General features: G+C 67.2%; 59 protein-coding genes (1 of these 59 cut by a window edge). 34 read left to right on the top strand and 25 right to left on the bottom strand.

All coding sequences use genetic code 11. The annotated features are described in order from the left end of the window. The 5 genes from clpB to ACCD11_RS19385 all read left to right on the top strand — a co-directional run. Nucleotides 1–653 carry the 3' end of an ATP-dependent chaperone ClpB gene (clpB, locus tag ACCD11_RS19405; protein ID WP_413315097.1) on the top strand. It extends 1,969 nt beyond the left edge of the window, so only the last 653 of its 2,622 coding nucleotides appear in the window; the start codon falls outside the window, past its left edge; its stop codon occupies nucleotides 651–653. Nucleotides 654–662: 9 nt separating this feature from the next. After that, nucleotides 663–992 carry a hypothetical protein gene (locus tag ACCD11_RS19400; RefSeq protein WP_413315096.1) on the top strand — a complete coding sequence of 110 codons (330 nt, stop codon included), beginning with the start codon at nucleotides 663–665 and terminating at the stop codon, nucleotides 990–992. A gap of 109 nt (nucleotides 993–1,101) precedes the next feature. Further along, the gene (locus ACCD11_RS19395; protein ID WP_413315095.1) at nucleotides 1,102–2,286 is read left to right on the top strand and encodes an acetyl-CoA C-acyltransferase family protein; all 1,185 of its coding nucleotides are present in this window, start codon (nucleotides 1,102–1,104) and stop codon (nucleotides 2,284–2,286) included. 16 nt (nucleotides 2,287–2,302) lie between these two features. Then, a complete protein-coding gene (gene arfB / locus ACCD11_RS19390; RefSeq protein ID WP_007830835.1) occupies nucleotides 2,303–2,710 on the top strand; it encodes an alternative ribosome rescue aminoacyl-tRNA hydrolase ArfB in 408 nt (135 codons plus the stop codon). A 96-nt stretch (nucleotides 2,711–2,806) separates the two neighbouring features. Beyond that, nucleotides 2,807–3,388: a DUF3299 domain-containing protein gene (locus tag ACCD11_RS19385; RefSeq protein WP_413315094.1), complete on the top strand. Its 582-nt coding sequence runs from the start codon at nucleotides 2,807–2,809 to the stop codon at nucleotides 3,386–3,388. A 21-nt stretch (nucleotides 3,389–3,409) separates the two neighbouring features. Here ACCD11_RS19385 and ACCD11_RS19380 read toward each other — a convergent pair whose 3' ends face one another. The 4 genes from ACCD11_RS19380 to ACCD11_RS19365 form a co-directional block, all read right to left on the bottom strand. Then, nucleotides 3,410–4,294, bottom strand: a complete 885-nt coding sequence (locus ACCD11_RS19380) for a LysR substrate-binding domain-containing protein (protein WP_007830839.1) — start codon at nucleotides 4,292–4,294, stop codon at nucleotides 3,410–3,412. A gap of 13 nt (nucleotides 4,295–4,307) precedes the next feature. Next, nucleotides 4,308–6,026, bottom strand: coding sequence for a SulP family inorganic anion transporter (locus tag ACCD11_RS19375; protein ID WP_007830840.1), 1,719 nt, complete (start codon nucleotides 6,024–6,026; stop codon nucleotides 4,308–4,310). A 164-nt stretch (nucleotides 6,027–6,190) separates the two neighbouring features. After that, a complete protein-coding gene (locus tag ACCD11_RS19370; RefSeq protein ID WP_413315093.1) occupies nucleotides 6,191–6,634 on the bottom strand; it encodes a DUF2501 domain-containing protein in 444 nt (147 codons plus the stop codon). A gap of 191 nt (nucleotides 6,635–6,825) precedes the next feature. After that, complete coding sequence (locus ACCD11_RS19365) at nucleotides 6,826–8,181, bottom strand: M20/M25/M40 family metallo-hydrolase (protein ID WP_413315092.1); 1,356 nt, start codon at nucleotides 8,179–8,181, stop codon at nucleotides 6,826–6,828. 132 nt (nucleotides 8,182–8,313) lie between these two features. Here ACCD11_RS19365 and ACCD11_RS19360 point away from each other — a divergent pair, with 132 nt between their 5' ends. Then, nucleotides 8,314–9,201, top strand: a complete 888-nt coding sequence (locus ACCD11_RS19360) for a LysR substrate-binding domain-containing protein (protein ID WP_007830845.1) — start codon at nucleotides 8,314–8,316, stop codon at nucleotides 9,199–9,201. On the opposite strand, the gene ACCD11_RS19355 is transcribed toward ACCD11_RS19360, so the two are convergent. The 4 genes from ACCD11_RS19355 to ACCD11_RS19340 all read right to left on the bottom strand — a co-directional run bounded on the left by ACCD11_RS19355 (nucleotide 9,198) and on the right by ACCD11_RS19340 (nucleotide 12,421). After that, nucleotides 9,198–10,406 carry a beta-ketoacyl-[acyl-carrier-protein] synthase family protein gene (locus ACCD11_RS19355; protein ID WP_413315091.1) on the bottom strand — a complete coding sequence of 403 codons (1,209 nt, stop codon included), beginning with the start codon at nucleotides 10,404–10,406 and terminating at the stop codon, nucleotides 9,198–9,200. The two genes, ACCD11_RS19360 and ACCD11_RS19355, sit on opposite strands and share 4 nt — an antisense overlap. Beyond that, entirely contained in the window at nucleotides 10,403–10,645 is a 243-nt protein-coding gene (locus ACCD11_RS19350) for an acyl carrier protein (RefSeq protein ID WP_007830850.1), read from the bottom strand. Before ACCD11_RS19350 ends, ACCD11_RS19355 begins: the two co-directional genes overlap by 4 nt. Nucleotides 10,646–10,741: 96 nt before the next feature. After that, nucleotides 10,742–11,476 (bottom strand): phosphatase PAP2 family protein, encoded by a 735-nt coding sequence (locus ACCD11_RS19345; protein WP_413315090.1) that lies wholly within the window; start codon nucleotides 11,474–11,476, stop codon nucleotides 10,742–10,744. A gap of 63 nt (nucleotides 11,477–11,539) precedes the next feature. After that, on the bottom strand, nucleotides 11,540–12,421 hold the full coding sequence (locus tag ACCD11_RS19340) for an AraC family transcriptional regulator (protein ID WP_413315089.1): 882 nt from the start codon (nucleotides 12,419–12,421) through the stop codon (nucleotides 11,540–11,542). 89 nt (nucleotides 12,422–12,510) lie between these two features. On the opposite strand from ACCD11_RS19340, the gene ACCD11_RS19335 reads away from it, so the two are divergent. Next, a complete protein-coding gene (locus tag ACCD11_RS19335; protein ID WP_007830857.1) occupies nucleotides 12,511–13,770 on the top strand; it encodes an MFS transporter in 1,260 nt (419 codons plus the stop codon). 43 nt (nucleotides 13,771–13,813) lie between these two features. Then, the gene (locus ACCD11_RS19330) at nucleotides 13,814–14,566 is read left to right on the top strand and encodes a sulfite exporter TauE/SafE family protein (RefSeq protein WP_007830858.1); all 753 of its coding nucleotides are present in this window, start codon (nucleotides 13,814–13,816) and stop codon (nucleotides 14,564–14,566) included. A 21-nt stretch (nucleotides 14,567–14,587) separates the two neighbouring features. On the opposite strand, the gene ACCD11_RS19325 is transcribed toward ACCD11_RS19330, so the two are convergent. Further along, nucleotides 14,588–15,505 carry an AEC family transporter gene (locus tag ACCD11_RS19325; RefSeq protein WP_193386539.1) on the bottom strand — a complete coding sequence of 306 codons (918 nt, stop codon included), beginning with the start codon at nucleotides 15,503–15,505 and terminating at the stop codon, nucleotides 14,588–14,590. Nucleotides 15,506–15,606: 101 nt separating this feature from the next. On the opposite strand from ACCD11_RS19325, the gene ACCD11_RS19320 reads away from it, so the two are divergent. The 6 genes from ACCD11_RS19320 to ACCD11_RS19295 all read left to right on the top strand — a co-directional run bounded on the left by ACCD11_RS19320 (nucleotide 15,607) and on the right by ACCD11_RS19295 (nucleotide 21,069). After that, nucleotides 15,607–16,581: a tripartite tricarboxylate transporter substrate binding protein BugE gene (locus ACCD11_RS19320; protein ID WP_413315088.1), complete on the top strand. Its 975-nt coding sequence runs from the start codon at nucleotides 15,607–15,609 to the stop codon at nucleotides 16,579–16,581. Between the two features lie 69 nt (nucleotides 16,582–16,650). Further along, nucleotides 16,651–17,571, top strand: a complete 921-nt coding sequence (gene xerD / locus ACCD11_RS19315; RefSeq protein ID WP_413315087.1) for a site-specific tyrosine recombinase XerD — start codon at nucleotides 16,651–16,653, stop codon at nucleotides 17,569–17,571. Nucleotides 17,572–17,739: 168 nt separating this feature from the next. Continuing rightward, nucleotides 17,740–18,732, top strand: coding sequence for a Bug family tripartite tricarboxylate transporter substrate binding protein (locus ACCD11_RS19310; protein ID WP_413315086.1), 993 nt, complete (start codon nucleotides 17,740–17,742; stop codon nucleotides 18,730–18,732). A 44-nt stretch (nucleotides 18,733–18,776) separates the two neighbouring features. Next, nucleotides 18,777–19,352 carry a TetR/AcrR family transcriptional regulator gene (locus ACCD11_RS19305; protein ID WP_413315085.1) on the top strand — a complete coding sequence of 192 codons (576 nt, stop codon included), beginning with the start codon at nucleotides 18,777–18,779 and terminating at the stop codon, nucleotides 19,350–19,352. A gap of 95 nt (nucleotides 19,353–19,447) precedes the next feature. After that, entirely contained in the window at nucleotides 19,448–20,581 is a 1,134-nt protein-coding gene (locus tag ACCD11_RS19300; RefSeq protein ID WP_413315084.1) for a thiolase family protein, read from the top strand. Nucleotides 20,582–20,622: 41 nt separating this feature from the next. Then, complete coding sequence (locus ACCD11_RS19295; protein WP_007830874.1) at nucleotides 20,623–21,069, top strand: MaoC family dehydratase; 447 nt, start codon at nucleotides 20,623–20,625, stop codon at nucleotides 21,067–21,069. An 11-nt stretch (nucleotides 21,070–21,080) separates the two neighbouring features. On the opposite strand, the gene ACCD11_RS19290 is transcribed toward ACCD11_RS19295, so the two are convergent. Then, on the bottom strand, nucleotides 21,081–21,902 hold the full coding sequence (locus ACCD11_RS19290; protein WP_413315083.1) for a ferritin-like domain-containing protein: 822 nt from the start codon (nucleotides 21,900–21,902) through the stop codon (nucleotides 21,081–21,083). Between the two features lie 36 nt (nucleotides 21,903–21,938). Between ACCD11_RS19290 and ACCD11_RS19285 the strand changes: the two genes are divergently transcribed. The 7 genes from ACCD11_RS19285 (at nucleotide 21,939) to ACCD11_RS19255 (ending at nucleotide 27,936) form a co-directional block, all read left to right on the top strand. Continuing rightward, nucleotides 21,939–22,463 (top strand): gamma carbonic anhydrase family protein, encoded by a 525-nt coding sequence (locus tag ACCD11_RS19285; RefSeq protein ID WP_413315082.1) that lies wholly within the window; start codon nucleotides 21,939–21,941, stop codon nucleotides 22,461–22,463. A gap of 30 nt (nucleotides 22,464–22,493) precedes the next feature. Continuing rightward, nucleotides 22,494–23,501, top strand: a complete 1,008-nt coding sequence (locus ACCD11_RS19280; RefSeq protein ID WP_413315081.1) for an Hsp33 family molecular chaperone HslO — start codon at nucleotides 22,494–22,496, stop codon at nucleotides 23,499–23,501. A 322-nt stretch (nucleotides 23,502–23,823) separates the two neighbouring features. Next, the gene (glnH, locus tag ACCD11_RS19275; protein ID WP_413315080.1) at nucleotides 23,824–24,573 is read left to right on the top strand and encodes a glutamine ABC transporter substrate-binding protein GlnH; all 750 of its coding nucleotides are present in this window, start codon (nucleotides 23,824–23,826) and stop codon (nucleotides 24,571–24,573) included. Between the two features lie 2 nt (nucleotides 24,574–24,575). After that, a complete protein-coding gene (gene glnP / locus ACCD11_RS19270; protein ID WP_413315079.1) occupies nucleotides 24,576–25,232 on the top strand; it encodes a glutamine ABC transporter permease GlnP in 657 nt (218 codons plus the stop codon). Continuing rightward, the gene (glnQ, locus tag ACCD11_RS19265) at nucleotides 25,229–25,957 is read left to right on the top strand and encodes a glutamine ABC transporter ATP-binding protein GlnQ (protein WP_413315078.1); all 729 of its coding nucleotides are present in this window, start codon (nucleotides 25,229–25,231) and stop codon (nucleotides 25,955–25,957) included. The genes glnP and glnQ overlap by 4 nt, the downstream gene beginning before the upstream one ends. 1 nt (nucleotide 25,958) lies before the next feature. Beyond that, a complete protein-coding gene (locus ACCD11_RS19260; protein WP_413315077.1) occupies nucleotides 25,959–27,002 on the top strand; it encodes a C45 family autoproteolytic acyltransferase/hydolase in 1,044 nt (347 codons plus the stop codon). Then, a complete protein-coding gene (locus ACCD11_RS19255; RefSeq protein WP_413315076.1) occupies nucleotides 26,962–27,936 on the top strand; it encodes a MurR/RpiR family transcriptional regulator in 975 nt (324 codons plus the stop codon). The genes ACCD11_RS19260 and ACCD11_RS19255 overlap by 41 nt, the downstream gene beginning before the upstream one ends. Nucleotides 27,937–27,967: 31 nt before the next feature. Here the strand turns inward: ACCD11_RS19255 and ACCD11_RS19250 are convergent, their stop codons facing one another. The 7 genes from ACCD11_RS19250 to ACCD11_RS19220 form a co-directional block, all read right to left on the bottom strand. Further along, the gene (locus ACCD11_RS19250; RefSeq protein WP_413315075.1) at nucleotides 27,968–28,921 is read right to left on the bottom strand and encodes a hypothetical protein; all 954 of its coding nucleotides are present in this window, start codon (nucleotides 28,919–28,921) and stop codon (nucleotides 27,968–27,970) included. Between the two features lie 28 nt (nucleotides 28,922–28,949). Further along, nucleotides 28,950–29,621: an AAA family ATPase gene (locus tag ACCD11_RS19245; protein WP_413315074.1), complete on the bottom strand. Its 672-nt coding sequence runs from the start codon at nucleotides 29,619–29,621 to the stop codon at nucleotides 28,950–28,952. Beyond that, on the bottom strand, nucleotides 29,618–30,241 hold the full coding sequence (pnuC, locus tag ACCD11_RS19240; protein ID WP_413315106.1) for a nicotinamide riboside transporter PnuC: 624 nt from the start codon (nucleotides 30,239–30,241) through the stop codon (nucleotides 29,618–29,620). The genes ACCD11_RS19245 and pnuC overlap by 4 nt, the downstream gene beginning before the upstream one ends. Before the next feature lie 135 nt (nucleotides 30,242–30,376). Then, complete coding sequence (ftsB, locus tag ACCD11_RS19235) at nucleotides 30,377–30,655, bottom strand: cell division protein FtsB (RefSeq protein ID WP_007835683.1); 279 nt, start codon at nucleotides 30,653–30,655, stop codon at nucleotides 30,377–30,379. A 19-nt stretch (nucleotides 30,656–30,674) separates the two neighbouring features. After that, nucleotides 30,675–31,958 (bottom strand): phosphopyruvate hydratase, encoded by a 1,284-nt coding sequence (eno, locus tag ACCD11_RS19230; protein WP_413315073.1) that lies wholly within the window; start codon nucleotides 31,956–31,958, stop codon nucleotides 30,675–30,677. 48 nt (nucleotides 31,959–32,006) lie between these two features. Further along, a complete protein-coding gene (locus tag ACCD11_RS19225) occupies nucleotides 32,007–32,297 on the bottom strand; it encodes a DUF1330 domain-containing protein (RefSeq protein WP_413315072.1) in 291 nt (96 codons plus the stop codon). Continuing rightward, entirely contained in the window at nucleotides 32,294–33,976 is a 1,683-nt protein-coding gene (locus ACCD11_RS19220; RefSeq protein ID WP_007835677.1) for a CTP synthase, read from the bottom strand. The genes ACCD11_RS19225 and ACCD11_RS19220 overlap by 4 nt, the downstream gene beginning before the upstream one ends. Before the next feature lie 123 nt (nucleotides 33,977–34,099). Here ACCD11_RS19220 and coaBC point away from each other — a divergent pair, with 123 nt between their 5' ends. From coaBC to ACCD11_RS19200, 4 genes are all read left to right on the top strand, one after another. Further along, on the top strand, nucleotides 34,100–35,323 hold the full coding sequence (gene coaBC / locus ACCD11_RS19215) for a bifunctional phosphopantothenoylcysteine decarboxylase/phosphopantothenate--cysteine ligase CoaBC (RefSeq protein ID WP_413315071.1): 1,224 nt from the start codon (nucleotides 34,100–34,102) through the stop codon (nucleotides 35,321–35,323). Then, nucleotides 35,323–35,790 carry a hypothetical protein gene (locus ACCD11_RS19210; protein ID WP_007835674.1) on the top strand — a complete coding sequence of 156 codons (468 nt, stop codon included), beginning with the start codon at nucleotides 35,323–35,325 and terminating at the stop codon, nucleotides 35,788–35,790. Before coaBC ends, ACCD11_RS19210 begins: the two co-directional genes overlap by 1 nt. Then, nucleotides 35,787–36,233, top strand: coding sequence for a dUTP diphosphatase (gene dut / locus ACCD11_RS19205; protein WP_007835673.1), 447 nt, complete (start codon nucleotides 35,787–35,789; stop codon nucleotides 36,231–36,233). Before ACCD11_RS19210 ends, dut begins: the two co-directional genes overlap by 4 nt. 184 nt (nucleotides 36,234–36,417) lie before the next feature. Then, nucleotides 36,418–36,918 (top strand): glycine zipper 2TM domain-containing protein, encoded by a 501-nt coding sequence (locus ACCD11_RS19200; RefSeq protein ID WP_007835672.1) that lies wholly within the window; start codon nucleotides 36,418–36,420, stop codon nucleotides 36,916–36,918. A gap of 66 nt (nucleotides 36,919–36,984) precedes the next feature. Here the strand turns inward: ACCD11_RS19200 and ACCD11_RS19195 are convergent, their stop codons facing one another. Then, nucleotides 36,985–37,509, bottom strand: a complete 525-nt coding sequence (locus ACCD11_RS19195; RefSeq protein ID WP_413315070.1) for an FKBP-type peptidyl-prolyl cis-trans isomerase — start codon at nucleotides 37,507–37,509, stop codon at nucleotides 36,985–36,987. 14 nt (nucleotides 37,510–37,523) lie between these two features. Here ACCD11_RS19195 and ACCD11_RS19190 point away from each other — a divergent pair, with 14 nt between their 5' ends. The 3 genes from ACCD11_RS19190 (at nucleotide 37,524) to ACCD11_RS19180 (ending at nucleotide 39,502) form a co-directional block, all read left to right on the top strand. Further along, entirely contained in the window at nucleotides 37,524–38,666 is a 1,143-nt protein-coding gene (locus ACCD11_RS19190; RefSeq protein WP_413315069.1) for a JmjC domain-containing protein, read from the top strand. Beyond that, entirely contained in the window at nucleotides 38,656–39,159 is a 504-nt protein-coding gene (locus ACCD11_RS19185; protein ID WP_413315068.1) for a hypothetical protein, read from the top strand. Before ACCD11_RS19190 ends, ACCD11_RS19185 begins: the two co-directional genes overlap by 11 nt. Nucleotides 39,160–39,253: 94 nt before the next feature. Next, entirely contained in the window at nucleotides 39,254–39,502 is a 249-nt protein-coding gene (locus tag ACCD11_RS19180) for a hypothetical protein (protein ID WP_413315067.1), read from the top strand. 79 nt (nucleotides 39,503–39,581) lie between these two features. On the opposite strand, the gene ACCD11_RS19175 is transcribed toward ACCD11_RS19180, so the two are convergent. From ACCD11_RS19175 to ACCD11_RS19150, 6 genes are all read right to left on the bottom strand, one after another. Then, nucleotides 39,582–40,358: an MBL fold metallo-hydrolase gene (locus ACCD11_RS19175; protein WP_413315066.1), complete on the bottom strand. Its 777-nt coding sequence runs from the start codon at nucleotides 40,356–40,358 to the stop codon at nucleotides 39,582–39,584. A gap of 5 nt (nucleotides 40,359–40,363) precedes the next feature. Continuing rightward, nucleotides 40,364–41,443, bottom strand: a complete 1,080-nt coding sequence (gene bamC, locus ACCD11_RS19170; RefSeq protein WP_007835664.1) for an outer membrane protein assembly factor BamC — start codon at nucleotides 41,441–41,443, stop codon at nucleotides 40,364–40,366. A 116-nt stretch (nucleotides 41,444–41,559) separates the two neighbouring features. Beyond that, nucleotides 41,560–42,450: a 4-hydroxy-tetrahydrodipicolinate synthase gene (dapA, locus tag ACCD11_RS19165; RefSeq protein WP_007835662.1), complete on the bottom strand. Its 891-nt coding sequence runs from the start codon at nucleotides 42,448–42,450 to the stop codon at nucleotides 41,560–41,562. A gap of 78 nt (nucleotides 42,451–42,528) precedes the next feature. Then, a complete protein-coding gene (locus tag ACCD11_RS19160; protein ID WP_413315065.1) occupies nucleotides 42,529–43,098 on the bottom strand; it encodes a class I SAM-dependent methyltransferase in 570 nt (189 codons plus the stop codon). 13 nt (nucleotides 43,099–43,111) lie between these two features. Further along, nucleotides 43,112–43,252 carry a hypothetical protein gene (locus tag ACCD11_RS19155; protein ID WP_200936025.1) on the bottom strand — a complete coding sequence of 47 codons (141 nt, stop codon included), beginning with the start codon at nucleotides 43,250–43,252 and terminating at the stop codon, nucleotides 43,112–43,114. 18 nt (nucleotides 43,253–43,270) lie between these two features. Then, nucleotides 43,271–44,497: an MFS transporter gene (locus ACCD11_RS19150; RefSeq protein WP_007835659.1), complete on the bottom strand. Its 1,227-nt coding sequence runs from the start codon at nucleotides 44,495–44,497 to the stop codon at nucleotides 43,271–43,273. A gap of 181 nt (nucleotides 44,498–44,678) precedes the next feature. Here ACCD11_RS19150 and ACCD11_RS19145 point away from each other — a divergent pair, with 181 nt between their 5' ends. From ACCD11_RS19145 to ACCD11_RS19125, 5 genes are all read left to right on the top strand, one after another. Then, on the top strand, nucleotides 44,679–45,134 hold the full coding sequence (locus tag ACCD11_RS19145; RefSeq protein ID WP_007835658.1) for a DUF2846 domain-containing protein: 456 nt from the start codon (nucleotides 44,679–44,681) through the stop codon (nucleotides 45,132–45,134). Between the two features lie 91 nt (nucleotides 45,135–45,225). Next, nucleotides 45,226–47,223 (top strand): DNA topoisomerase IV subunit B, encoded by a 1,998-nt coding sequence (locus ACCD11_RS19140; RefSeq protein ID WP_007835656.1) that lies wholly within the window; start codon nucleotides 45,226–45,228, stop codon nucleotides 47,221–47,223. Nucleotides 47,224–47,237: 14 nt separating this feature from the next. Beyond that, a complete protein-coding gene (locus ACCD11_RS19135; RefSeq protein ID WP_413315064.1) occupies nucleotides 47,238–48,155 on the top strand; it encodes a lytic transglycosylase domain-containing protein in 918 nt (305 codons plus the stop codon). 84 nt (nucleotides 48,156–48,239) lie between these two features. After that, nucleotides 48,240–50,651, top strand: a complete 2,412-nt coding sequence (parC, locus tag ACCD11_RS19130) for a DNA topoisomerase IV subunit A (RefSeq protein ID WP_413315063.1) — start codon at nucleotides 48,240–48,242, stop codon at nucleotides 50,649–50,651. Further along, a complete protein-coding gene (locus ACCD11_RS19125; protein WP_413315062.1) occupies nucleotides 50,651–50,842 on the top strand; it encodes a hypothetical protein in 192 nt (63 codons plus the stop codon). The genes parC and ACCD11_RS19125 overlap by 1 nt, the downstream gene beginning before the upstream one ends. A 24-nt stretch (nucleotides 50,843–50,866) precedes the next feature. Here the strand turns inward: ACCD11_RS19125 and ACCD11_RS19120 are convergent, their stop codons facing one another. After that, on the bottom strand, nucleotides 50,867–51,988 hold the full coding sequence (locus ACCD11_RS19120; RefSeq protein ID WP_413315061.1) for an MBL fold metallo-hydrolase: 1,122 nt from the start codon (nucleotides 51,986–51,988) through the stop codon (nucleotides 50,867–50,869). A 222-nt stretch (nucleotides 51,989–52,210) separates the two neighbouring features. Between ACCD11_RS19120 and ACCD11_RS19115 the strand changes: the two genes are divergently transcribed. Beyond that, entirely contained in the window at nucleotides 52,211–53,788 is a 1,578-nt protein-coding gene (locus ACCD11_RS19115; RefSeq protein WP_413315060.1) for an esterase/lipase family protein, read from the top strand. The last annotated feature ends 60 nt before the right edge of the window (nucleotides 53,789–53,848 follow it).

Here is a 53,848-nt window from a genome sequence, read left to right as displayed (position 1 = left end):
TGGGCTACGAGGAGGGCGGCTACCTCACGGAAGCCGTGCGCCGCAAGCCCTACAGCGTGGTGCTGCTCGACGAGGTCGAGAAGGCCCACCCCGACGTGTTCAACGTGCTGCTGCAGGTGCTCGACGATGGGCGCCTGACCGACGGCCAGGGCCGCACGGTGGACTTCAAGAACACCGTGATCGTGATGACGAGCAACATCGGCTCGCCCATCATCCAGGCCATGGTGGGCAAGCCCTCGGAAGAGATCAAGGAAGCGGTGTGGGACGAGCTGAAGAACTACTTCCGCCCCGAGTTCCTGAACCGCATCGACGAGACCGTGGTGTTCCATGCGCTCGACGCGAAGAACATTGAATCGATCGCAGCGATCCAGCTCAAGGTGCTGCAGGCGCGGCTCGCGAAGATGGACCTGGGGCTGGAAGTGTCGCCAGCGGCGCTGGCGGAGATCGCCAAGGTCGGCTTCGACCCGGTGTTCGGTGCGCGGCCCCTGAAGCGCGCGATCCAGCAGCGCATCGAGAACCCGCTGTCGAAGCTGCTGCTGGACGGCAGCTTCGGGCCGAAGGACACGATCGAGGTCACGACCGATCCGATCCGGTCGCCCGGACAGTTCTCCTTCGGCAAGGCGGGGGAACCAACGGCGGCCGCTTCGGCCTAAAGTCGGATGATGAATTTCATTTTTCGCGTCATTCTTCTGCTTCTGGGACTGGTCTTCGCGGCCAGCCTGGCCGTGGCGGTCATGCTGCTGGCGGCCGTGTGGGGTGTGCGCTACGCCTGGGGGCGTCTCACGGGCAAGCCCGTGACGCCCTGGGTCATGCGTTTCAACCCGCGCTCGGGCTTCGATAAATTTCGCCATGCGGCACCGCCGGCCGAGCCGACGGCCGCCGACGTGGCCAATGCGCGGGCGCGTGGCGAGTCGGTGGAACGCCCGGTGCGCATCCGCGGCAGCGCCGGCGATGTGACCGACGTGGCGCCGAAGCCGGTTTCGCGCGGCTGAGGCCCCGGTGTTCCCGGCGTGACCACCCGTCGCGCCGTTCGCCGTCAGAATCGTCCTCCTGCAGCCGCCGCTGACCGCGGCTTTCGCTTTCATCCAGGAGAGACATTCCATGACCCAACGCGACATCTTCGTGGTCGGCACCGCCCGCACCGCCATCGGCACCTTCGGCGGCTCGTTGAAGGACGTGCCCAACACCCAGCTGGCCACCACCGCCGTCAAGGCCGCCATCGAGCGCAGCGGTGTCGCGGCTGACGCCATCGGCCACGTGGTCATGGGCAACGTGATTCCCACCGACGTGAAGGACGCGTACCTGAGCCGCGTGGCCGCCATCGACGCGGGCTGCCCCATCGAGACGCCGGCCTTCAACGTGAATCGCCTCTGCGGCTCGGGCCTGCAGGCCATCGTGTCGGCGGCCCAGGCCATCGCGCTGGGCGACTGCGACATCGCCATCGGCGGCGGCTCGGAATCGATGAGCCGCGGCCCGTACTTCGACACCTCGGCCCGCTATGGCGCCCGCATGGGCGACGCGGTGCTGGTCGACTACATGCTGGGCATCCTGCACGACCCGTGGGAGAAGATCCACATGGGCATCACCGCCGAGAACGTGGCCGCGCGCTACGGCATCACGCGCGAGCAGATGGACGAACTGGCCGTGACCAGCCAGCAGCGTGCGGCAGCCGCCATCGCGGCGGGCCGCTTCAAGGAGCAGATCGTTCCGGTCGAGGTGAAGACGCGCAAGGGCGTCGTGCTGTTCGACACCGACGAGCACGTGCGCGCCGACACCACCGTCGAGGCGCTGTCGAAGATGAAGCCCGCGTTCAAGAAGGACGGCCTCGTGACCGCCGGCAATGCCTCGGGCATCAACGACGGCGCCGCTGCCGTGGTGCTGGCCGAAGGCGGTCGCGTGAAGGCGCTGGGCCTCAAGCCGCTGGCGCGGCTGGTGGGCTATGCGCATGCGGGCGTCGAGCCCGCGTACATGGGCATCGGCCCCGTGCCGGCCACGCGCAAGGTGCTGGAGCGCACGGGCCTGAAGGTGGGCGACTTCGACGTGATCGAGTCGAACGAAGCCTTCGCGGCGCAGGCCTGCGCCGTCATCAAGGAGCTGGGCTTCGACGCGGCCAAGGTGAACCCGAACGGCTCGGGCATTTCGCTGGGCCACCCGGTGGGCGCGACCGGTGCGATCATCACGACGAAGGCGATTGCCGAGCTGCAACGCACCGGCGGCCGCTATGCACTGGTCACGATGTGCATCGGCGGCGGCCAGGGCATCGCGGCCGTGTTCGAACGCGTTTGAAGGCACACTCGCGCGCATGTTCCACCCACCCCTCCTGATCGACCCCGACGAAGTCGAGATCAGCGCCATCCGGGCGCAGGGCGCGGGCGGGCAGAACGTCAACAAGGTGTCGAGCGCGGTGCACCTGCGCTACGACATCCATGCGAGCTCGCTGCCGGCCGACGTGAAGGAGCGTCTGCTCGCGCTGCGCGACAGCCGCATCACGCAGGAAGGCGTGTTCGTGCTCAAGGCGCAGCAGCACCGCACGCGGGAGATGAACCGCGCCGATGCGCTCACGCGCCTGCAGGCGGTGGTCGACAGCGTGGCCATGCCGCCGCGCGTGCGGCGCGCCACCAAGCCGACCTATGGTTCGAAGCAGCGCCGCCTCGAGGGCAAGAGCCAGCGTTCGCAGATCAAGAGCCTGCGCGGGCCGGTACGCGACTGAGCGCGCATTCGGCCGAATTCGTCTGATCTGAGGCGAATTGAGCGCAAAAGGCCCCGCTTTACGGGGCTGAAACATCTCCCAAGCAGAATCGCGGTCATGAGAAGGTTCTTTTCGCGCGCCGTGTTGGCTGTGCTCCTGCTGGCGCCGGCCGCGGCACTCCTGACCGGCTGCGGTCCGGGGACAGCGGCGATGCAGGGCACGAGCACGGCCGCGGCCCCTGAACTCAAGTGGGAAGAGTTGATTCCCAAGAGCTGGGACCCGACCAGGCGCTACCGCAACATCAGCCTCGAAGCGCTGCGCGACAACGATCCGCGCGCGATCCAGATGCTCGACGAGATGCGTGCAGTCTGGGACAACGCCCCGGTCAACGTGGCGCTCGACGGCAAGGCGGCCAAGCTCGCGGGCTTCGTCGTGCCGCTCGACGCCGCGCAGGACGGCATTCGCGAATTCCTGCTGGTGCCGTATTTCGGCGCCTGCATCCACACCCCGCCGCCGCCCGCCAACCAGATCGTGCACGTGATCGCGCCTGCCGCCGTGAAGGGCCTGCATGCGATGGACACGGTGTACGTCAGCGGCACGCTGAAGGCGGCGCGCTATGCGTCGGCGGACATGGGCGTGAGCGGCTACGAGATCAAGTCGGCGTCCGTGGAGCGCTTCGTCGCGAAGCAGGCGCAGTAAGCAGCGCCGCGGCCCGCGCACTCAGGCCATGCGCTGCGACAGGAAATCCAGGAACGACGTGATGCGTGCCGACAGCTGCGTGTTGCGGTAGTACACCGCGTTGACCGGCTGGCGCACGTCCGCCGTGTCCTTTGCCAGCACCTGCACCAGCGCGCCGCTTGTGCGGTCGGCACCGGTCATGAAGTCCGACAGGCAGACGACGCCCACGCCGGCCAGCGCCAGCTGGCGTAGCGTTTCGCCGCTCGATGCCATCAGCGTCGGCGCGATGTTCCATTCGTCGCCATGCACGCCGCGCAGGGGCCAGCGGTTCAGCGACTCGGGTTGGGTGAAGCCCAGCAGCACGTGTTCGGCGAGGTCGCTTACCTTGCGCGGCTTGCCGTGTGCCTCGAGGTACGCAGGGCTCGCGAGCACGCGCAGGCGGTGCGTGCCGAGCGGGCGCGCATGCAGCGTGGAGTCGCGCAGCGGGCCGATCCGGATCGCGATGTCGGTGCGGCGCTCCAGCAGGTCGATGGGCAGGTCGTCTGTGTCGAGCTCGAGGCTGATCTGCGGGTAGAGCTTTCGAAACTCCGGCACCAGCGGCACGATGGCGTGCAGCATGAAGGGCGAGGCCGCGTTCACGCGCAGGCGCCCGGCCGGCTGCTGGCGGCGCGCGGCCATCTGCTCTTCGGCGTCGTCGATCGCGTCGAGGATGGCGCGCGTGCGCTGCAGGAAGGCCGCGCCTTCCTCCGTGAGTTCGAGCCGCCGCGTCGTGCGGCGCAGCAGCGTGGTGTCGAGCTTCTGTTCGAGCCGGCTCAAGGCGCGGCTGATGCCCGAGACCGTTTGCGCCAACTGTTCGGACGCGGCCGTGATCGAGCCAGTGTCCACCACCGTGCGGAACGCGACCAGTTCTTCGATGGTGGACTTCATGGGCGCTGGCGGGTCAGGCGGCGGCTTCCTGTTCCTCGGACTCGTCGATGCGCGGCATCAGCGCCGCGAGCGCCTCGCCGTCGGTGCGGTAGCTGAACAGCATCGGCCCCGGCGCCAGCAGGCCGGCGCGCTCCAGCACCTGCATCGCGGGCAGCTTGAGGCCGCTCAGGTGCAGGCGGATGCCCTTGGCTTCCATCATCCGGCGGATCGAGCCGAACACTTCGGCGCCGGTGATGTCGATGCGATTGATGGGCTGCGCGAACAGGCACACGTCGGTGAGATCGGGCCGCTCGGCCAGCGCCACCGTGAGCGCGCGTTCGAGCGTGGAGGCCGAGGCGAAGTCGAGTTCGGCGTCCATGCGCAGTGCATAGAGCTGCGGCGCCAGCGGCGGCAGCTTCCAGAGGTTGCGGTCGCGCAGGCTGCCGTCGGGGTGCAGGCCCACCTCGATGATGCGCGGATGCAGGTGGCGGTACATGTAGTGCGCCATGCTCGCGAGCAGGCCACCGAGCACGCCCCAGTAGATGCTCGGTGCGGTCGCGATGGTCAGCACGAAAGTGCCGAAGGCAATGCCGGCCTCGATGCGCGAGATGCGCCACAGCGCCGTGAAACTCGCGGGCTTCACCAGCCCCAGGATGGCCGTGACCACCACCGCCGCCAGCACTGCCTGCGGCACGTGGTACAGCAGCGGCATCAGCCACAGCAGCGCACCGGCTACCACTGCCACGCTGAACAGCGTGGCCCAGCCGGTCTGCGCGCCCGCATAGAGCGTGATGGCCGAGCGCGAGAACGACGAACTGGTGGGAAACCCGCCGGTGAAGCCCGAGGCCAGCTTGGCGAGGCCCTGGCCGATCAGATCCTGGTTTTCGTTCCACAGCGTGCCGGCGCGCGCGTTGTCGACCTTGGCGCTCGACGCGGTTTCGAGGAAGCTCACGAGCGTGATCATCAACGCCGGCAGCACCAGCGCGCTGAAGGTACTCATGGGTAGCAGGCCGGGCCAGTAAAGCGAGGGCAGGCCCGAAGGCAGGCTGCCCACCACCGCACCGCCGCGCAGCGCGTAGTCGACGAGCCAGCTGATGGCGGCCGCGCCGGCCACCAGCGCCATGGTGGTGGGAAAGCGCGGCAGCAGGCGCTTGCCCAGCCACAGCACCGCGATGCTGCCGAGCCCGAAGGCAATGGCCACGAGGTCGGGCAGCGGGCCGCCGCGCAGCACCTGCGCAATGGTCCGCCCCGTGAAGCCCAGCAGCGCCGGCAGCTGCGAGATGGCGATCAGCACCGCCGCGCCTTGCGTGAAGCCGATGAGCACTGGCGAATTGACCAGCCGCAGCAGCCAGCCGAAGCGCCCCGCGCCCAGCACGATCTGGATGGCGCCCGACATCAGCGTGAGCCACACCGCCATCGCCACCCATTCGGCGCTGCCTGCCACCGCCAGCGGCGCGAGCGAGGCTCCGACCAGCAGGCTGGTGAGCGCCGTGGGCCCGACCGACAGCCGCTGCGACGAACTGAACATCACCGCGATCAGCGCGGGGAACAAGGCCGCGTACACCCCCGTCACCAGGGGCATGCCCGCCAGCGCCGCATACGCCACGCCTTGCGGGATCACCATCAGCGCCACAGTGATGCCGGCCATCGCCTCGTTGCGCAGCAGCGCGGCGGAAGGGCGCGGCCAGGCGAAGCAGGGAACCCAGCGAGAGAGGCGCTGGCGCAGGGAAGGAGAGGTTGTAGCCGGATTCATGAATGACGGATGGCACGCGCAACGGCGCTGGAATGCTGCGCTGGCACAGGGAGCTTACGCGGCCAGTCGGGGAATGCCGCGGAACCGGCTTTGCCGGGCCGCTGGCATTGCCCCCGGGGAGGGGGTGTGCGAAGCGACACGCAGTGCGCGAAGCATGGGGGTGTCTAGATGAGCGAGGTCGCGTTCTTGAGCACGTAGTCGCAGGCCTTGGTCTTGACCTTTGACGACAGGAGCTTGAAGTTCAGCGACTTGCCGTCGCCACCTTTCAGCAGGCCCTTGGCGCCGCTCGCGAAGCCGGTCTCCTGCTGCTTCTGACCGGTGATCTTGGCGAGCAGCTTGTCTTTCACCGAGGCCGCGTCGCCGCCCAGGTAGTTGTTCTTGACGCAGTACTGCAGCACACCGGCCGCGTTGCCCACGGTGCTGGAGCCGATGGCGGGCATCTTGAGGCCGAGGTTGCCGAGCGAGGAAGCGCCGCTGCTACCGCCTTGTGGATTGGCACTGACGGCCTCGCCGGCTTTTTCCTTCAACTGGTCGAACAGGTCGTTGGCCTGGGCCGAGGCGCCTGCGGCAAGCAGGGCCAGCGCGATGAGGGTGAAGCGGGCGTGCATGAGGTCCTCCTGTCGGTAAGCATGATGGAAAGCGGCCATCAGCATACCGGAGAGTCCCGGGGGGCGAGGCCCTCGAGGTTCGTGCATCCTTTCGTGAAGCACCGCGGAACCGGCTTCGCCGGGCCGCAGGTGTTGCCCCCGGTAGGGGGTGGTGAAGCGACACGAAGTGCGCGCGAAGCCTGGGAGCGAGCCTAGTTCTTTCGCGGCGGGCGCTTTTCGAGCAAGGGAGCGCTCGTGCCCTGCACGCCGACAAGGCCCAGCACGGTCACCAGCGAGTTCTGTGCACCCTTCCAGCCGTCGGTCACGTCGATCCACTCGGACAGCGCGTGGAAGCCGCCGGTCTTGCCGCCGCCGCCGATGATGATGGCGGGGATGCCCAGCGACATAGGCACGTTCGCGTCGGTGCTCGCGCCGCTCAGCAGCGTCTTGTGGCCGAAGGCGCTGTTCGCGCGCGTGGCGGCCTCGACGATCACGGTGTCCGACTGCGTGCGGCCGCCCGGACGGTCGCCGATGAGCTTGGTGCTCACGCTCAGCGTGTTGACGTTCCAGCGCTTGTTTTCCTCGACCACGGCTTCGTCGATGGCCGCGAGGATCTTCTTTTCGGTCTCCAGCAGCGGTGCCATTTCGTCGGAGCGGATGTCCACCGCCATGCGCGCATCCGGCGCGATGGTGTTGACCGAGGTCCCGCCGCCCACGGTGCCGACGGTGAAGGTCGTCTTCGGGAAGCTCGGCGTGCGGATCTCGGCGATCTTCGCGATGGCGCGGCCCATGCCGTGGATGGCGCTGGGCACCTGGCCGAAGGCGCCGTAACTGTGGCCGCCCGGGCCCTTGAAGCTCACTTCGTAGCGGTGGCTGCCGGTGCCCAGCATCAGCACCGTGCCGTCGGGCGCGGGCTCGAGGCCGACCATACCGTCGATGTCGAGGTTGTCCCGGAAGACGGCCTTGATGCCGCGCAGGTTGCCGAGCTCTTCCTCGCCCACGTTGCCGACGAACAGCAGGTCGCCCACGGTCTGGACCTTGTTGTCGTTGAGCACCTTGAGCCATGACAGCAGCACGGCGAGCCCGCGCGTGTCGTCGGAGATACCGGGCGCGTAGAGCTTGCCGTCGCGCTCCTTCACCTTCACGTCGGTGCCGGCGGGGAACACCGTGTCGAGGTGCGCGGAGATCAGCAGCTTCGGCCCGTTGCCCGTACCCTTGCGCAGGCCGACCACGTTGCCTTCGGCGTCGATCTTCGCGTCCGCCAGGCCGAGGGCCTTCATGCGCGCGAGAAAGGCTTCGGCGCGCTTCTGTTCCTTGAACGGCGGCGCCTCGATCTCGGTGAGCATCTTCAGGTCTTCGACCGAGCGCTCGTGGTCGGCCCTGACCGCGTCGAGCAGCTTCTGGATGGCGGGCGATGCCATCAACTGCGTGTAGGCCTTGTCGACTTCGGGGCGCACCTGCGTCGGCGTGGCCGCGACGGCGCCGGTCTGGGCATGCGCGAGGCCTGCGGCCGTGGAGGCCAGGGCGAGGACGAGCGGGGCGAGGCGAAGTGACATGGGGCGGGGCATGGTCGGGATGTCCTTGGGAGTGAAGCCGGGTTGGCGACGCCGGCGCGGCGTCGCCGACGATTCTTATGGCTGTGTTAGCCACGCGCTCTGGTTTAATCTTTGGCGTTGTCAGTTTTTCTAACGAGGCTCGCCATGCGCCGCCACATCCCCAGCACCCGCGCGCTGCTGATCTTCGACGCGGTGGCGCGCCACCATGGCGTGGGCAAGGCTGCGGAGGAGCTGTGTCTCACGCACAGCGCGGTGAGCCAGCAGCTGCGCCTGCTGGAGTCGCAGATCGGTGTGCGGCTGGTGCAGCGCACGGCGCGCGGCACCGAGCTGACCGAGGCCGGGCGGCGCTATCACGGCCAGGTTTCGGGCGACCTGCTGCGGCTGCAGAACCACACGCTCGAAGCCATGGCGCAGCGTGCCGACGGCCTGCGCCTGCTGGTGGGCGCGGTGCCGGTGCTGGCCGAGGGCTGGCTGACGCCGCGGCTGCCGGAGTTCATCGCCCGGCACCCGGGCTGCAGCCTGCACCTGCAGGTGTTCCCGACGCATCTCTACATGGAGGACATGCCCTTCGACGTGGGCGTGCAGTACGACGATGCGGTCTGGCCCGGCGCGAATGCGCTGCCGTTGATGGGCGAGTCCTGCGTTGCGGTGTGCTCGCCGAAAGCGAAGGGGCGCCCGGCGATGGCGCGCGGTGACTTCCGCTCGGTGCCGTTGCTGCAGCTGCGCACGCGCATGGGCGCGTGGGAGGAATGGTTCGGGCAGACGGCGCATGCGCGGCCGCCTGAGAACCTCGTGGCGGGGCATCGCTTCGATCTGTTCTCTTCGCTCGTTGCCGCAGTGCGTGCCGACCTGGGCGTGGGGCTGGTGCCCGAGTATTTCGTCGAGCGTGAACTGCGCTCGGGCGAACTGCTGCTGGCCTGCCCGCACAGGGCGCCGTCGAGCCGGGGCTACAGCGTGTTCGTGGCGCCGAGCCGCACGGACGATCCGCTGGTCGGCGCTTTCGTGGAATGGCTCTGCGCGGCGGCCGCCTAGGCGCGGCGAAAGAGCAGCACGGAGTTCGTGCCGCCGAAGGCGAACGAATTGCTGATGGCGGCCTCGAGCGAGGGGGCCGCTGATTCGTTCGGCGTCACGAGGTTCAGGCTGCAGTCCGGATCGATCTCGCGGCAGTTTGCATTGGGCGGCAACTGCCGCTGGTGCAGCGCCAGCACGGTGACGAGCGCTTCGATCGCGCCCGCCGCGCCGAGCATGTGGCCGTGCAGCGCCTTGGTCGAGCTCACGCGCAGCGCGTCGAGATGGTCGCCCCACACATCGGCCAGCGCATTGCGCTCGACCACGTCGCCGATGCGCGTGGCCGTGCCGTGTGCATTGCAGTAGCCCACGTCGCGCGGCTGCAGGCCGGCCTGGCGCAGTGCGGCGCGCAGTGCGCGGGCCTGTCCCGGGGCGTCGGGCTTGGTGAGATGGGTGGCGTCGCTGCTCAGGCCCCAGCCGGCCAGCGTGGCGTAGCGGCGGGCACCGCGGGCGCGTGCGCGCTCGGCGGATTCGAGAATCAGGAAGGCCGCGCCCTCGCCGAGCGCGAAGCCGCTGCGGTCGGTGGCGAAGGGCCTCACCGCGCCGGCCGCTTCGCCGGGCTGGAAGGTGGCCAGCGTCTGCATGGCCTGCCAGGCCACGACCACGCCCGGCACGATCAGCGCTTCGCTGCCGCCGGCAATGGCGACGTCGACTTCGCCACGCTGCACGGCCTTGGCCGCTTCGGCGATCGCAGCCGAAGAAGAGGCACAGGCGACGGAGTAGGTGAGCACCGGTCCCTGCACGCCTTGGCGCATCGCCACATGGGCGGCCGGCGCATTGGGCATGAAGGCGGGAATCGTGAGAGGCGACACGCGGCCGTTGCCGCGGTAGGCCGCTTCGAGCGCCGCGGCGCCGCCCATGCCGCAGCCGGCAAAGACGCCCACGCGCTCGGGATCGGTGTCGGCGATGACGAGGCCCGCGTCGCGCATCGCCATGTCGGCAGCGGCCACGGCCAGCTGGCTCACGCGGTCGACGCCTGCGAGCTGCAGCTTGGTGAACCAGCGGGTTTCATCGAAGGCCGCGGTGGCCGCGGCGGCCGGCTTGGGCAGATCCGGAAAGACCGGCTGGATGGCCGAGCGGCCTTGCAGCAGGGCCTGGAACAACGTGTCGGGCTCGCCGCCATGCGGCGCCATGACGCCCAGCCCGGTGACGGCGACCTCGTGGTTCACGCGGTTTTGGCGGCCCGGACCTTGTCGACCAGCAGCGCGAGTTCGGCCAGGGTGTCGATGCTCGCGTCCTCGTCAGGCATGGTGATGCCGAAGTGGTCTTCGATGGCGAACAGAAATTCCGCGAGGGCGAGTGAATCGAGCCCGCCGGTTTCCCGCATCGAAGCGTGTGGGTCGAGCTTCGACGGTTCGATGCCGTACTTCTCGTGGATCAGGTCCTGCAATTCCTTCAGCGAACTCATCGTGCAATGCCTGTCGTCATGTGCCGCTGATCGATTGCCACCCTGTGCGGGTGCCATTGAATCGATCCCTTCCTCGTCGGCCAGTGGTGAGTGTGGTCAGTGAGCGTCGATGATATCCGCTCCCACGCGAGGGACATCCCCTCGCAAACGCGGTTTCGGCCGCCAGCGCAGAGAGGGCAGTGCGAAGGCCATGCCCAGCAGCGCGCCGGCCGCCACGTCAAGCGCCACGTGCTGCTTGACCGCCAGCGTCGAGTAGGCAATGGCGGCGAACCAGGTCCAGTTCAGCACGCGCCACAGGGCCGGCGTGCGCGCTTCGCGCAACACATGCTCGATGCGGATGGCGGTGAAGATGGCCACGGCCACATGCATCGAGGGGCAGGCGTTGCCCGCCGCGTCCACGCCCTGCAGCATCGCGAAGCCAGGGTAGCTTGCGGCGTCGATGGCCATGGGGGGGATCTGGGTCGGCCAGAAGTAGAAGAGGCCCAGGCCCGTGATGCAGAGTGCGCCGATCCACAGTCCGTAGACCACCAGTTCCCGGAACGTGAGCTGCAGGCCCGGCGCGACGCCCACATATACCCAGAGCGAAAGGTATGCGCCCAGCGTGTAGGGCTGGAACGGGACCAGGTGGTCCAGCGGCGTCAGCGGCATCACCGCGATCGGAAAGGCCGGGTTGCGCAGCAGGTGGAAATAGCCGATGAAGAACAGCCACGTGAAAACCGTGGTGCCGACCGCCTTCAGCAGGAAATGGCGGCGGATGCGCAGCCAGATCTCGGCGGTCCAGGTGGGTGGCCCGGCGTCGGGCGCCATGTGCAGAGGGATCGGTGAGTGCATGGTGTTGTCGGCCGCCGATCTTGCCAGAGCGCCATGACGATCCCCCGCAATGCCCCCGCCGTGTCAGGTGGGGGCAGGGCGCTTGCGGTGCTGGAACGAAGTCGGGGAGCGGCCCGTGGCCGCCTTGAACATCGCGCAGAAGGCACTGTCGGTGGCATAGCCGCTGGCGGCAGCCACCTGGCTCACGGCCATGCCGCGTGCCAGCAGCGGCAGCGCATGCGCCATCACGGCCTGCTGGCGCCATTGCTGCCAGCTCATGCCGAGCTGGTCGCGAAACAGGCGCGCCACCGTGCGCTCGCTGGCGCCGATGGTGGCGGCGCGTTCGGCCAGCGTGGCACGGTCGGCCGGGTTGCGCAGCAGCGCCTCGCAAAGCTGGCGCAGGCGCTTGTCGGTGGGCAGCGGCACGTCGATGCGGATCTGCGTGGCGCGCTCCACTTCGTCGATCAGCAGCGGCGCGATCATGCGTTCGCGCTGCGGTGCATGCGGGTCGGACGGCGGCAGGCCGTCGGGCGTGGTGTCGAGCGCGAGCATCAGCGCGCGCAGCAGCGGGCTGATTTCGAGCACCTCGCATTTTTCCCAGGCGGGGGCGATCCAGGCGTGCAGGTAGACGGTGCGCAGCTCGGCGTCCTCGATCAGCGTGATGCTGTGCGGCATGTTGGCCGGCACCCAGAGCGCGCGCGAGGGCGGCACGATGTAGCTGCCGTCCTGCGTGCTCAGGCGGATCACGCCGCGGGTGGAGAAAGTGAGCTGTGGCCACGGATGCTCGTGCAGCTCGACCAGCGTGTCCGCGCTCAGGAAGTGCTCCTTGGCGCGCAGCGGGCGCACCGCGTCCGGCGCGTAGAGGTGCGGCGTGAGAGAGGCGACGCTGGTGATCGGGGCAGGGGCTGCGCCGCGCGGCCTGGCGGGCGCGGTGCTCCTGGAGGTGGATGAGGCGGCGCTTGGCATGGTTTCGACAAATGTTGTCGCTGTATCGCCATTCTGCCGCGTCTCCGGCGCATAGCATCGATCCCTGCCCCGTTTTTTTGTAGCAATCCATGTCTTCCACTTCGTCAACGACCGCCGCTTCTCCTCCCAACACGACCTTGCGCACCGACGCCAAGCTGATCGGACTCGTCGGTCTGGCCCACGCGGTCAGCCATTTCAGCCAGCTCATCCTGGCGCCGCTGTTCCCGTGGCTCAAGGACGCGTTCAACGTGAGCTATGTCGAATTGGGCGCGGTGCTCACGGTGTTCTTCGTGGTTTCGTGCATGGTGCAGGCGGCCTCGGGCTTCATCGTCGACAAGCTGGGCCCGCGGCCGGTGCTGTTCGTCGGATTGGGCGCGCTGGGCCTGGCGGCTTTCGGCTACGCCGCGGCACAGAGCTACTGGATGCTGCTGGTGTGCGCGGTGGTCGGCGGCATCGGCAACGGCGTGTTCCACCCGGTGGACTACACGCTGTTCAACCGCAAGGTCGCGCCGACGCGGCTGGGCCACGCCTACAGCGTGCATGGCATCACCGGCAGCCTGGGCTGGGCGCTGGCGCCGGCCTTCGTCGTGCCGATCGCCATCGCGTACTCGTGGCGCGTGGCGCTGGCCTCGGCGGGTGTCGTGGCGCTCGTGGTGCTGCTGGTGCTGTGGGCGTACCGCAGCGTGCTGTCGCTCGACGCGGCGGCCGTGCACAAGGCCACGGGGCAGGGCGAGCCCGCGCCGGTCGGCGGCGAGTTCGACTTCCTGCGCATTCCTGCTGTGTGGATGTGCTTCGGTTTCTTCTTCTTCTATGCCGCCGTGATCAGCGTGGTGCAGACCTTCGCGCCGGTGGCCGCCGGGCACCTGCATGCGGTGCCGGTGGCGCTGGTGGCGGTGTGCCTCACGGTCTACATGGTCGCTAGCGCGGCGGGCATGGTGGTAGGGGGCTTCCTGGCTTCCGATCCGTCGCGCTGCGAGCGCATCGTGGGTGCGGGCTTCGGCATTGCGGCCGCACTGGCGCTGGTGCTGGCGTTTGCGAGCTTTCCGCCGATCGTGGTGCCGGTGCTGTTCGGCGCCATGGGTTTTGTCTCGGGCGTCGCCGGGCCGTCGCGCGACCTGCTGGTGAAGAGGTCGACGCCGCCCAATGCGACGGGGCGCGTCTACGGCGTGGTGTATGCGGGGCTCGACATCGGGCAGGCCCTGGCGCCGCTGGTGTTCGGGCGGCTGATGGACCATGGGCAGTACACGAGCGTGATCGTGGGGCTGGCGCTGGTGCAGGGGGTGCTGATTGCCAGCGCGTTCAATGTGCGCCGCGTGCGGCGTACCGTGCTGGTGCCGGTCTCGGCCTGAGCCGCGCTCTCTTGGTTGAAGTGCGGTCGATATCATCGGCCGCATGCAAGCCTTGTACGTCTACGTGATCGCCGGAGCCGTGCTGGCGGGCTTCGTGCAGGGCCTGTCGGGCTTCGCGTTCGGGCTGGTGGCGATGTCGGTCTGGGCGTGGACGCTGGAGCCGCAGCTCGCGGCAGTGCTTGCGCTTTTCGGGGCGCTCACGGGGCAGGTGATCGCGGCAGTGACCGTGCGGCGTTCTTTCGACAGGAACATTCTCTGGCCGTTCGTGTTGGGCGGGCTGGTGGGAGTGCCGTTCGGTGTCTGGCTGCTGCCGCACCTCGACCTTGTCGTTTTCAAGCTGTGCCTCGGCGTGCTGCTGGTGCTGTGGTGCCCGGCGATGCTGATGTCGCAGCATCTGCCGAAGGTTTCGTTCGGTGGGCGTGCGGCTGATGGAGTGGCCGGCGCCATCGGTGGTGCGATGGCGGGCATCGGTGGGTTCTCGGGGGCCATACCCACGCTCTGGTGCACGCTGCGCGGCTTTCAGCGCGACACGCAGCGCGCAGTGATCCAGAACTTCAATCTGTCGATGCTGATGGTGGCGTTTGCCGTGCATGTGTTCAGCGGGAGCATCGAGCGCTCCGTGGTGCCGCTGCTGGGCCTGGTCGCGTTGGCCGTCGCGGTGCCGGTTCTGCTCGGTGCGCGGCTGTATATCGGGATCAGCGAGGTGGCGTTCCGCAAGCTGGTGCTCGGGTTGCTGACAGCTTCGGGAGTGGCCATGCTGGCTTCGTCCGTGCCCGCCCTGTTGCAGCGGGGATAAGCCTGTGCTCGGGGAAGGTACTCACCGGGGCAGCGCCAGGGCAAACGGCAGGCTCACGACACCCAGCAAGGTGGACAGCGTCACCAGCCCCGCCACATAGGGCCCGTTGTAGCCCATGCGCGCAGCCAGCACATAAGCGCTCGAAGCCGTAGGTACAGCCGAAAAAGCCATCAGCACCGAAGCCTGGGTCGCATCCAGCCGCAATGCCAGCGCCAGCCCCCATGCAACCAGCGGCAGCAGCAGATGCCGTATCGCCAGCACCGAAGTGGCCAGCACCTTGCCTGCCCCCAGCGTGGAGAACTTCATTCCCGCCCCTGCGGCCAGCAGTCCCAATGCCAGCGATGCAGCCCCGATGCGCGTCAGCGTCGGCGTCGCCCATGTCGGCACGGCAAGGCCCAGCACATTCGCGAGCAGGCCGGCCACCGTTGCGACGATCAGCGGGTTGCGCACGAGCTGCCGCACGAATCCGGTCTGCGCATGCCGTGTCATCGGCCACACGGCTGCGATGTTGAAGATGGGCACGCAAACGCCGATGAGCACCGCGATCAGCAGCAGGCCTTCAGACCCCGCCAGCCGCTCCGCCAGCGCAAGGCAGATGAACGAGTTGAAGCGGAAGGCAATCTGTGCGCTGGCCGCGTGGTCGCGCCGGTCGATGTGCGTGCGCAGGCCCGGAACGAAGGGCAGGGCGTAGGCCAACGCGATGCCGCAGACACCGACGCCGACGCCCGCCGTGAGCAGGCTCGACGTGGCACCAAAATCCAGCGGACTGCGCACGATCGAGTGGAACAGCAGCACGGGAAAAAGAAAGTAGTAAACCAGGCTCTCGACCTGGTCCCACACGCGGCGGTCGAGGGCGGTGTAGCGGCACAGGAGCCAACCGATGGCGATGAGGGAGAAGTCGGGGAAAAGCAGCTGAGCGTAATTCACCGCTTCGAGGATAAACCCGCTTGACCATGGGTAATCCACAGCACGAGGACTGCCCCTGAGCCGCTAGCATCCGGGCTTCGTTTTTCGACATCAATCAGATCAAGGAGTTTTCGATGCAACGTCGTCAATGGAGCACGCTGGTGGGAGCTGCGGCACTGGTCGCGGTGGCGGGCCAGAGCTTTGCACAGGGCTATCCGAACAAGCCTGTCGAGCTGAGCGTTCCGTTCGCACCGGGCGGCACGACGGACATCGTGGCGCGCGTGATCTCCGACCCGCTGGGCAAGGTGCTCGGCCAGCCGGTGGTGGTGATCAACCGCGCCGGTGGCGGCGGCATCGTCGGCGCGGCCGAAACGGCGCGCGCGACGCCCGACGGCTACAAGCTCGGCGTTGCCACGGTGTCGAGCACGGCGGCCAACCCGGCCATCAACCCCAAGGTGCCGTACGACCCGATCAACGACTTCACGCCGATCATCAACATCGCGGCCACGCCGAACATCATCGCGGTCAACCCGAGCTTCCCCGCCAAGAACTACGCCGAGTTCGTGGCCGAGATCAAGAAGAATCCCGGCAAGTATTCGTACGCCTCGTCGGGCACGGGCGGTATCGGCCACCTGCTGATGGAGCTGTACAAGAGCCTGACCAACACCTTCATCACGCACATCCCGTACCGCGGCGCGGGTCCGGCGCTGAACGACGTGGTGGCCGGCCAGGTGCCGATCATGTTCGATAACATCCCCTCGGCCATGCCCTTCATCACCAGCGGCCGGCTGGTCCCGATCGTGGTGTCGGCACCGCAGCGCCTGGCCGCGCTGCCGAACGTGCCGACCTTCAAGGAAGTGGGCCTGGAGCCGGTGAATCGCATGGCCTACTACGGCATCCTCGGCCCGAAGGGCCTGCCGAAGGAAGTGGTCGACAAGATCAGCGCCGGCGTGAAGAAGGCGGTGGAAGAACCGGCCGTGCGCAAGCGCATCGAGGACACGGGCTCGCTGATCGTCGCCAACACGCCGGAGCAGTTCGCCGCGCAGATCAAGGCCGAGTACGAGGTCTACAAGCAGGTCGTGAAGAAGCAGAACCTGAAGCTCGACTGAAGATTTTTTTCCCGCACCCCGAAGCCGCCCGCATGCCGGGCGGCTTTTTCTTTTGTTATCTTGCACGGCATGACCGAGGCCTCTCCGCAGATACAGACGCAGACATCCGATATCGACGACTTCATCGACACGCTCTGGCTGGAAGACGGCCTGTCGAAGAACACGCTGGCCGCCTACCGCCGCGATCTCGCGCTGTTCGCGCAGTGGCTCGATGCGCAGCGCAACGGTGCCGGGCTCGATGCCGCGAAAGAGACCGACCTGCAAGCCTACATGGGTGCACGCCTGTCGACCAAGGGCAAGGCCACTTCGGCCAACCGCCGGCTCACGGTGTTCAAGCGCTACTACCGTTGGGCGCTGCGCGAGCGCCGTGTCGTGGCGGACCCGAGCATCCGGCTTGCGCCAGCGCGGCAGATGCCGCGCGCCATCAAGACGCTGTCGGAAAAACAGGTCGACGACCTGCTGGCCGCGCCCGACGTCGAATCGCCGCTCGGCCTGCGTGACCGCGCGATGCTCGAGCTGATGTACGCGAGCGGCCTGCGCGTGAGTGAACTGGTGGCGCTCAAGGCCATCGACATGAGCCTCAACGACGGCGTGCTGCGTGTGCTGGGCAAAGGCAACAAGGAACGGCTCGTGCCCTTCGGCGGTGAGGCGCGGCGCTGGATCGAGCGCTATCTCGAGGAGTCGCGCCCCCTCATCCTCGACGGGCAACAGACGTCCGACCTGTTCGTGACCGCACGCGGCGCCGGCATGACGCGCGTGATGTTCTGGATCATCGTGAAGAAGCACGCCACCGCGGCGGGCATCCACGTGCCGCTGTCGCCGCACACGCTGCGCCATGCCTTTGCCACGCACCTGCTGAACCACGGGGTCGACCTGCGCGCGGTGCAGTTGCTGCTGGGCCATGCCGACATCTCGACCACCACCATCTACACCCACGTGGCGCGCGAGCGGCTGAAGCAATTGCACGCGCAGCATCATCCGCGCGGCTGAGCGCACCACACAAGCCCGCGGCCCGGCAATGCGATGACGCTGGCGCGCCTGCTTCAACATCGCTGATTCGCCAGGGCCGACAATGCGGTGGAAAGGTCCAGGCTCATTCGCGAGCGCAAGCCGCCGCTGGACCGATGCAACCCACGTAGACGATCGACAGGAATCCCCATGAATTTCCTCGCTTCCTCGAAGCCTTCGCACCGCACGGCAACCCGGCTCCTCGCAGCCGCGGCACTGTGCGCTGCCTCGGGTGCGCACGCACAGGCCATTCCCAAGACGGTGCGCCTCATCGTGGCGTACCCCGCGGGCGGCGTCAGCGACGTCGTTGCGCGTGCGCTCGGCGACAGGCTCGCGGCGCAACTGGGCGTCACGGTGATCGTCGACAACCGGGCCGGCGCGAGCGGCGCCATCGGCATGGACGCCGTCGCCAAGGCCGCGCCCGATGGCGCGACGCTGGGCTTCTCGGCGATCAGCCCGCTGGTGCTGAGCCCGCACCTCGGCAAGCTGCCCTTCGATCCATTGAAGGACATCGCGCCGGTGGCGAGCGTGATGTATTCGCCGGTGCTGCTGATCGCCACGCCGGCCAGCAAGGCGAAGGATTTCCGCGCGCTCATCGCCGATGCGAAGGTGCAGCCGGGCGCGCTGCGCTGGGCCACGTCGGGGCCGGCTTCGCTGGGTCATATCGTGCTGGAGCAGTTGCGCTCGGCGGCGGGGGTCGACATCACGCACGTGCCGTACAAGGGCGGCGGCCAGCAGCTGAACGACGCCATCGGCGGGCAGTTCGAGATTCTCTCGACCAATGCGAGTCCGACGCTCACGTCCCACATCCAGTCGGGCAAGCTGCGTCCGCTGGCCGTCGGTGCGCCGGCGCGGCTCGAGAGCCTGCCCCAGGTGCCCACGCTGGGCGAACTGGGCTACAGCGCGGCGAACATCAATTCGCTGTTCGGCGTCTTCGCACCCGCGGCCACGCCGCCCGCGCTGATTGCCAGGTACAACGCCGAGATCAACAAGGCCCTGGCCAGCGCCGAGCTGCGCGCCAGGCTCGCGGCCACCGACAACGTGCCGACCGGCGGCACTTCGGCTGCGTTTGCGAAAGAGATCGCCAGCGAGTTCGAAAGCAACGGCCGCATCATCAAGGCCGCGGCCATCAAGGCGGATTGACCCTGCTGATTGCGGCTTGAAATTCCCTACCTTATAGTTGGTAGATGACCTCCGCCACAGCCCTTGTCACCGGCAGCACCCGCGAGCAGATCCTCGCGGTGGCGCGCGGCTTCATCGAAACGCGTTCCTACCTGGGCTTCAGCTTCCAGGATGTGGCCGACGCGGTCGGCGTTCGCAAGGCCAGCCTGTACCACCACTTTCCGACCAAGGAGGCGCTGGGCATCGCGGTGATCCGCGGGGCCACGCAGAGCTTCAAGGACTGGGACGCGGGCCGGGCGCGCGAGCCCAAGGACGCGCTCGAATCGTATTTCCGCATGTACCGCAACACGCTGAAGGCGGGATCGGGCATGTGTCCAGCGGGAGCATTGGCGCCCGGATGGGGCGTGATCAACGACGAACTGCGCCAGGCCGTGCAGGAACTGCGCAATACGCAGGTGACGTGGCTCACCGGGGTGCTGGGCGCACTGATGCCGGCGCGAAAGAAGGGCACCTCGGTCGCTTCGCTGGCCGCCTATGTGTTTTCCGTCTGTCAGGGCGCGCTGCTGTCGGCGCGCATGACGGGCCGCGTGGACGACTTCGATGAAGCCATCGCGCAACTCAGGAGTTCATTGCCGGGCTGACCGCCCGGCCCAACGCGGGCACGCCACGGCGTGCTTATTTTTTGACCTCAATGCCTACCGATTGGATGGTAGTTTAAATTTGCTGGAGAACCTTCATGAAAGCCGTCATTTCCGCCTACGCCCGTTCCCCTTTCCATTTCTCGAAGAAGGGCTCCCTCGCCGAGGTGCGGCCCGACACGCTGGCTGCCGGCGTGGTGCGCGGCCTGCTGCAGCGCACGGACCTCGACCCTGCGCTGCTCGAAGACCTGATCCTCGGCTGCGCGTACCCTGAAGCCTCGCAGGGCAACAACCTCGCGCGCATCGTCGGGCTGCTGGCCGGCCTGCCGCACGAAGTGGGCGGCATGACGGTGAACCGCTTCTGCGGCTCGTCGATGCAGGCCGTGCACATTGCTGCCGCGCAGATCGAGGCAGGCATGGGCGAGGCCTTTTTGTGCGTCGGCGTGGAGTCGATGACGATGGTGCCGCAGGGCGGCTTCAACTTCTCGCCCAACCCCGAGCTGAAGGAGGGCACCGATGCCTATATCTCGATGGGCGAGACGGCCGAGAACGTGGCGCAGCGCTGGAGCGTGAGCCGTGCCGACCAGGAAGCCTTCGCGGTGGAATCGCACCGCAAGGCGGCCGAAGCGCGCTCGCAAGGCCGGCTGGCGGGCGAGATCGTGCCGGTGCGCCTCGTCTCCGGCGACATCGTCGATGCCGATGGCTGCATCCGGCCGACCACCTCGGCCGAGGCGCTGGCGAACCTCAAGCCCGCGTTCCGCCCAGACGGCGTGGTGACGGCCGGCACCTCGTCGCCGCTGACCGATGGCGCTGCTGCGGTGCTCGTCACCAGTGACGCCTTCGCCGCGAAGCACGGCCTGCAGGCGCTGGCGCGCATCAGGTCGTTCGCGACCGTGGGCGTCGATCCTGCCATCATGGGCATCGGTCCCATCCCCGCGACCCGCAAGGCACTGGCGCGCGCCGGCCTGAGCGCAGCCGACCTCGACGTGATCGAGATCAACGAGGCGTTCTCGTCGCAGGCGCTGGCCTGCATCCGCGACCTGGGCCTCGACCCCGCGAAGATCAACCTCGACGGCGGCGGCTTGTCCATCGGCCATCCGCTCGGCGCGACCGGCGCACGCATCACGGGCAAGGCGGCGTCGCTGCTGGTGCGCGAGAAGGGCCGCTTTGCGCTGGCCACGCAATGCATCGGCGGTGGGCAGGGCATCGCGACCATCCTCGAGCGCGTCTGATCGTCCGAGAATGGGAAGTCCGTCACAACGAGGAGACCCCCATGGCCAAGCTGTACCTTGAAGACCTGAAGGTCGGTGACCGTTTCCAGAGCGGCGAACACCTGCTCGACGTGGCACAGATCAAGGCCTTCGCGCAGCAGTTCGACCCGCAGCCCTTCCACACCGACGAAGAGGCCGCAAAGAGCACCTTCTTCGGCGGCCTTGCGGCAAGCGGCTGGCACACGGCCGCGCTCACGATGAAGCTGCTGGTCGACAGTGGCATTCCCTTGGCGGACGGCATCATCGGTTCGGGCGGCGAACTGCAATGGCCCAAGCCGACGCGACCCGGCGACGTGCTGCATGTGGTGAGCGAAGTGCTCGACATCACGCCTTCGCGCTCCAAGCCCGGCCGGGCGATGGTGACGATGCGCTGCCAGACGCGCAACCAGCACGGCGAGGTGCTCCAATACTTCACGCCGAAGCTGGTGGTGCACGCGCGGCCGGCATAGGCCACGGGCCTTCAGCGCTTGTCCGGGTGCGCCGTCGCCGAGAGCTGGCGCAATTCCTCGGTGCTGAACCCCGCCCGCCTGCGCGCTTCGAGGTTGAAAGGCGGCTTGTGCCGCGGCGCGTCGTAGCGCGCCACCAGCGCGGGGTAGGTCGCTTCGGCATCGAGGCCCGCGCCGTCGCACAGCCAGCGGTACCAGTGGTTGCCGATGGCCACGTGGCCCACTTCGTCGCGCAGGATGACGTCGAGGATCTCGACCGCGCGCAGCGCATCGGGTGTGTTCACGCGCTTCAGCTTGGCCTGGATCAGCGGCGTGGCATCGAGCCCGCGCGCTTCGAGCGTGCGCGGCACCAGCGCCATGCGCGCGAGCACGTCGTCCTTCGTTTTCTCGCACATGTTCCAGAGCCCGTCGTGGCCGGGGAAGTCGCCGTAGCGATACCCCATGTCCTGCAGGTGCGCATGCAGCAGCGTGAAGTGCAATGCTTCTTCGTCGGCCACGCGCAGCCAGTCGCGGTAGTAGGCCTCGGGCATCCCGTCGTAGCGCCACACCGCGTCGAGCGCGAGGTTGATCGCGTTGAACTCGATGTGGCAGATCGAATGGATCAGCGCGGCCCGGCCCTCGGGCGTGAAGGGCGAGCGTTTCTGCACGGCGGTGGCGGCCACGCGCAGCGGCCGTTCGGGGCGGCCCGGCACGCCGAGATCGTCGCCCTCGGTGCGGATCGGCGCAGTTGCTATGGAATCGGTAGCGGCCAGCGCAACGGTAGCGCGTGTTGCAGCCACCTTTTGTTCAGGATCGGTCAGTCGCAGCGCGGCCAGCGCGCTCAATCGGGGGTGCATCCCTACAATTCTAGTTTTTGCCCCGGAGACTCCACGATGGCCCTCTATGAACTCGACGGCGTTGCGCCGCAACTCGGTACCGGCGCGTGGGTTGCCGACAGTGCGGAGGTCATCGGCGACGTGCGGCTGGGCGCCAACGCCAGCATCTGGTTCGGCGCCGTGCTGCGCGGCGACAACGAGACCATGACCATCGGACGCAACAGCAACGTGCAGGACATGTCGACGCTGCATTCCGATCCCGGCAGCCCGCTGACCATCGGCGAGAACGTCACCATCGGCCACCAGGTCATGCTGCACGGCTGCACCATCGGCGACAACTCGCTGATCGGGATCCAGGCGGTGGTCTTGAATAACGCGAAGATCGGCCGCAACTCGATCGTTGGCGCCGGCAGCGTCGTGACCGAGGGCAAGGAGTTTCCCGACAACTCGCTGATCTTCGGTTCGCCCGCCAAGGTCATGCGCACGATCAGCGACGAAGACGTCGCCCGCTTGCGCCACGGTGCCGAGCACTATGTGAAAAACGCCGTTCGCTATGCGAAGGGCCTGAAGAAAATCGCCTGATCCACAGGCCCAGCAGAAAGAAGATCCGTTTTGAGCGAGCTGCACAAATTCCTGTTCGATGGCCTGCCGGTGCGCGGCATGATCGTGCGCCTGACAGATGCGTGGCAGGAGATCCTGGCGCGGCGCGCCTCCAACACCGCCACCGGGGCCTATCCGCCGCCCGTGGCCGAGCTGCTGGGCGAAATGACGGCCGCGGCCACGCTGATGCAGTCCAACATCAAGTTCAACGGCGCGCTGATCCTGCAGATCTTCGGCGACGGTCCCGTGAAGGTCGCAGTGGCCGAGGCCAAGCCCGACCTGAGCCTGCGCGCCACCGCCAAGGTGATCGGCGAGCTCCCGGCCGATGCGCACCTGCCCGACATGGTCAACGTGAACAACAAGGGCCGCTGCGCCATCACGCTCGACCCCAAGGACAAGCTGCCGGGCGCCACGCCGTACCAGGGCGTGGTGCCGCTTTTTGGCGACGGCGGCGAGAAGCTGGGCAAGCTCAGCGACGTGCTGCAGCACTACATGCTGCAGAGCGAGCAGCTCGACACCACGCTGGTGCTCGCGGCCGACGACAAGGTCGCGGCCGGCCTGCTGATCCAGCGCCTGCCGGTGAAGGGCGAGGGCAACCTCGAAGGCACTTCCGGCACCTCGGACAAAGACCACGACCAGGCCAACGAAGACCAGATCGGCCGCAACGAGGACTACAACCGAATCTCGATCCTCGCCTCGAGCCTGACGCGCGACGAACTGCTCACGCTCGACGTCGAGACCATCCTGCGCCGCCTGTTCTGGGAAGAAAAGTTGCTGCGCTTCGAGCCGCAGGCCGGCCTGCAAGGCCCGCATTTCGCGTGCACCTGCGGGCGCGAGCGCGTGGCGCAGATGATTCGCGGGCTGGGCGCGGAGGAGGCCGAAAGCATCCTCGCGGAGCGCGGCGACATCGAGGTGGGCTGCGACTTCTGCGGCAAGCAGTACCGCTTCGACGCGATCGATGCGGCACAGCTGTTCACGCCGCTCGGCGACCAGATCCCGGGCAGCCCGGTCGTCCAGTAAGCGACGGCTGGCCATTCTGGCCAGCGCAGCACCTTGACCGTCGCGGCAAGGTGCTCGTCGGAACGCATTCCGCGGTTCCGAAGGCCACGCACCGACAACGCTCGCGAACGCCGTCTGCGAGCCCCGCCGTCGGCTGGGCCGACGCGACCGATTTCTTTCCATCCTGCGGATCCCCGCCATTGCGACACAGGTCGCTCAGGGCAAACCCGAGCTTGCCGTGCGCTGCGGCATGGCACACATTATGCAAATGGATTTGCGAATTTGAAGTTACTGCAAATTCAATTGCACCAATTCGGTGAGCTCTTACTCCGGAAGGATTGTCATGAAGAAACTCGTTCTCCGACTGCTCGCGGCAGCGGTCGTCGCCACGTCGATCGTCGCCCCCGCCACGGCGGCCGGCCCATTGCTCGTTGCCGTCGACACGGCCTTCGTTCCCTTCGAATTCAAGGAGGGCGACAAGTACGTGGGCTTCGACATCGACCTGTGGGACGCCGTCGCCAAGGAACTGAAGCTCGAGTACAAGCTGCAGCCGATGGACTTCAACGGAATCCTCCCCGCGCTGCAGACGAAGAACGTCGACGTGGCGCTGGCCGGCATCACCATCAAGGAGGAACGCAAGAAAGCCATCGACTTCTCCGACGGCTACTACGACAGCGGATTCATTCTCATGGTGCCCACAGCCAGCAAGATCGCCGGTGTGGCGGACCTGAAGGGCAAGACACTGGCCATCAAGACGGGCACCTCCGCCGCTGACTACGCCAAGGCCAATTTCGCGGGCACCGAACTGCGCCAGTTCCCGAACATCGACAACGCCTACCTGGAACTGATGACCGGCCGCGTCGATGCCGCCATGCACGACACACCGAACGTCCTTTACTACATTGCGACCGCCGGCGCGGGCAAGGCCAAGGCCGTCGGTCCGCAGATGATGGCGCAGCAGTACGGCATCGGCTTCCCCAAGGGCAGCCCGCTGGTGGCGCAGGTGAACACGGCGCTCGCCAGGATCAAGGCCGACGGCCGCTACGCCGCGATCTACCGCAAGTGGTTCAAGACCGAGCCGCCGAAGGCCTGAGCATGGATTTCGACTGGTCAGTGATCGCCGGCGCCATGCCGGCATTGTTGAAGGGCGCCCAGCTGACGGTGCTCATCACCGTGGCGGGCCTGGTGGGCGGCACGCTGCTGGGCGTGCTGTTCGGCCTGATGCGCGCCTATGGGAACCGCTTCGTCGCCAGCCTCGGCTTTGCCTACGTGGGCCTCGTGCGGGGCACGCCCATCGTGGTGCAGGTCATGTTCATCTACTTCGCCTTGCCCGGCCTGCTGGGCGTGCGCGTGGACCCGATGACGGCGGCCATTGCCTCCATCGTCATCAACTCCGGCGCCTACATCGCGGAGATCGTCCGCGGCGCGTTCCTCTCGGTGCCGAAGGGCCTGAGCGAGGCGGGGCTGGCGATGGGCCTGCCGCGCTGGCGCGTGCTGGCCTTCGTCGTCGGCCCGGTTGCGTTCCGGCGCATGACGCCGGCGCTCGGCAATCAATTCATCGTGAGCCTCAAGGACACCTCGTTGTTCATCGTCATCGGTGTCGGCGAACTGACCCGCCAGGGACAGGAAATCATGGCGGCCAATTTCCGGGCCATCGAGATCTGGACCGCGGTCGCCGTGATCTATCTCCTGCTGATCGGCGTGCTGACGCTGGGCCTGCGGACTGTCGAAAGAAGGATGCGCATCCTGTGAACATCGTCGAATTCAAGAATGTCGAGAAGCACTTCGGCGCCAATGTGGTGCTCGATCGCGTGAACCTGCAGATCCGCCCGGGCGAAGTCGTCGTGCTGATCGGTCCCTCGGGCTCGGGCAAGTCGACGCTGCTGCGCTGCATCAACGCGCTCGAGCAGATCAATGGCGGCGACCTGCTGGTGGACGGGCTGAGCGTGCGCGGCGGCAATGCCGTGGCGCGTGAGATCCGCCAGGAAGCGGGCATGGTGTTCCAACAGTTCAATCTGTTTCCGCAGATGACGGCGCTCGAGAACGTCGCGTTCGGGCCGCGGCAGGTGCGCGGCGCCTCCAGGTCGCAGGCGCAGGCCCTGGCGGCGGAACTGCTCGCCAAGGTGGGCCTCGCCGAGCGCATGCACCACTATCCGAGCGAGCTCTCCGGCGGGCAGCAGCAACGCGTTGCCATTGCACGCGCACTGGCCGTCAGGCCGAAGCTGATGCTGTTCGACGAGCCGACCTCCGCGCTCGACCCGGAACTGCGCCAGGAGGTGCTGCGCGTCATGCAGTCGCTTGCCGAGGAGGGCATGACGATGGTCGTCGTGACCCACGAGATGCAGTTCGCCCGAAAGGTCGGGACACGGCTGATCTTCATGGAGCACGGCCACATCACGGTCGACGGGCCGCCGGCGCAACTGCTGGACAACCCGCCGAACCAACGCCTGCGCGATTTTCTTCAGCACGTGGAGTGACATGCCGACATTGAATTACCTTGAGGCCGGGGGATCGCCCTTCGAAACGGGGCGCATGCTCGGCCGCTTCGGCGCCGCGGCCCTGCAGGACTATGCGCGGCATTCGCCCGCCTGGGCGACGGTGATGCGCCATCGTGGCGCACCCGCAGCCGAGGCGATGGCCACCTTGGTGCGCACGCGTTTTCCGCGCATCTGGGACGAGCTGCAGGGCCTCGCCGCCGGGCTGGAACTGCCGTTCGAAGACGTGTTCCTGTGGAACAGCCGCGGCGACTTGTGGGCCATGGCACCGGACGGTTGCACCACGGTGCAGGAAGCGGGTGCGCTGCGCCGCATCACCCACAACGAAGACGGCGATCCGGCCTTCGCGGGACATTGCGCGATCGCGGTGTGTGCGGTGGAAGGCGGGGCGTCCTTCGCGTCCTTCGTCTATCCGGGATCGCTGCCGGGCCACACCTTCGCCGTGACCGAGGGCGGCTTCGCGATGACGGTCAACAACCTGCGATGCCTGAAGGTGCGGCCCGGCGTCCCACGGATGGTTCTCACGCGGGCACTGCTCGAAGCGGCCAGCCTGCGCGAGGTGCGCGCGCTGCTTGCATCGAACGAACGTGCAGGCGGCTTCCACCTGACCGTGGCGCACCGGTCCACGCCCGAACTGCTCAGCGTGGAGTTCAGCTCAGAAGCCTGTTCGGTCGTCGAGGTCGCTGGCCGGAGGCTGCATGCCAACCACGCGCTGCATGCCGCGCTGAGCGATCTGCCGCAGATCGTCACCGGCTCGTCGCGGCACCGGCAACTGCGCGGCGATGCCTTGCTGGCCGACGGCGATCCGCTGCGCCTGCTGGCCGACAGCGGTGATGCGTCGTTCCCGATCCTGCGCACCGATCCGGCCGACAGCGACGGCGAGAACACGATGGCGACCGCGGACATCCGCATCGGCCCTTCGTGCGTCGAATGGCAGGTGTACGAGCATCCAGCGCAGCCGCCGCGGTTCCATATGATCGACGGCCATGCAAGCATCGAAAAAAGCCAGCGAACCCAACCCACCTGACGCCGAGAACGATGGCGCTTCGCCGCCTCGAACGGTCGAGGCACTGCGTGCGCTGACGGTGCGCGTGGGGCGGGGCGATGCGCTGATTTCGATGGGCGGCAAGGCGCACAGCGTGCTAGCGCGCCTGGTCGAGCGACCGGAAGAGGTTGCCGTGCGCACGATCACCGAACTCGCCGAATCCCTGGGCGTGAACGCGTCGACGCTGACGCGTCTGGCGACTCGTCTCGGCTATGCCGGCTTCGTCGATTTCCAGACGGTGTTCCGCGACGGGCTGGCGTCCCGGCACCGCCATTTCTACAGCGAGCAGGCCGGCCGCCTGGTCGCGCATGCCTCGGAGCGCTCGCAGTCGGATGGGCCCGGGCAGCGCCCGGAGATCGACACCATGGTGCAGATTGCCAAGGACTCGATCGCCAACACCGAAGGCTTCCTCGCGCAGCTCTCGGCCGACGAACTGCAGCAGGCGGCCCGGCTGCTGGCCACGGCCCCGCGGGTTCGGGTGCATGGTCTTCGGCAGTTCAGCGCGTTGGCAAGTTTCCTGGCCTATGGGTTGGCGATGGTGCGCGGCGACGTGGCCCTGCTCGATCCGCACGGGCTGGGCGTGGCCGAGGGGCTGGCCCAGTTGCAGCCCGGCGACCTCGTGGTGGTGACGAGCGTCGAGCCCTACACGCGCAGCATCGCCGAGACGGCGGCCGCTGCCGCCAAGGCCGGCGTGATCGTCATCGCCATCACCGACCACCGCGCGTCGCCGCTCGCGGCCTTCGCGAAGCACGCCTTCTTCGTGCCGCACGGCAGCACCTTCTTCAGCAATTCGATGGGCGCCTATGTCATCTTCTGCGAAGGCCTGCTGAACCTGGTCGCGACCAGCCTGGGCAAGAAGGCGCTGAAGGCGCTCGAACGGCGAGAGCGCTTCATCGCAGACCTGGGCATCGAGTAGCACTGCGCGTCGAGGCGCGCACGTTCGGCATTCAATCGTCGAAGCCGCCGAACACGATGTCGGGTGCGCTGGTGTTGTGGCGCGAAGGCTGGCTGCGCCCGAAGCGAACGTGCGTGGCGTTGAGCGACTTGACCTCGGGCAACGGCAGGGTTTGCGCCGCGGCCTGCGGCGCTGACTGCCAGCGCACCTCGCTCACGTCGGCGTTGTCGGGCGCGACGTACATCGAGCGCAGCACCGCGAAGGGCTGAGCGCTCGCGGTGGGCTTCGAGAGCGTCACGTCGAGCGCGGTGCGTGTGCGGCTGATTTCGTCCACGCGCACCACGGCGCTGCCGCCGTCGGTGAAGCGCACCTGGATGGCCAGCGGCCGGGGCACGATGCGGATCGACGCGATGTTCACCACCGGCCGCGCCGCCGCCTCGACCGGGCCGAGCAGGAACGACGAGCCATACGCCCCGTCGCCGAAGCGGGCCTCGGGCAGCGGCTTGATGCGCCAGTAGCCATCGGACGGGTAGAGAACGATCGCTTCAAGCGCTTTGCCGTTCTCTTTTTTGAACACCTGCAGCAGGTGAAAGCCGCCGTCCTTGCGCTTGCCGATCTGCACGGGCACGCGCTGCGGCCGCCAGAAGGTGGGCAGTGTCATGCCGACGATGCGCCACTGCGCGTTGTCCATCAGCACGACGGTGCGTTTGCGGAAGCGGTGCGCCGGGTCGGTCGGGTGGGCCCCGCCGTCGAAGTTGCAGCCCGAGAAGTCGGGCTTGGTGACGTCGTCGCCGACCTTGTCGAGGTAGTCGGGCTGCAGTGCCTCGATGCGCAGGCGGCGGATCCCGTCGCCGCGCAAGGTCAGCGACACGTTGTCTTCCTCTGCGCAGGCGGTGGTCGTGGTGCCGTTCTCGACGGTGGCGGCGACAGGGGCTGCGGTAGCCGGCAGCAGCGCGGCGAAGGCGCTGCAGATCAGGGCGACACGCGCGACGGAACGATGAGGCATCGGGTCTCCGGTGATGGGATGGGGCGCGCTACTCGCGGCGCGCGATCAGGTCGCTGAAAAGCTTATGTTCGCATTCCGGGTCGGAACACTTCTCGCAAGGCCATGACCACGAGGCGGGCTTCGCGTCGGACTGGGTGTGCGCGCGGGGCCGGCCCTCGCTGCCGGCGATGGAATTGATGGCGTTCCAGGCATTGGCGAGCCGCTCGCCGCCCGTGCCATGCACCACGGCGTACGAGAGCTTCGCGCCCGCGAGCGCGGCGCGCACCAGCGTGTCGGTGGGCTGGCGCGCGTGCGGGCCGTCGCGCATGTCGTCGGCCATCCAGGGCAGGTCGAGCGCGGTGAGCAGCGTGATGGCATAGCGCCGCTGCGCGGCCAGCGCGCTGTCGTAGAGCGTGGTGTCGGCGAACAGCTGCTCGCTGTAGACAGCCGTCATGAGCGCCGTGGTGTCGGCCACCACCACGCCGGAGGCGGCTGCGGCCTCGATGCGGCGGGTCTGCTCTTCGGCGATGGCCCGTTGCTCGTCGGGGCGCGGCGTGCGGGCTTCGCGTTCGCACCATTCGCGCAGGTACTCGCTCACCAGCATCGTCGGCGTGCCGCGGTCCTTCAGGCGCTGCGCGATGGCGCGGGCCAGCTCGGTCTTGCCGGTGCTCTCGGCGCCCACGAGTGCGATGACACAGCCGGTCGGCAGCGTGGGCGTCATGCGCGTACCGCCTCGGCCGGCATGCGCTGCCGCCACGCGACGTAGCCGGCCACGCTGAGCACGGCGAACACCGCATACAGGCCCACGGTGAGCCACAACCCTTTGTGGATGAACAGGCCCACGCTCACGATGTTCACGGCCAGCCAGATCAGCCAGTTCTCGATGAACTTGCGCCCGAGCAGGAACTGCCCGACCAGGCTCAGGCCGGTGGCGAAGCCGTCCCACCAGGGCACGTCGGTGTCGGTGAAACGGCGCAGGAAGAGGGCGACGGCCGGCCATGCCAGTGCGCAGGCGGCTAGAGTGAAAGCGATGCCGCGCGGCGAGAGCCGGGCGACATGCAAGGCGCTGCCGTCGGCCCGGTGGCCACGCAGCCATTGCGCCCAGCCCCACAGGGCGACGAAGGCGAAGAAGACCTGGAGCGAGGCATCGCCGTAGATGCGCGCCTTGGCGAACACCACGACGTAGAGCAGCGAACTGATGATGGCCAGCGGCCATCCCCAGTGAATCTCGCGCATGTTGCAGCCGACCATGCCGAGAGCCAGCACGGCTGCGATGAATTCGAGCCAGCTGACAGGAGAGCCCCAGAGCAGGAATGCCGGGGCCGAGAGAAGCTCGAGGATCAGGTTCACCCCCGGAGGGCACCGTCGCAGTCTGTGCGTGGGACACCGCGGAACCGGCTTTGCCGGGCCGCTGGTGTCGCCCCCTGGAAGGGGGTTGGCGAAGCGACACGAAGTGCGCGAAGACTGGGGGTCATCCTAGTGAGCGATCTGTACGAACACTTCGTTCGGTTTGACCATGCCGAGCTCCGCGCGCGCGCGCTCCTCGACCATCTCGAGGCCGTTCTTGAGGTCGTTGACCTCGGAGGTCAGGCGCTCGTTGGTCAGCGTGGCCTTGGCGTTGGCTTCTTTCTGGTCGGCCAGCTTGGTGCGCAGCTGGGCCACGTCGCGCACGCTGCCGCGCCCGTTCCAGAGCTGCCACTGCAGGATGGCCAGCAGGAGCAACAGGACGATCGGAGGAACGAGGCGGGCGCGCATGCCGCGTGGCGTCCGGGCGTTACTTCAGGTTGTAGAACGCGCCGCGGCCGGGGTACACGGCGATGTCGCCGAGATCTTCTTCGATGCGCAGCAGCTGGTTGTACTTGGCGATGCGGTCCGAACGCGAGAGCGAACCGGTCTTGATCTGGCCGGCGTTGGTGCCCACCGCGATGTCGGCGATGGTGCTGTCCTCGGTTTCGCCCGAGCGGTGCGAGATGACGGCGGTGTAGCCCGCGCGCTTGGCCATCTCGATGGCGGCGAAGGTTTCGGTCAGCGTGCCGATCTGGTTGATCTTGATGAGGATCGAGTTGGCGATGCCCTTGTCGATGCCCTCTTGCAGGATCTTGGTGTTGGTGACGAACAGGTCGTCGCCCACCAGCTGCACGCGCTTGCCCAGGCGTTCGGTCAGGTGCTTCCAGCCGTCCCAGTCGCCTTCGTGCATGCCGTCCTCGATGCTGATGATCGGGTACTTGTCGACCCAGTTCGCGAGCATGTCGGTCCAGCTTTCGGCCGTGAGCGAGAGGTTCTCGCCCGACAGCACGTACTTGCCGTCCTTGTAGAACTCGCTGGCCGCGCAATCGAGGCCCAGGGCGATCTGTTCGCCAGCGGTGTAGCCGGCCTTGTCGATGGCTTCCAGGATCAGCTGGATGGCTGCTTCATGGCTCTCGACGCTGGGGGCGAAGCCGCCTTCGTCGCCGACCGCCGTGCTGATGCCGCGATCGCCCAGGATCTTCTTCAGGGCATGGAACACTTCGGCGCCGTAGCGCACCGCCTCGCGGAAGCTCTTGGCGCCCACGGGGATGATCATGAACTCCTGCAGGTCGAGGCTGTTGTTGGCGTGCGCGCCGCCGTTGATGACGTTCATCATCGGCACCGGCAACTGCATGCCGCCCATGCCGCCGAAGTAGCGGTACAGCGGCAGGCCCGACTCTTCCGCAGCGGCGCGGGCCACGGCCATCGACACGGCGAGCGTGGCGTTGGCGCCCAGGCGGCCCTTGTTGTCGGTGCCGTCGAGGTCGATCATCGTGCGATCGAGGAAGGCCTGTTCGCTGGCGTCGAGGCCCAGCACGGCTTCCGAGATCTCGGTGTTGATGTTCTCCACGGCCTTGAGCACGCCCTTGCCGAGGTAGCGGCTCTTGTCGCCGTCGCGCAGCTCGATGGCCTCGCGCGAACCGGTCGATGCGCCCGAGGGCACGGCCGCGCGGCCCATGGTGCCCGATTCGAGCAGCACGTCGCACTCGACGGTGGGGTTGCCTCGGCTGTCGAGAATTTCGCGGCCGACGATGTCAACGATTGCACTCATCTTCTGTCTTTCTCTTTCTGGTCTCTTTGGCGGATGAATAAATGGGGATCAGAGGCCCTCGACGGCGATCATGTTCATGATCGCGGCGCCGGCACGCGCCTCGCGCGCCTGGAGGTACTCGGGCGTCTCGTAGAAGGCCTTGGCCTTCTCGAAGCTGGGGAACTTGAGGATCACCACGCGCGTGGGCTTCCAGTCGCCCTCGAGCGGCTGCACCTGGCCGCCGCGCACGCACACTTCGGCGCCATGCGCCTGCATCGCGGCGCTGGACCACTTCTTGTATTCCTCGTACTGCGTCGGGTTCGTGACCTCGACGTGGGCGATGACGTAGCCGCTGCTCATGCGACAGCCTTCAACGTCTTGTTGGTGCTGCCCGCGCCCTTTTCCTTGTGGTCGAGCGCCGCCTTGATGAAGGCGTTGAACAGCGGGTGGCCGCCCCATGGCGTCGACTTGAACTCGGGGTGGAACTGCACGCCCATGAACCACGGGTGCACGTCCTGCGGCAGCTCGACGATTTCGGTCAGATGCTCGCGCTGCGTGAGCGCGGAGATCACCAGGCCGGCGTTGCGCAGTTCGTCGAGGAAGTTGACGTTGGCTTCGTAGCGGTGGCGGTGACGCTCGGTGACCACGTCGCCGTAGATGCTGTGGGCCAGCGTGCCGGGCGTGACGTCGGAGCTTTGCGCGCCCAGGCGCATGGTGCCGCCGAGGTCTGACTTCTCATCGCGCGTCTTCACGGTGCCGTCGCGGTCCTTCCACTCGGTGATCAGCGCGATCACGGGGGTGGGCGTCTCGGGGTCGAACTCGGTGCTGTTGGCGTTCTTCAGGCCGGCCACGTGGCGGGCGTATTCGATGGTGGCAACCTGCATTCCCAGGCAGATGCCGAGGTAGGGCACCTTGCCTTCGCGGGCGAAGCGGGCCGCCGAGATCTTGCCCTCGACGCCGCGCTGGCCGAAGCCGCCGGGCACCAGGATGGCGTCGTACTTGGCCAGGCGCGACACGTCTTGTGCCGAGATGGTCTCGGAGTCGATGTAGTCGATCTTCACCCGGGCATGGTTCTTCATGCCGGCGTGGCGCAGTGCTTCGTTCAGCGACTTGTAGCTGTCCGACAGGTCGACGTACTTGCCGACCATGGCAATCGACACTTCCTTTTGCGGATGCTCGACCTCGTAGACCAGGTCGTCCCAGCGCTGCAGCTTGGCGGGCGGCGTGTTGATGCGCAGCTTGTCGCAGATCAGGCCGTCCAGGCCCTGTTCGTGCAGCATGCGGGGCACCTTGTAGATGGTGTCCACATCCCACATGGAGATCACGCCCCACTCGGGCACGTTCGAGAACAGCGAGATCTTGGCGCGCTCGTCGTCGGGAATCGGCCGGTCGGCGCGGCACAGCAGCACGTCGGCCTGGATGCCGATGGCGCGCAGTTCCTTGGCAGTGTGCTGCGTCGGCTTGGTCTTGAGTTCGCCGGCGGCGGCGATCCAGGGCACGTAGCTCAGGTGCACGAAGGCCGAGTTGTTCGGACCGTTGCGCAGGCTCATCTGGCGTACCGCTTCGAGGAAGGGCAGCGACTCGATGTCGCCCACGGTGCCGCCGATCTCGACGATGGCCACGTCCACCTCGTGCGCCGTGCCGATGCCGGCGCCGCGCTTGATGTATTCCTGGATCTCGTTGGTGATGTGCGGGATCACCTGCACCGTCTTGCCGAGGTAGTCGCCGCGGCGTTCCTTCTCGAGCACGGTCTTGTAGATCTGGCCGGTCGTGAAGTTGTTGGCCTTGCGCATCCGCGTGTTGATGAAGCGCTCGTAGTGGCCGAGGTCGAGGTCGGTCTCGGCGCCGTCATCGGTGACGAACACTTCCCCATGCTGGAAGGGCGACATCGTGCCGGGGTCGACATTGATGTACGGATCGAGCTTGATGAGGGTGACTTGGAGGCCGCGCGATTCGAGGATCGCGGCGAGCGAGGCGGAGGCGATTCCCTTGCCAAGGGAAGATACGACACCACCGGTGACGAAGACAAATTTGGTCATGCCAGTTCCGGATGCGTGAATCCGGGCAGTGGGAAATTGCGATTATAGATGTGCCCTTTGCGACACCCCCCGCCAAGGGCTTGTTGCCGTTTGTTCGATGGCCTATGAGCAACAATACGGCCCATGCAAGATCTCGCCGGCAAACACATCGTCCTTGGCCTCACCGGAGGCATCGCCTGCTACAAGTCGGCCGAGCTGTGCCGGCTGTTCGTGAAGGCCGGGGCTACTGTCCAGGTCGTGATGACCGAGGCGGCCGAGGAGTTCATCACCCCGGTGACCATGCAGGCGCTCTCGGGCCGCACCGTCTACACCTCGCAGTGGGACACGCGCGAGCCCAACAACATGCCGCACATCAACCTCAGTCGCGAGGCCGATGCGATCGTGCTGGCGCCTTGCAGCGCCGACTTTATCGCTCGCCTCGTGCAGGGCCGCGCCGACGACCTGCTGAGCCTGATGTGCCTGGCCCGCCCGATGGACCGCGTTGCGCTGCTGATCGCGCCGGCCATGAACCGCGAGATGTGGGCCCATCCCGCCACCCAGCGCAACCTGATGCAGGTGGCGGCCGACGGCGCAACCGTGCTGGGCGTGGGCAGCGGCTGGCAGGCCTGCGGCGAAACGGGCGATGGGCGCATGCTCGAACCTGCGCAGCTGCTGGAGGACATCACGGCCTTCTTCCAGCCCAAGCTGCTGGCGGGGCAGAAAGTGCTGGTCACGGCCGGCCCGACCTTCGAGGCGCTCGACCCGATCCGCGGCATCACCAACCATTCGTCCGGCAAGATGGGCTTTGCCATCGCCCGCGCGGCCCGCGAGGCGGGGGCCGAGGTCACCCTGGTGGCCGGCCCGGTGCATCTGCCGACCCCGCGCGGCGTGACGCGCCTCGACGTGCTGTCGGCGCAGGACATGCTCGAAGTGACCACCCATGCCGCGCAGTCTGCTAGCATTTTTGTAGCGACTGCCGCCGTGGCCGACTGGCGTCCGGCCACGCAGAGCGATCAGAAGATCAAGAAGGACGGCAGCGGCAAGACGCCGGTGCTCGAGTTCGTCGAGAACGCCGACATCCTCCTGAGCGTTGCCAAGAGCGAGCGGGCACAGGCCCGAAAGCTCTTCTGCGTGGGCTTCGCGGCGGAGAGCGAGAACCTCGCCGAGCACGCCAAGGCCAAGCGCGAGCGCAAGGGCATTCCGCTGCTGGTGGGCAACATCGGCCCGCTGACCTTCGGGCAGGACGACAACGCGCTGCTGCTGGTGGATGCCAAGGGCGTGCGCGAGCTCACGCGCGCGCCCAAGCTCACGCTGGCGCGAGAACTCATGGCCGAGATTGCCGCCCGACTTCCCGACTGGAGGGCCTGATGAATCCCCATCCCCAGTGGAACACGCCACCGAACGGCGACTTCGCCCGTTATGTCGAGCGGCTGTCGGCGCAGGCCGCGCTGCCGAAGCGGGCTGCGAAAGAGGGCGAGCCCGGGCTCGACGTCGGCATGGGCCCGTCACCCGGCCAGCAGGGGCCGGTGAGCGCGGCCATGCAGCGCAGCGCAGAACTGCCGAATGGCGAAGTGCCGAAGAAGGAGCCTGGCTCCTTCGACCCCCTGACCCTCAAGGTGCTGGGTGCCGTCGGCGCGCTGGTGTTCCTCGTGCTGTGGGCCGCCGGCGTGCCTTTCGGCGTGCTGCTCCTGCTGGCGGGCGTGGCCATCTGGTTCGGCAAGAAATTGAAGGGCGTGAAGCTCACCCCCGGCGTCGCCAAATGGCAGCAGGTGCTGGAAGAGGCGGCCCGCAAGCAAAGAGAACAGCAACAGAAGCAAGGCAGCAAGCAAAAGTGAAAGTCGACGTCCGTATCCTCGATCCGCGCATGGTGGATCAATTGCCCGCATATGCCACCCCTGGAAGCGCCGGCCTCGACCTGCGGGCCTGCCTCGATGCCCCGATCACGCTGGAGCCCAACGGCTGGCAGCTGGTGGGCACGGGCATCGCGATCCACCTGGCCGACCCGGCCTATGCGGCGCTGATCCTTCCGCGCTCGGGGCTGGGCCACAAGCACGGCATCGTGCTCGGCAACCTCGTCGGCCTGATCGACAGCGACTACCAGGGCGAACTGAAGATCAGCGCCTGGAACCGCAGCGACACACCCTTCGTGCTGCAGCCGATGGAGCGGCTCGCCCAATTGGTGATCGTCCCCGTGGTACAGGCGCAATTTCGGGTGGTCACAGACTTTGCACCTTCGCAACGCGGCGAGGGCGGCTACGGCTCCACGGGCAAACATTGAGCAAATGCTGAAGGGAAGCTGAGTTTCGGGGCGGTAAAGACTGGAACTGGCGAAGGCCGGGCGGCCTCGAAGGTTTCAGTGTGTGTTCTGGCGTCATCGCGGCGGACGCTGCGGCGTTAGTCAGGCACACGCAGGGTGCATGCATTCATCATTCGTGCACTGTTCTATCCGAGGAGCCTCCAACATGAAGATCTCAATGCGCTTTGTTTCCGTCACCGCTTCCGTGCTGGCCGTGGCCACGCTCACGGCATGCGTGGCACCGGCGCCCGTCTACCAGACCTCGCGCTATCCGTACCAGGCGCCCCCGCAGGCCATCCAGTACCGCGAAGCTTCCTACGTCGAGTACGGCCACGTGGCCAACATCGAGGTGCTGCGCAGCGAAACAGCCGGCACCGGCACCACCGGCGGCGGCGCTGTCGCCGGCGGGGTCATCGGTGGTGTGGTGGGCAACCAGTTCGGACGCGGCAATGGACGTGCAGCGGCCACCGCGCTGGGCATCGTGGGCGGCGCCCTGCTGGGCAACACCATCGAGGCTCAGCAGAACGGGCCACGTGCCTATGAAACCTATCGCGTGTCGGTGCAGACCGACAACGGCGGTTACCGCGCCTTCGATGTGCAAAGCCCGGGCGACCTGCGCATCGGCGACCGTGTGCGCATCGACAACGGCCAGATCTCGCGCATGTAGCCGTCGACGATCTTCCGTACGCAAAAAAGCCGAGCATGCTCGGCTTTTTCTTTGGCTGACAGAGCCTCAATGCAGCGTATGGTTGCCCGGTGCCATCGGCGCGACCTTGAAGAAGCCCGTGCCCGCCGAGCCGCGGCCGACTTCCTCTTCGGTGGCCTCGCGCACGGAGCGCACTGTGATGTCGAGCCGGATCGCGATGCCTGCCAGCGGATGGTTGCCGTCCAGCACCAGATGCTCCGGATAGATCTCGGCCACGGTGTAGATCGCGTCTTTTGGAATGTCGCTGTTCACGCCCTTGGGAAGGGCGGAGCCGTCGAAGGTCATGCCTTCTTCCGTGCCTTCGGGAAAAAGCGAGCGCGGCTCCAGGAAGAGCAACTGGTCGTTGAAGTCGCCGAAGCCCTGTTCGGGTTCGATCTGCAGCTGCACCCGGGCGCCGGGCTCATGGCCTTGCAGGGCCGCTTCGATCACGTCGAAGAGGTCGTCGCCGCCGACCATGAATTCCACCGGCTCGTCGAGCACGTCCAGCACGTCGCCGAGCGTGTCTTTCATGGTCCAGGTCAGGCCGACCACGCATTGTTCAGAGATTTCCATTGCAGAATTCTCCCATGGAGATCAATCAACCCCTGCCATTGCTCGGCGGCCTGAGTGCCGCGCAGTTCATGCGGCGGCACTGGCAGAAAAAACCCTTTCTCGTCCGACAGGCGATACCCGCGATGGTGCCACCGATCGAACGTGCTGCGTTGTTCGCGCTGGCCGAACGCGAGGAGGTCGAATCGCGGCTCATCCGGCATGGCAAGGCCGGCTGGTCGCTCAAGCATGGGCCGCTGGCCCGGCGTGCCTTGCCGCCGTTGAAGCAACCCGCCTGGACGCTGCTGGTGCAGGGCGTCGACCTGCATCACGAAGGCGTACACGAACTGTTGCAGCAGTTTCGCTTTCTGCCCGACGCTCGCCTCGACGACCTGATGATCAGCTATGCCAGCGATACCGGCGGGGTAGGCGCGCATTTCGACAGCTACGACGTGTTTCTGCTGCAGGCGCAGGGGCGTCGCCGCTGGTCCATCGGCAAGCAGAGCGACCTGCGCCTGCAGCCGGGCGTGCCGCTCAAGATCCTCGAGAACTTCGAACCCGAGCAGACCTTCGTGCTCGAACCCGGCGACATGCTGTACCTGCCGCCGCGCTATGCCCACGACGGCGTGGCCGTGGGTGACGACTGCATGACCTGTTCCATCGGCCTGCGTTCGTCCGCATTGGGCGAACTCGGCGCCGACCTGCTGGCGCGCATGGCGCAGGCGTACGCCGAAGACCTGGAAGATGCGGGGCCTGCCGAGCTGGCGCGCTACCGTGACCCGATGCAGCCGGCGGTCGATGCACCCGCGCAGATGCCCGCCGCATTGCAGGGCTTCGCCCGCAAGGCCATCGAGGCCGCACTGCGCGATGCCGATGCCGTCGATCGCGCACTTGGCGAGTCGCTCACCGAGCCCAAGGCCAATGTCTGGTTCGGCGAAGGCGGCGAAGCACCCGATGCAATGCAGCGCGTGGCACTCGACCGCCGCACGCGCATGCTCTACGACACGCGGCACATCTACATCAACGGCGAGAGCTTTCGCGCGGGAGGGTCCGACGCTACGCTGATGCGCCGCCTTGCCGACCGGCGCGCGCTGGATTCCCGCGAGCTGGCCCGTGCCAGCGAAGGCGCTCTCGCGCTGCTCGGCGAATGGTGCGAGGCAGGTTGGCTTCATGCCGAATGATCACACCGGATCGCCACTGAGCGAAGGCCGCTTCGATGGCCGCGAAGCCTTCGATGCGATCCTGCGTGCCGCACTGTCGGCCGCCGCGCGGGAGGGCTGGAAGGAGATCGTCTTCAGCGACCCCGACTTTGCCGACTGGCCGTTGGGCGAGCGCGCGAGCATCGAGGCGTTGCAGGCCTGGTCGGCAAGCGGCCGCCGCTTCGTGCTGCTCGCCCAGCGCTTCGATGTACTCGAACGCGGCCATGCGCGCTTCGTGCCGTGGCGCCGCATGTGGGACCACATCATCGAATGCCGCGCGACCGGCAAGGCCGCGGGCTCCGAAGTGCCCAGCGCCATCTGGACGCCCACCTGGTTCGTGCATCGCATCGACCCCGAGCGCAGCCGCGGCGTGAGCGGCACCGATGCGCCCGCCCGCCGCGCCTTGCGCGAATCGATCGACGAATGCTGGCGCATCGCGCGGCCGGCGTTTCCGGCATCGACATTGGGCTTGTAAGCCAATGCCGCGAATGCGGCCGCGAGACATATTCGGACAGGTGGGCAGGTCTAGAATTTTTTCGTTCCAGACCTTCATTGCCAAAGGAGATTCCATGAAGAAGTCATCGTCCGTCCTGGTTGCCTCGCTGATTGCCGCTGCCGCGCTCGTCGCCTGCGGAAAGAAGGAGGATGCTGCGCCGGCTGTCGTGACGCCGCCTCCTGCGCCCGTGACCGAACCCGCGCCTGCCACCGATCCGGCCGCATCGGGGGCGGCAACGCCGGCGCCCGGCGCATCGTCCGCGCTCGACGCGGCGAACGCAGCCACCGAGGCAGCGAAGAAGAACGAAGCGCCGAAGCAATAGGCCAGGCCTCGGCACCCGCCATGATGAAAGCCGCCACGAGGCGGCTTTTTTTCTTAGGAGAGCGTGAGGATCGCGCGGCTCATACGTCGAGCCAGGGCGAGCCCTGCGATGCCGTGGCGGTGAGCATCTCGGCCTCGTCGCCGCCGAGGGCCTCGGCCATCAGGCGGCGCACGATCTCGGGTCGATTGTTCTGCTCGCTCAGGTGTGCAGCCACCACGTGGCGCAAGCCGTCGTGCAGCACCGCGCGTGCGATCTCTGCGGCGGCCGTGTTCGACAGGTGGCCGTAGTTGCCGCCGACACGATGCTTGAGAAAGGGCGGATAGGCCGAATTGGCCAGCAGATCGCTGTCGTGGTTGAACTCCAGCAGCAGCGCATGCACGCCGCTCAGGCGGGCCAGCACGTGGGCCGTGGCGTGGCCCAGATCCGTCAATACGCCCAGCGTGCGGTTGCCGTCGGTGCAGCGAAGCTGCAGCGGCTCGCGCGCATCGTGGGGCACGGTGAAGGGCTGCACGCAGATGTCGCCGACCTCGAACTCGGCGTCGTCGCGCGCCAGGTTCAGCAGGCCCTCGAAATCGCGCCCGCCGGCGGCGAGCCACGTGCCTTCGCTCATCCAGACGGGGATGCGGTTGCGCCGCGACAGCGAATGGGCGCAGCCGATGTGGTCGCCGTGCTCGTGCGTGACGAAGACCGCATCGATGTCGCTGGCGGCGAGGCCTGCCTGGGCCAGCCGCAGATCGAGCTGCTTGAGGCCGAAGCCGCAGTCGATCAGGAGGCGGGAGGTGCGGCCGGCGCTGGTCGCTTCGACCAGCGCGGCGTTGCCCGTGCTGCCGCTGCCGAGGCTTCGGAAGCGGAGCATGCGGGTTACTTCAGGTCGTCTGCGATGACCTTGACGATGCGCTCGGCGTTGGCCGAGGTTTCAGGTGCGCCGGCTGCGTCGAGCACGGACACCGTCGTGGCTTCGCCCTGTCCCTTGACCGAGATGCGGAACTTGATCGGTGCTTCGTCCTTGGGCGAGCTGCTGAACAGCTTGCCGAAGAAGCCGGGCTCCTTCTTGTCGGGGTTGGGGGTCACGTAGCGCACGTAGTACAGGCCGGCGCTGCGGTCGCGGTCTTCCACGGTGAAGCCGGTGCGGTCGAGCGCGAGCCCGACGCGGCGCCATGCGCGCTCGAAGCCTTCGCTGATCTGCACGACCGGCTGGTTGCCGACCTTGGCGACGGTGGCGGTCTTGGTCGTCGCGGTGGTGGCGGCCAGGATCTTCGACTGCTCCTGCGAGACGCCGAGCTTGACCATCAGGCGGCGCAGGAATTCGGTCTCGAGCTCAGGATCGCTGGGGCGGGGCTGCCACACGGTCTGGTCCTGGCGCGAGTTGTTGTAGACCTCCTGCATGCCGCGGTGGCTGATGAAGATCTCGGTGCCGTTGGGCGTGCGTTCCAGGCGAGTGCGGAAGCGGTCGAGTTCGCCGGTCGAGTAGACCGAGTCGACCAGCTTGCCCAGCGTGCCGCGGATGATGTCCTGCGGCAGCTTGGCGCGGTTCTCGGCCCAGTCGGTTTCCATGATGCCCAGGTTGCGCTGGTCGGTGGTCAGCAGGAAGCCGCTTTCCTGCCAGAAGTCCTTCACCGGGTCCCAGAGCTGGTCGGGCGTACGGTTGACGACGATCCATCGCTGCGTGCCCGAGCGCTCCATGCGCACGTCGCCGAGGTTGCTCACGGCGGTGGGCACGCCCGGGGCGTTGGCGATGCCGGCCTGGTAGGCATTGGCGGTCACGGCGCCGCCGGGGATGGCGTAGCGGTTGTCGCGCGAGAGTTGGGAGAGATCGGGTGGGACTTCGAGCGTCGGGGCCTTGCCTGCACTCTTGTAGTCGATCTTGTCGCTCTCGAGGACGGAGCAGGCGGCGAGGCTGGCAACGAGGGCCAGCAGTGCAAGTCGCGAAAGGTTCTTCAACGTCGTCTTCCTTGTTGGAATGGTTCGGTCAATCTAGGGGCCGCAGTGCCCGCCATCTCAGAGCACGGTTCGGGCAAAAGGTTGCTTAACCTTGCTGCGGCCAGGGGAAAGGATGCTCAGCCCTTCAGCAGGCCGGTGGCGCGCAGGGCGCCTTCGACCGCGGGGCGGCTCGCTTCGCCGAGTTCGGTGAGCGGCAGGCGCAGCGTGCCGCCGCACAGGCCGAGCCGTGCCATGGCCCACTTCAGCGGGATCGGGTTGGGCTCGACGAACAGGTTGCGGTGCAGCGGCATCAGCTCGAACTGGATCTGCATGGCGCGCTTGACGTCGCCCGCCAGTGCCGCCACGCACAGTTCGTGCATCTTGCGCGGCGCGACGTTGGCCGTGACGCTGATGTTGCCCTGGCCGCCGCAGAGCATGAGCGCGACCGCGGTCGGGTCGTCGCCGGAATAGACGGCAAAGTTCTTAGGCAGGTCGCGAATGAGCCACTGGGCGCGCTCGATGTTGCCGGTAGCTTCCTTGATGCCGATGATGCCGGGCACCTGCGCCAGTCGCAGCACGGTGTCGTGCGCCATATCGGCAACGGTGCGGCCGGGCACGTTGTAGAGCACGACGGGCAGGTCGCCCACGGCTTCTGCGATGGCCTTGAAATGCTGGTACTGGCCCTCTTGCGTGGGCTTGTTGTAGTACGGCACGACCTGGAGCTGCGAATCGGCGCCCACGCCCTTGGCGAACCTGGCGAGCTCGATGGCTTCCTTGGTCGAGTTCGCGCCGCAGCCGGCCATCACGGGGACGCGGCCCCGGGCCTGCTCGACCGAAACACGGATGATTTCGCAGTGCTCTTCGACATCGACCGTCGGCGATTCGCCGGTGGTGCCGACCACGCCGAGGCAGTCGGTGCCTTCTTCGATGTGCCAGTCGATGAGCCGCCGCAGGGCGGGGTAGTCGACACTGCCGTCGTCGTGCATCGGCGTGACGAGCGCGACGATGCTGCCTGTCAGTTGCTCCAAGGGGAATCTCTTTGTCGGTGGACGAAAGTGCCGATTCTACTTACTCCGGCGTGCCGCAAGACAGCCGCCCCGGGCCCCTCAGTTTCCCGCAAGGAGGTGCCGGGGCGGCTGGCCGTCGTTGCTGCCAGCGGGGCGGACGGCGGCAATGCGCTGCACGAAGCGCGCAGGTTCGGGCATGAAGCCGTCCTCGTAGGCCACCACGCGCAGGCCGGTGCAGGCCGTCAGCAGTTCGCCGGGCTGCAGCAGGAAGTCGGGGCGAGAGGGCTTGCCGACGGTCTCGTTGCCCGCCGCGAAGGTTTCGTAGAGCAGCACGCCGCCCGCTGCCACCGCGGCCACGATGTCGGCCATGCGCGGGCGCCAGAGGTAGTTGGTGACGATCACGGCGCCAAAGGCCTGGCCGGCGAAGGGCCAGGGGCCCGACTCGATGTCCGCCGAGACGGTGCGGCCGAAGGCGCCGGCCGCCGCTATGGCTTCAGGCGAGCGGTCGACACCGGTGGCCGGATGCCCGCGGCCCGCGAACCACTGCATGTGCCGCCCGGCGCCGCAGGCCACGTCGAGCACCTTGGCGCCGGGCGCGAGCAGGTGCGTCCAGCGAACGATCCATTCGGAAGGCGCGGACAGGCCGTGCATCGGTACAGCATCTTTCATGGCGGGGCGGGCCTCAGAAGCAGGACCAGATCTGGTCGACCAACGTCACGAGGAAGTCCGGGTGGACGTAAAGCGCGAACACGCCGCCCAGCACTGCCAGCGCGGCGGCCAGCCAGCCCGCGTGGACGATGTGGTGGCGCATTTGCGAAGTCATGGCCGTGTTTATACGCAATCAGCCCGCGGCCCCCAGCGGCTGTGGCGACGAGCGCGAGATGGCGCTTTCCTTCACCGGCAGGTTGATCAGCGCCGCGAACACGCCCAGCGCGACCGCGATGTACCAGACGATGTCGTAGCTGCCCGTGGTGTCGTACAGGTAGCCGCCGAGCCACACGCCCAGGAACGAGCCCACCTGGTGGCTCAGGAACACGAAGCCGCTGAGCATCGACAGGTGCGCCACGCCGAAGATGCCCGCCACGATCGCATTGGTCGCGGGCACAGTCGACAGCCACAGGAAGCCCATCGCCGCCGAGAACACATACACGCTGAGCGGTGAGATCGGTACCAGCAGGAACAGCGCGATCGACACGGCCCGCGCGAAATAGATCGCCGCCAGGATCTTGCGCTTGGCCAGCTTCTGCCCCAGCAGCCCCACCGTGTAGGTGCCGAACACGTTGAACAGCCCGATCAGCGCCAGCGCATAGCCCGCCACTTCGGCCGGCAGGCTCCGGTCGCGCAGGTAGGTCGGCATGTGGATGCCGATGAACGCAAGCTGGAAGCCGCAGACGAAGTACCCCGCCATCAGCAGCCCGAAGCTCGGATAGCGGAAAGCCTCGCCCACCGCCTGCAGCACCGATTGTTCGCGGTGCCCGGCCAGCGCGGACGTCTTCGGTTCGCGCAGGCCGAAGGCCATCGGGATGATCACGAGCACCAGCACCGCCACCACGGCAAGCGCCGTCTGCCAGCCCAGGTGGCCGATCAATCGCCCCTCGATGGGCGCCATCAGGAACTGCCCGAAGGAGCCGGCCGCCGCCGCAACGCCCATCGCCCACGATCGCCGTTCGGCCGGAATCTGCCGACCGATCACGCCGTAGATCACTGCATAGGTCGAGCCCGCCTGCGCCGCGCCGATCAGCACGCCCGCGCTCAGCGTGAAGAGCAGCGGCGTCGGCGAATGCGCCATGCCGAGCAGACCCAGCGCATAGAACACCGAGCCGCCGATCAGCACCCGGAACGCGCCGAAGCGGTCGGCCAGCATGCCCGCGAACACCCCGAAGATGCCCCATGAAAGATTCTGGACCGCCAGCGCGAACGAGAAGGTCTGCCGGCTCCAGTCCTGCGCCTGCGTGATCGGCTGCAGCCAGAGCCCGAAGCCGTGGCGGATGCCCATCGACAACGTGACGATCATGGCCCCGCAGAACAGGACTTGCTTGATGGAGAGGACGGGGGCTGGGGCTTGCATCGCGTCGAATGTAGCGACTTGAGGGCTTCGGCAGGCGGCAGGTCGGCCGACGGCATTGATGATTTATCGAGGTGGCTTTGATGCGACCGGCGCATCAAAACCGGTGAGGGCCCCCGCAAACCCTTGTGTGTGATTTGTTACATTTGTGTTCCAGCGCACTTCCCCACAAGGAATCCAGACAATGAGAAGAACCGCCTTGAAGTTCGCCGCGCTCGCAGCGCTGACGATCCTCGCCGCAGGCTGCGCCAGCACTGGCGTCAAGCACCAGGACATGGCCGGCACCATTCCCGCCGTGAAATCAGGCGAGGGCCGTATCTATTTCTTCCGCGCAGCGACACCCTACGGCTCGGCACTGCAGCCCCTCATCCGCCTCAACAAGGTGGTGGTGGGCGCATCGAAGTCTGGTGGTTTCTTCTACGTGGACCGTCCGGCCGGCACCTACCTGGCCGCGACCACGACCGACGCCGGGAAGACGCTCGGCATACCCCTGGAAGCCGGCGAAACCAAATACGTGCGCATGTCGCCATCGTTCGGCCTGGTGATCGGCAGCATCGTTCTCGACCTCGAGCCGGCCGAAAAGGCCAGGCCCGAACTCGCCTCGCTGGCCTATACCGGCCAGGCCATCATCAACAAGTAAGTCCGGTCATCGTGCAAACCTTCGGCTTCCGGTCGAAGGTTCCTGTATGGGTATCCAGTCATTTGGTGGCGACTGACTACAATCCGCCCCCATGGCGACTCCCCTCAAGACTCCCCCCAGTTCAGCGTCCGCATCGTCCGGCTACTCGGAAGGCTCCATCCGCGTGCTCAAGGGCCTCGAGCCCGTGAAGCAGCGCCCGGGCATGTACACCCGGACCGACAACCCGCTGCACATCATCCAGGAAGTGCTCGACAACGCCGCCGACGAGGCGCTGGCGGGCTACGGCAAGAAGATCAAGGTCACGTTGCATGCCGACGGCTCGGCCAGCATCGAAGACGACGGCCGGGGCATTCCGTTCGGCCTGCACCCCGAAGAAAAGGCCCCCGTGATCGAGCTCGTGTACACCCGCCTGCACGCGGGCGGCAAGTTCGACAAGGGCTCGGGCGGTGCCTACAGCTTCTCGGGCGGCCTGCACGGCGTGGGCGTTTCGGTGACCAATGCGTTGTCCAAGCGGCTCGAAGTCACCTCGCACCGCGAAGGCTCCGTCGCCAAGCTGGCCTTCAGTGCCGGCGACGTGATCGAGGCGCTCGAAATCCGCAAGCTCGAGGCCGGCGAGCGCCGCCAGGGCACCACCGTGCGCGCCTGGCCCGACGCCAAGTATTTCGAGACCGCCGTGCTTCCCATGGGCGAGCTCACGCACCTGCTGCGCAGCAAGGCCGTGCTGATGCCTGGCGTGAGCGTCACGCTCGTCAATGAGAAGACCAAGGAAACCCAGCAGTGGCTCTACAAGGGCGGCCTGAGCGACTACCTCATGCAGACGCTCAACGGCGACCCCGTCATTCCGCTGTTCGAAGGCAGCGGCCACGCTGACAAGAACGCCGACAACTTCGCCGAAGGCGAGGGCGCCGACTGGTGCGTGGCCTTCACGGAAGACGGCCAGCCGGTGCGCGAGAGCTACGTCAACCTGATTCCCACCAGCGCCGGCGGCACGCACGAAAGCGGCCTGCGCGACGGCCTGTTCACCGCCGTGAAGGGCTTCATCGAGCTGCACTCGCTGCTGCCCAAGGGCGTGAAGTTGCTGCCCGAGGACGTGTTCGCGCGCGCCTCGTACGTGCTCAGCGCCAAGGTGCTCGACCCGCAATTCCAGGGCCAGATCAAGGAACGCCTGAACTCGCGCGACGCGGTGCGCCTGGTGTCGAGCTTCGTGCGCCCCGCGCTCGAACTGTGGCTCAACCAGCACGTCGACTATGGCCGCAAGCTCGCCGAGCTGGCCATCAAGGCCGCGCAGACGCGCCAGCGCGCCGGCCAGAAGGTCGAGAAGCGCAAGGGCTCCGGCGTGGCCGTGCTTCCCGGCAAGCTGACCGACTGCGAGAGCAAGGACATCAGCCACAACGAAGTCTTCCTGGTCGAGGGCGACTCCGCCGGCGGCAGCGCCAAGATGGGCCGCGACAAGGAAAGCCAGGCGATCCTGCCCCTGCGCGGCAAGGTGCTCAACACCTGGGAAGTCGAGCGTGACCGGCTCTTCGCCAACACCGAGATCCACGACATCTCGGTGGCCGTGGGCGTCGACCCGCACGGCCCCAACGACACGCCCGACATGAGCGGGCTGCGCTACGGCAAGGTCTGCATCCTGAGCGATGCCGACGTGGACGGCTCGCACATCCAGGTGCTGCTGCTCACGCTGTTCTTCCGGCACTTTCCGAAATTGATCGAAGCCGGCCACGTGTATGTTGCAAAGCCGCCATTGTTCCGGGTCGATGCACCTGCGCGCGGCAAGAAGCCGGCCTCCAAGGTTTATGCGCTGGACGAAGGTGAACTCACCGCCACGCTCGACAAATTGCGCAAGGACGGCGTTCGCGAAGGCGCCTGGAGCATCAGCCGCTTCAAGGGCCTGGGCGAAATGAGCGCGGAACAATTGTGGGAAACCACGCTCAATCCAGACACCCGGCGCCTGATGCAGGTCCAATTGGGGCGGTTCGACTTCACGGCCACCCAGGGCGAGATCACCAAGCTCATGGGCAAGGGCGAAGCGGCAGCGCGGCGCGAACTCATGGAGTTGCGGGCCGACGATGTCGACATCGACGTCTGATTCCTCCACCACGCATGTCAGCTTTCAAGCGTTCGTTGTTGCTTTCGGCCTTCCTGCTGTGTACACAGCAGGAGGCGGCGCACGCCGCTGACATCTACGGCTACGTCGACAGCAAAGGCGTGGCGCATTTCGCCGCCGAGAAGATCGACGAGCGCTACCAGGTCTTCTTCCGTGGCGGCCAGAGCTTCGACACGGCGCAGGGCCTTTCTCCGCTGGGCCGCGGCGCCCGCAAGCTCGACGGCAAGGTGCCGGCCGCGTCGCAGTCGCTGCTGGCCATGTTCGAGGCCTCGCCCGGCTACAAGACCGCCAAGTCCGCCCTGCGCGATGCATCGAACAAGCACGACATCGACTACGAACTGCTCCAGGCCCTGGTCGCGACCGAGTCGGGCTTCGACGCGCAGGCCGTCTCGCCCAAGGGCGCCATGGGTCTCATGCAGTTGATGCCCGCGACGGCTCAGCGCTATGGCGTGTCGGCCGACAAGCGCGCGACCATCGAGAAGAAGCTGTTCGACCCGCGCATCAACATCGCCGCCGGCTCGCGCTACCTGCGTGACCTGATCGCGATGTTCCCGGGACAGATCGAGCTCGCGCTGGCTGCCTACAACGCAGGCGAGGGGGCTGTGCAGCGTGCGGGCAACAAGATCCCGAACTACAAGGAAACGCAGAACTATGTACAGACCGTGCTGCAGTTGTATGCGTACCTGAAGCCTTCGGCAGTGACGGTGGGCGGAAACCTTCGGGGTGGCAGTGGCGGCGGCAGGACGCCGGGGCGCATCCGCATGGAAATGGCGGTGCCAAAGGGCGGCGCGATCGGCCGCGGCAACATGCCCTCCGAATCGCCGCGCAGCGCTCCGACGATGCCCGAGCTGCCCGACGTGCCGACCGGCGCGGCCGAGCCGGGCGCCACCGCGCCGCCGTCCCCCTTGTCCTGACCTCCGGGGACTGCCAAGTACCGTCCTCGCGACCGCAAACAAGGCGCGCAGCCTCAAGCAACTGTTTTTCTTTCCCTCTCATTCATGGACGACTCTCAACCTCCGCTCGATCTCCAGGGTCCCACCGACGGCGACACGACCCTGACCCTCGCCGACTACGCCCAGACCGCCTACCTCGAATACGCGCTCAGCGTGGTCAAGGGCCGCGCGCTGCCCGATGTGTCCGACGGCCAGAAGCCGGTGCAGCGCCGCATCCTGTATTCGATGTCGCGCATGGGCCTGGGCTTCGGCGGCACCAACGGCACCGTGGGTGCCAAGCCCGTGAAGAGCGCGCGCGTGGTCGGCGACGTGCTCGGCCGCTTCCACCCGCACAGCGACCAGGCCGCGTACGACGCGCTGGTGCGCATGGCGCAAGATTTTTCGCAGCGCTATCCACTGGTCGATGGCCAGGGCAATTTCGGCAGCCGCGACGGCGACGGCGCCGCGGCCATGCGCTACACCGAAGCGCGACTGGCGCGCATCACCAGCCTGCTGCTCGACGAGATCGATGAAGGCACGGTCGACTTCATTCCCAACTACGACGGCAGCACCGAAGAGCCGCGCCTGCTGCCCGCGCGGCTGCCGTTCACGCTGCTCAATGGCGCCAGCGGCATCGCGGTCGGCCTTGCCACCGAGATCCCGAGCCACAACCTGCGCGAGATTGCCGACGCCTGCGTGGCGCTGATCAAGTCGAACGGCAAGCTCAGCGAGGAAGAACTCTTCGCCATCGTGCCCGGCCCCGACTATCCGGGCGGCGCGCAGATCATCAGCAGCGCGGGCGACATCGCCGATGCCTACCGCACCGGCCGCGGCTCGCTCAAGGTGCGCGCGCGCTGGAAGATCGAAGACCTCGCGCGCGGCCAATGGCAGTTGGTGGTCAACGAACTTCCGCCGGGCGTCAGCACGCAGAAGGTGCTCGAAGAGATCGAGGAAATCACCAACCCGAAGGTCAAGACCGGAAAGAAGGCGCTGAGTGCCGACCAGACGCAGCTGAAGGCCGCGATGCTGTCGGTGCTCGACGTGGTGCGCGACGAGTCCAGCAAGGACGCGGCCGTGCGCCTGGTGTTCGAGCCCAAGACCTCGCGCATCAGCCAGGACGAGTTCATCACCACGCTGCTCGCGCAGACCTCGCTCGAAACCTCGTCGCCGATCAACCTCACGATGGTCGGCATCGACGGCAAGCCCACGCAGAAGTCGCTGCGCCAGATGCTCAACGAGTGGATCGCGTTCCGCGAGGTCACCGTCGAGAAGCGCTCGCGGCACCGGCTCAACAAGGTGCTGGAACGCATCCACATCCTCGAAGGCCGTCAGCTGGTGCTGCTGAACATCGACGAGGTGATCGCGATCATCCGCGCGGCGGAAGACCCGAAGGCCGCGCTCATCGCACGCTTCAATCTCAGCGAACGGCAGGCCGAGGACATTCTTGAAATTCGCCTGCGCCAACTTGCGCGGCTCGAAGCCATCAAGATCGAGCAGGAGCTCTCGGGCCTGCGCGACGAGCAGAAGAAGCTCGAAGACATTCTCGGCAGCCCGACCGCATTGCGCCGCCTGCTCGTGAAGGAAATCGAGGCCGACGCCAAGACATTCGAGGACGCGCGCCGCACGCTCATCCAGGCCGAGAAGCGCGCCGTGGCCGAGGTGAAGGTGGTCGACGAGCCCGTCACCGTCATCGTGTCGCAGAAGGGCTGGGTCCGTGCGCAGAAGGGCTGGGCGAGCGAGAAGGCTGCGGGCAACGGTGCGAACGCAGAGAAGGGCGCAGCGCCGGAATACAGCTTCAAGTCCGGCGACTCGCTCTACGGCGCCTTCGAATGCCGCAGCGTCGACACGCTGCTGGTCTTCGGCAGTGCCAAGGACAAGAGCGTGCGCGTCTACACCGTGCCCGTGTCCTCGCTGCCCGGCGCGCGCGGCGACGGCCAGCCGGTCACCACGCTCATCGAGCTCGATGCCGGCACGCACGTCACGCATTTCTTCGCCGGCCCCGTCGGCGCCAGCGTGCTGCTTGCCAACACCGGTGGCTACGGCTTCATCGCCACGGTCGAGAACATGATGTCGCGCCAGCGCGGCGGCAAGGCCTTCATCGACGTGGGCGAGGGCGAGCAGCTGTGCCGGCCGTCGCTGGTGGGCGGGGCGAGCGGCGCCGAGCCGATGCCGGCCGCCACGCACGTGGCCTGCGCCTCGACCGGCGGGCGCATCCTGACCTTCGACATCACCGAACTCAAGAGCCTGCCGAAGGGCGGGCGCGGCCTCACGCTGATCGACCTCGAGGCCAAGGACACCCTGGCCGGCGCCGCGGCTTACACGCGAAGCGTGAAGATCGAGGGCATCGGCCGCGGCGGCAAGGAGCGCGATGAAACGCTGGAAATCCGCACACTCAACAACGCCCGCGGCAGCCGTGCACGCAAGGGCAAGGCGGCCGACCTCGGCTTCAAGCCGTCGAGCATCGTGCGGGTGCAGTGATGGGCGGCATCGACATCAGCGTCATCGGGATCTTCATTGCCGTGGTCACCGGCTTCGGCAGCTATGTGCTGGGCCGGCGCATACGCGAAAAGCGGGCGGCGAAGAAGCGCGAGAAAGACCGCATCGCTTCGCAGGCGAACGAGACGCGGCAGGTGCGCCGGGCGCGGGAGCGCAAGGAACGGGGCGGGTAGGCCGGTAACGGGCGGCAGGGCCGCTCAGCGCAGGCCGGTCCACCAGCGCACATTCGTGCGCGCCTGCCCCACCGTCACCACCTCCCCGATCACCGGCGTCGCCAGCTCGATCTTCTTTGCCTCCGCGAGGTTCGCGATGCGGTCCAGCGGGTCGTGCCAGGTGTGGAAGGAAAGGTCGAAGGTGCTGTTGTGCACCGAGAAGAACACCTTGCCGCGCAGGTCCTCGAAGGCCTGCACGCTTTGCTCGGGCGTCATGTGCACGGCCGGCCACATGCTGTCGTAGGCGCCGTTTTCCATCAGCGCGATGTCGAAGCCGCCGAAGCGTTCACCGATCTGCCTGAAGCCGGGGAAGTAGCCCGAGTCCCCGCTGTAGAACAGGCGCTGCTCGCCGCTCTGCACTACCCATGAGGCCCATAGCGTGCGGTCGCGGTCGCCCAGCGTGCGGCCCGAGAAATGCTGCGCGGGCGTGGCGGTGAGCTTCACGCCGTCGTGTTCGCCACTTTGCCACCAGTCGAGCTCGCTCACGCGCTCGGCCGGCACGCCCATCACCAGCAGCCGCGCGCGCACGCCCAGCGGCACGAAGTAGCGCTGCACGCTCTTCGAGAGGTACTCGATGGTCGCCACGTCGAGGTGGTCGTAGTGGTCGTGCGAAAGGATCACGCCCTCTATCGGCGGCAGCTGTTCGAGCGCGATCGGCGGCTGGTGAAAGCGCTTCGGCCCGGCCCACTGCACCGGCGATGCACGGTCGCTGAACACCGGGTCGATCAGCCAGTACTTGCCGCGCAGCTTCAGCAGATGCGACGAGTGGCCGAGGCGCACCACGTGGTTGGCCTTGGTGTCGAGCGCATCGAGCGCGCCGCGGTCCAGCGCCTGCACGGGGATCGCATCGATCGGCACGGTGTCGACCTTGCTGCCCACGATGAAGCGTGACCAGATGCGCCATGCGCTGGCCTGGGCCGGCAGGTCGGGGTTGGCCATGTTGTGGAAGCCGCCGTCGCGGAATTGCGGCGAGTTCTCGTAGCGCGTCTCGCCGCCGCCGGCGGCGCCGCATCCCGCCACGAACGCGCAGCCGGCGGCCGCCAATGCGGTGCCACGGCGCAGCAGTTGAGGCAGGTAGGAACCCTGCGAACCTGGATCGTCAGCCATGGGAGTGCCTTCTGGATTGTGTTTGTCGGATGGCGCGAGACTAGCGACGATGCGCGTTTCAATGGTTTCAACCGTAGAAACATTTGGGGAGCGGGGGTATCCGGGACGCTTGTCCGGGGCGAAACAGCGAACAGTCCTATGCCATGCGCGATATGGCGCTCCCCTTCACCCCTCGGCAAACTGAAAGTCTTCATCGATCCCAAGGAACGAGGCGGCAGAGCCATGAGCAGCAATCGCTACCCCATCATCTACGTGCGTGGCTACGCCATGACCGAAGCGGAGCGCGATGACACCGCCGCCGATCCGTTCTGCGGTTTCAACATCGGCTCCACGGTGTATCGCGCCACCGTCAAGAAGGAAGCGCCGGCGCAGAAGTTCGTCTTCGAGTCGCCCATGGTGCGGCTGCTGGCTGACTTCCAGTACCAGAGCGTCTACCAGAACGGGCTGGACATCCTCGACCCCGACTGGAAGCCCTCGCCCGATGAAAACGGCAGGGACGTCGACGGCATTCCCTCGGCTTCGGTCATCATCTACCGCTACTACGACTCGGGCTCCGAGCTGCTCGGCGATGGCCGGGCCAGGGACATCAAGGTGTACGCGCAAGGCCTGAGCCAGTTGATCCTGCGCGTGCGCGACCTCGTGGCGCTGCGCGAGGGGCCCGGCTTCTCGCCCGCGGATTTCCGCTGCTACCTCGTCGCGCATTCGATGGGCGGCCTGGTGGTGCGCGCCTTCCTGCAGAACCCCGAGCTCGGCGAGGCGGCCGCGCGTGCGTGCGTCGACAAGGTGTTCACCTATGCCACGCCGCACAACGGCATCGACATGGGCGGCATCAACGTGCCGGCCTGGCTTACGGCGGCTGAGATGAACACCTTCAACCGCGAGAAGATGTCGGAGTTCCTGGCCACGCCGGCGGTCAACGGCCGCATGGACTACCTGCCGGCCACGGCCTTTCCGGCCGAGCGCTTCTTCTGCATGGTCGGTACCAATCGCGGCGACTACGAAAGCGCCAAGGGCCTGTCGCGCATGTTCGCGGGCCACGGCAGCGATGGGCTCGTGCGCATCGAGAACGCCTCGCTCTGGGCCTCCGACGCTGCGGGCAAGACGCAGCCAGTGGCCACCGCCTACACCTACCGCTCGCACTCGGGCTTCTTCGGCATCGTCAATTCGGAGGAGGCCTACCAGAACCTCGTGCGCTTCCTGTTCGGCGACGTGCGGGTCGATCTGTGGTTCGACATCGAGGGCGTCACGCTGCCGCCTGACCTGCCCAAGGGCGCTGACGTCGATGCGCTCTACCAGGTCGAGCTGCTCGCCGCACCGCGCGGCAAGCGCTGGTACCTGAGCCGGCGCGTGGCCGAGGAAGATTCGCCCGCCTGCCGTACGCACAAGGAACTGACCGACCCGGCCAAGGCGGATCGCCGGTCGATCTACCTTTCCACCGTGTTTCTCGCCAACAGGGCCCGCGTGAAGCAGGACCGCCCGACGCTCGCCTATGCCATGACGCTGGGCGTGCGCGTGCCCGACTACCAGGTCAACAACAAGTTCTGGCTCGATGGTCACTACGAAGGCAGCTCGCTGTTCCGCGATACGCTGGTCATCGAGATCGCGCCGCCCGCGCCTGGCGATCCGGCGCAGAGCTGGAACGTCAAGTACGGCTGGCAGACCGACACGGCGGGGCAGGCCTCGCTGCCGATGAGCCCGAAGCAGCTGGCCAGCGGCAAGCTGCAGTTCATGGTGCCGCTGTCGAGCCTCGGGGGGGCCCCCCCCGGGCCGCCCGGGGGGCCGCGTGGTAGCGGGGGGTGAAGGGGCGGGGGAGGAGGGGAGCCGCGGCGCAGTGCGGGAGGACACCACCCGCGCCCGCGA

The sequence above is a fragment of the Variovorax sp. Varisp36 genome (assembly GCF_047304235.1).
In the GTDB taxonomy this organism is placed as follows: domain Bacteria; phylum Pseudomonadota; class Gammaproteobacteria; order Burkholderiales; family Burkholderiaceae_C; genus Variovorax.
This window is presented reverse-complemented; position numbering and strand designations above follow the sequence as displayed.

Bases quoted from the DNA above. Each gene is read 5' to 3' on its own strand.
- ACCD11_RS19400 (WP_413315096.1), top strand. From the start codon at position 663: ATGAATTTCATTTTTCGCGTCATTCTTCTGCTTCTGGGACTGGTCTTC.
- ACCD11_RS19395 (WP_413315095.1), top strand. From the start codon at position 1,102: ATGACCCAACGCGACATCTTCGTGGTCGGCACCGCCCGCACCGCCATC.
- arfB (WP_007830835.1), top strand. From the start codon at position 2,303: ATGTTCCACCCACCCCTCCTGATCGACCCCGACGAAGTCGAGATCAGC.
- ACCD11_RS19385 (WP_413315094.1), top strand. From the start codon at position 2,807: ATGAGAAGGTTCTTTTCGCGCGCCGTGTTGGCTGTGCTCCTGCTGGCG.
- ACCD11_RS19380 (WP_007830839.1), bottom strand. From the start codon at position 4,294: ATGAAGTCCACCATCGAAGAACTGGTCGCGTTCCGCACGGTGGTGGAC.
- ACCD11_RS19375 (WP_007830840.1), bottom strand. From the start codon at position 6,026: ATGAATCCGGCTACAACCTCTCCTTCCCTGCGCCAGCGCCTCTCTCGC.
- ACCD11_RS19370 (WP_413315093.1), bottom strand. From the start codon at position 6,634: ATGCACGCCCGCTTCACCCTCATCGCGCTGGCCCTGCTTGCCGCAGGC.
- ACCD11_RS19365 (WP_413315092.1), bottom strand. From the start codon at position 8,181: ATGCCCCGCCCCATGTCACTTCGCCTCGCCCCGCTCGTCCTCGCCCTG.
- ACCD11_RS19360 (WP_007830845.1), top strand. From the start codon at position 8,314: ATGCGCCGCCACATCCCCAGCACCCGCGCGCTGCTGATCTTCGACGCG.
- ACCD11_RS19350 (WP_007830850.1), bottom strand. From the start codon at position 10,645: ATGAGTTCGCTGAAGGAATTGCAGGACCTGATCCACGAGAAGTACGGC.
- ACCD11_RS19345 (WP_413315090.1), bottom strand. From the start codon at position 11,476: ATGCACTCACCGATCCCTCTGCACATGGCGCCCGACGCCGGGCCACCC.
- ACCD11_RS19340 (WP_413315089.1), bottom strand. From the start codon at position 12,421: ATGCCAAGCGCCGCCTCATCCACCTCCAGGAGCACCGCGCCCGCCAGG.
- ACCD11_RS19335 (WP_007830857.1), top strand. From the start codon at position 12,511: ATGTCTTCCACTTCGTCAACGACCGCCGCTTCTCCTCCCAACACGACC.
- ACCD11_RS19330 (WP_007830858.1), top strand. From the start codon at position 13,814: ATGCAAGCCTTGTACGTCTACGTGATCGCCGGAGCCGTGCTGGCGGGC.
- ACCD11_RS19320 (WP_413315088.1), top strand. From the start codon at position 15,607: ATGCAACGTCGTCAATGGAGCACGCTGGTGGGAGCTGCGGCACTGGTC.
- xerD (WP_413315087.1), top strand. From the start codon at position 16,651: ATGACCGAGGCCTCTCCGCAGATACAGACGCAGACATCCGATATCGAC.
- ACCD11_RS19310 (WP_413315086.1), top strand. From the start codon at position 17,740: ATGAATTTCCTCGCTTCCTCGAAGCCTTCGCACCGCACGGCAACCCGG.
- ACCD11_RS19305 (WP_413315085.1), top strand. From the start codon at position 18,777: ATGACCTCCGCCACAGCCCTTGTCACCGGCAGCACCCGCGAGCAGATC.
- ACCD11_RS19300 (WP_413315084.1), top strand. From the start codon at position 19,448: ATGAAAGCCGTCATTTCCGCCTACGCCCGTTCCCCTTTCCATTTCTCG.
- ACCD11_RS19295 (WP_007830874.1), top strand. From the start codon at position 20,623: ATGGCCAAGCTGTACCTTGAAGACCTGAAGGTCGGTGACCGTTTCCAG.
- ACCD11_RS19290 (WP_413315083.1), bottom strand. From the start codon at position 21,902: ATGCACCCCCGATTGAGCGCGCTGGCCGCGCTGCGACTGACCGATCCT.
- ACCD11_RS19285 (WP_413315082.1), top strand. From the start codon at position 21,939: ATGGCCCTCTATGAACTCGACGGCGTTGCGCCGCAACTCGGTACCGGC.
- glnH (WP_413315080.1), top strand. From the start codon at position 23,824: ATGAAGAAACTCGTTCTCCGACTGCTCGCGGCAGCGGTCGTCGCCACG.
- glnP (WP_413315079.1), top strand. From the start codon at position 24,576: ATGGATTTCGACTGGTCAGTGATCGCCGGCGCCATGCCGGCATTGTTG.
- ACCD11_RS19260 (WP_413315077.1), top strand. From the start codon at position 25,959: ATGCCGACATTGAATTACCTTGAGGCCGGGGGATCGCCCTTCGAAACG.
- ACCD11_RS19255 (WP_413315076.1), top strand. From the start codon at position 26,962: ATGCAAGCATCGAAAAAAGCCAGCGAACCCAACCCACCTGACGCCGAG.
- ACCD11_RS19250 (WP_413315075.1), bottom strand. From the start codon at position 28,921: ATGCCTCATCGTTCCGTCGCGCGTGTCGCCCTGATCTGCAGCGCCTTC.
- ACCD11_RS19245 (WP_413315074.1), bottom strand. From the start codon at position 29,621: ATGACGCCCACGCTGCCGACCGGCTGTGTCATCGCACTCGTGGGCGCC.
- ftsB (WP_007835683.1), bottom strand. From the start codon at position 30,655: ATGCGCGCCCGCCTCGTTCCTCCGATCGTCCTGTTGCTCCTGCTGGCC.
- eno (WP_413315073.1), bottom strand. From the start codon at position 31,958: ATGAGTGCAATCGTTGACATCGTCGGCCGCGAAATTCTCGACAGCCGA.
- ACCD11_RS19225 (WP_413315072.1), bottom strand. From the start codon at position 32,297: ATGAGCAGCGGCTACGTCATCGCCCACGTCGAGGTCACGAACCCGACG.
- ACCD11_RS19220 (WP_007835677.1), bottom strand. From the start codon at position 33,976: ATGACCAAATTTGTCTTCGTCACCGGTGGTGTCGTATCTTCCCTTGGC.
- coaBC (WP_413315071.1), top strand. From the start codon at position 34,100: ATGCAAGATCTCGCCGGCAAACACATCGTCCTTGGCCTCACCGGAGGC.
- ACCD11_RS19210 (WP_007835674.1), top strand. From the start codon at position 35,323: ATGAATCCCCATCCCCAGTGGAACACGCCACCGAACGGCGACTTCGCC.
- ACCD11_RS19200 (WP_007835672.1), top strand. From the start codon at position 36,418: ATGAAGATCTCAATGCGCTTTGTTTCCGTCACCGCTTCCGTGCTGGCC.
- ACCD11_RS19195 (WP_413315070.1), bottom strand. From the start codon at position 37,509: ATGGAAATCTCTGAACAATGCGTGGTCGGCCTGACCTGGACCATGAAA.
- ACCD11_RS19190 (WP_413315069.1), top strand. From the start codon at position 37,524: ATGGAGATCAATCAACCCCTGCCATTGCTCGGCGGCCTGAGTGCCGCG.
- ACCD11_RS19185 (WP_413315068.1), top strand. From the start codon at position 38,656: ATGCCGAATGATCACACCGGATCGCCACTGAGCGAAGGCCGCTTCGAT.
- ACCD11_RS19180 (WP_413315067.1), top strand. From the start codon at position 39,254: ATGAAGAAGTCATCGTCCGTCCTGGTTGCCTCGCTGATTGCCGCTGCC.
- ACCD11_RS19175 (WP_413315066.1), bottom strand. From the start codon at position 40,358: ATGCTCCGCTTCCGAAGCCTCGGCAGCGGCAGCACGGGCAACGCCGCG.
- ACCD11_RS19160 (WP_413315065.1), bottom strand. From the start codon at position 43,098: ATGAAAGATGCTGTACCGATGCACGGCCTGTCCGCGCCTTCCGAATGG.
- ACCD11_RS19155 (WP_200936025.1), bottom strand. From the start codon at position 43,252: ATGACTTCGCAAATGCGCCACCACATCGTCCACGCGGGCTGGCTGGCC.
- ACCD11_RS19150 (WP_007835659.1), bottom strand. From the start codon at position 44,497: ATGCAAGCCCCAGCCCCCGTCCTCTCCATCAAGCAAGTCCTGTTCTGC.
- ACCD11_RS19145 (WP_007835658.1), top strand. From the start codon at position 44,679: ATGAGAAGAACCGCCTTGAAGTTCGCCGCGCTCGCAGCGCTGACGATC.
- ACCD11_RS19140 (WP_007835656.1), top strand. From the start codon at position 45,226: ATGGCGACTCCCCTCAAGACTCCCCCCAGTTCAGCGTCCGCATCGTCC.
- ACCD11_RS19135 (WP_413315064.1), top strand. From the start codon at position 47,238: ATGTCAGCTTTCAAGCGTTCGTTGTTGCTTTCGGCCTTCCTGCTGTGT.
- parC (WP_413315063.1), top strand. From the start codon at position 48,240: ATGGACGACTCTCAACCTCCGCTCGATCTCCAGGGTCCCACCGACGGC.
- ACCD11_RS19125 (WP_413315062.1), top strand. From the start codon at position 50,651: ATGGGCGGCATCGACATCAGCGTCATCGGGATCTTCATTGCCGTGGTC.
- ACCD11_RS19120 (WP_413315061.1), bottom strand. From the start codon at position 51,988: ATGGCTGACGATCCAGGTTCGCAGGGTTCCTACCTGCCTCAACTGCTG.
- ACCD11_RS19115 (WP_413315060.1), top strand. From the start codon at position 52,211: ATGAGCAGCAATCGCTACCCCATCATCTACGTGCGTGGCTACGCCATG.